Here is a 57671-nt window from a genome sequence, read left to right as displayed (position 1 = left end):
CGTGGTATAATCTTCGCCGTATATCCCTTTTAAATTTACACGATACTTACCTTTAGGCAACGATAATTTAATTGCATCTGAAGATTTAATACGTATCGTTACAGGTGTTACAAAACGACGGTATTTATATGTGAGTTTGTTTCTTTCTAGTGTATATTCATTAACTTTAACATAATGAGCTTTATCCGGCGAAAGTAATTCTAAATCCATTTCAAAATACAAATCTTTAAATTGATTAGAAACTGATTTTGGCAACTGTACAGTTAGACCACCATTATTTTGTTTAACTTGTAATAAATGTTTTGAAGGAGATTGCCAGGCTGCACTATTTAATTTAATTGTTGAATCTGATAGTAAATTTTTATTGGCTTTAAAATGTGTATTTACATCTTTAGTATTGTTAGAAACAATCCCTTGCAACATTGCTTGTTCTTTATCTAATGGAGATTTTAATTCTTTATTGGAAAAGACCTTATTTGTAATATGTGCACTTGGATAATGGATGGTATTTTTAGAATGAATCCAACGAACTTTATTGTCTTTGTGTTCAGAGTTAATTTTAAATCCATATGGTAAGTTGTAATCATGATTTACTCTAATTCGATCATTTACATTCCAAAGCGATAGTAAATTTTGACGATTGCCAAGTAATCTATAAGTGCTGTTTTTATCGATTGGCATATTAATTTGGAGTGTCTTGTCATAATATTTTAAAATGTCTCCATTAAAAATACTAGAATATAATGAAATGCCATTATAATGATATATAAATGGTGAATTTAATGCATAGTCTGACATATAATCAATGCGATTAAATGGGCCTGTTGCATTTTGATTTATCTTTTTTATAAGCTGGTTTACATAGTTACTATGATAATCATGTTGTTTCAACGTTGATATTGATTGTTGATAAGGTTTGATTGCCATATTTTTGTTGTTATCTAAAATGACGATTTGTTGAATCATAACGATTAATACTATTAATACAACGGTTAATTTTTTATAACGCCATAAACTAAATTTTAAAATAACGGCAAGCACCATTAGCAGGATAATACCTACTATAAGTACGAGTGGGTGTGTCGGTGATAGTAATACATAAAGTAATGCGATGATGCTTACTGGTATTGTTCTGATTAAATAATATTTCATATTTAATGTTGATAAATGCTGAATAAACAATCCGCAAAGAGCACTTGATGATAGTGCTAAGATATACACCCAACGCCTTTCTGGAAATGAAAAACCATTAAAAGCACTGTCGAAATACTGTGATAATGAACCAATAAATAATATCCATGTTACTATTGCGAAAAGTCTATAAAAGTAAAAACGATACAGTTTGAATGACAATAATGCAACGATAGTAAGAATTGAAATCGTAATATAAAATCCATCGCTAAAGAAAAAATAATGATAATCAAGTGGTGTCAAAAACGGTATATCAACATTGGGATTTTGCTTTCTGTCATTTTCCAAAAACGCAGAAATGCCAGTGAATAAACCAAATACACTTGATAACACACTCAAAACTGCAGCAGATATGACGCAAATTAATTTTTGTGTTCTAGAGACAATGTCATATTTGTAAGTGAAAATGAGTCGATATAAATAGTAGCAACCTATAATAATAGCTTGATAATAACTGAAATAAAAATTGCTAAATAGTGTTAAGGCTATCGCAACAATGAATATACCGATTTTGCGTTGTTGAAAATATCTTTCCAAACCAAGAATCGATAATGGTAATAAATATAATAAATTTCCATAAAATGACCAAGTAAAATTAAAGTATATAACGACAGTTGACATGCCGTATAAAATCGTAGCGATCATATTTGTTGAGCGTTTAAAGTGTAATATTTTAAATAAGTAGAAGGTCACGACAAATGTTATGATAGCTCGTATCATGGCCATAATAAGTTGGTTTGTCGGCCAAAAATGTATTGTTGTCGGATTAAATATACCAACCGTTTCTCCTATTTTAATGAATAGAAAATTTAGCCACATTAAAGGTGACAGCGAATAATAATATGATAGTCCTTTCATATAATCGCCACCTAATCCAAACGATGCATCATATAAACTAGAAAAACTACTTAGATGTTCATACAAATACATTTGAAATGGCATCATTTGACGGAATCCATCTCCAGCCCCACTAAAAACAGTACCATTCACAATATAATCATAGATATGAGTAGAAAATAAAATAAGCGTTAATATTACACTAATGAAAGTTATAACAAAGAATTGTTTGACGTTTGAATTTAGCCACTTTTTTAACACAACATTATCCTCAACTTTCAAATTTAAAATTAAGTTTAACTGAAACTAAAGTTAATGAGGTTCTTGATAGGTAAAGACGAAGATGACTGTGGAACAGATACCTTATCATAGTTACTTAAACTTTGGATCATTTTCAGTTTATCATTAAACAAATATATTGAATAATAAAAATGTCATACTGATAAAGATGAATGTCACTTAATAAGTAACTTAGATTTATTAAATGAAAATTTTTAATTAGAGAAAACTTGGAATAATCACTTATACCTGAATCTAAAGCATTGTTAAGAAGTGTGACAATGTTAAAATAAATATAGTTGAATTAATGAATTTGTTCTATAATTAACAGGTTATAGATTTTAATAATGAGAAAAGAATTGACGAAAGTAAGGTGAATTGAATGGTTATTCAATGGTATCCAGGACATATGGCGAAAGCCAAAAGAGAAGTAAGTGAACAATTAAAAAAAGTAGATGTAGTGTTTGAACTAGTAGATGCAAGAATTCCATATAGTTCAAGAAACCCTATGATAGATGAAGTTATTAACCAAAAACCACGTGTTGTTATATTAAATAAAAAAGATATGTCTAATTTAAATGAGATGTCAAAATGGGAACAATTTTTTATTGATAAAGGATACTATCCTGTATCAGTGGATGCTAAGCACGGTAAAAATTTAAAGAAAGTGGAAGCTGCAGCAATTAAGGCGACTGCTGAAAAATTTGAACGCGAAAAAGCAAAAGGACTTAAACCAAGAGCGATTAGAGCAATGATTGTTGGAATTCCAAATGTTGGTAAGTCCACATTAATAAATAAACTGGCAAAGCGTAGTATTGCACAGACTGGTAATAAACCAGGTGTGACCAAACAACAACAATGGATTAAAGTTGGTAATGCATTACAACTATTAGATACACCAGGGATTCTTTGGCCTAAATTTGAAGATGAAGAAGTCGGTAAGAAGTTGAGTTTAACAGGCGCGATTAAAGATAGTATTGTGCACTTAGATGAAGTTGCCATCTATGGTCTGAACTTTTTAATTCAAAATGATTTAGCGCGCTTAAAAGCACATTATAAAATCGAAGTTCCTGAAGATGCAGAAATCATAGCGTGGTTTGATGCGATAGGGAAAAAACGTGGCTTAATTCGACGTGGTAATGAAATTGATTACGAAGCAGTCATTGAACTGATTATTTATGATATTCGAAATGCTAAAATAGGAAATTATTGTTTTGATATTTTTAAAGATATGACTGAGGAATTAGCAAATGACGCTAACAATTAAAGAAGTAACGCAGTTGATTAATGCGGTTAATACAATAGAAGAATTAGAAAATCATGAATGCTTTTTAGATGAGCGAAAAGGTGTACAAAATGCCATAGCCAGACGCAGAAAAGCGTTAGAACAAGAACAAGCTTTAAAAGAAAAGTATGCTGAAATGACTTACTTTGAAAATGAAATATTAAAAGAGCATCCTAATGCTATTATTTGTGGTATTGACGAAGTTGGAAGAGGACCTTTAGCAGGTCCAGTCGTTGCATGCGCAACAATTTTAAATTCAAATCACAATTATTTGGGCCTTGATGACTCGAAAAAAGTACCTGTTACGAAACGTCTAGAATTAAATGAAGCACTAAAAAATGAAGTTACTGCTTTTGCATATGGTATCGCTACAGCTGAAGAAATAGATGAATTTAATATTTATAAAGCTACTCAAATCGCCATGCAGCGAGCTATTGATGGATTATCAGTACAACCAACGCATTTATTGATAGACGCGATGACGCTTGATAATGCACTGACTCAAGTATCTTTAATCAAGGGTGATGCAAGAAGTGTATCTATTGCAGCGGCAAGTATCATGGCAAAGGTTTTTCGTGATGATTATATGACACAGTTATCTAAAGATTATCCTGAATATGGTTTTGAAAAAAACGCGGGTTACGGTACCAAACAACATTTACTAGCAATCGATGATATTGGCATTATGAAAGAGCATAGAAAAAGCTTTGAACCTATAAAATCGTTACTGTAAATCGTAAAATTCAATTAAATGATAAAAAAGTAGCATTTAAGTTTACAATAGCGCTTACATTTTTTATAATTGTAAGGGAACTTAACCTAAGTAACAGGAGGATGGAAGATGAATATCCACGAGTATCAAGGTAAAGAAATATTTCGTTCAATGGGCGTTGCAGTTCCAGAAGGACGAGTAGCATTTACTGCTGAAGAAGCGGTGGAGAAAGCAAAAGAATTAAATTCAGATGTTTATGTTGTAAAAGCACAAATTCATGCTGGAGGTAGAGGTAAAGCAGGCGGAGTAAAAATTGCTAAATCTTTATCAGAGGTAGAAACATATGCAAAAGAATTATTAGGGAAAACTTTGGTGACACATCAAACTGGTCCAGAAGGTAAAGAAATTAAGCGTTTATATATCGAAGAAGGTTGTGCTATTCAAAAAGAATATTACGTTGGATTCGTTATTGATCGTGCGACTGACCAAGTAACATTGATGGCGTCTGAAGAAGGGGGCACTGAGATTGAAGAAGTTGCTGCGAAGACTCCTGAAAAGATCTTCAAAGAAACTATTGATCCAGTAATCGGACTTTCACCATTCCAAGCAAGACGAATTGCGTTTAATATTAATATTCCTAAAAAATCTGTTAACAAAGCTGCTAAATTCTTATTAGCACTTTATAATGTATTCATTGAAAAAGATTGTTCAATCGTAGAAATCAACCCATTAGTTACAACAGCTGATGGTGATGTATTGGCATTAGATGCTAAAATTAATTTTGATGATAATGCATTATTCAGACATAAAGATGTTGTAGAATTACGTGATTTAGAAGAAGAAGATCCGAAAGAGATTGAAGCGTCTAAACATGATTTATCATACATTGCATTAGATGGTGACATCGGATGTATGGTTAATGGTGCAGGTTTAGCCATGGCAACAATGGATACGATTAATCATTTCGGTGGAAACCCAGCCAATTTCTTAGATGCAGGCGGAAGCGCTACTAGAGAAAAAGTAACTGAAGCATTTAAAATCATTTTAGGTGATGAAAATGTTAAAGGTATTTTTGTAAACATTTTCGGTGGCATTATGAAATGTGATGTTATCGCAGAAGGTATCGTTGAAGCTGTAAAAGAAGTAGATTTAACTTTACCACTAGTTGTACGCTTAGAAGGTACAAATGTTGAGTTAGGTAAAAAAATCTTAAAAGACTCAGGATTAGCAATTGAACCAGCAGCAACAATGGCTGAAGGTGCACAAAAAATTGTTAAACTAGTCAAAGAAGCATAAGGAAAGGATGGGAGCACTAAGATGAGTGTATTTATAGATAAGAATACTAAAGTAATGGTACAAGGTATTACAGGGTCTACTGCCCTTTTCCATACAAAACAAATGCTTGATTATGGTACGAAAATAGTAGCAGGTGTGACGCCTGGTAAAGGTGGTCAAGTTGTTGAAGGCGTTCCTGTTTTCAACACTGTTGAAGAAGCTAAAAATGAAACCGGGGCAACGGTTTCAGTCATTTACGTTCCAGCACCATTTGCTGCAGACTCAATTTTAGAAGCAGCTGATGCAGACTTAGATATGGTTATTTGTATCACTGAACATATTCCTGTATTAGACATGGTTAAAGTTAAACGCTACTTACAAGGTAGAAAAACACGTTTAGTTGGTCCGAACTGTCCAGGTGTGATTACAGCAGATGAATGTAAAATTGGTATTATGCCTGGCTATATTCACAAAAAAGGTCATGTTGGTGTAGTATCACGTTCAGGTACATTAACATATGAAGCAGTGCACCAATTGACTGAAGAAGGTATTGGTCAAACTACAGCTGTTGGTATTGGTGGAGACCCAGTAAATGGCACAAACTTTATTGATGTTTTAAAAGCATTCAATGAAGATGACGAAACGAAAGCAGTTGTTATGATTGGTGAAATCGGTGGTACGGCTGAAGAAGAAGCTGCTGAATGGATTAAAGCGAATATGACAAAACCAGTTGTAGGCTTTATCGGTGGACAAACAGCACCTCCTGGAAAACGTATGGGACATGCTGGTGCAATCATTTCAGGTGGTAAAGGTACTGCTGAAGAGAAAATTAAAACATTAAATAGTTGTGGTGTGAAAACAGCGGCAACACCTTCAGAAATTGGTTCAACATTAATTGAAGCTGCTAAAGAAGCAGGAATTTATGAATCATTATTAACTGTTAATAAATAAAGTTAAAAGATGATATAAATGGCTATAGCCCATTCCATACTTTATTAAAGTATCGGAAATGGGCTATTTGTCGTGCGATGAATTTTAGTACACTTTTCATATTTTGGAAAGGCAAGTTAATTATTTTACCTCCTTCAATAGCTTTCTAAAACAAAGTGAATTTTTATTATAATATATAGTGCGCTATGTTATAATATTTATATATTATTGCAAGGAGTGTTTCATCATGAATAAACAACAAAGTAAAGTACGCTATTCAATTAGAAAAGTTAGTATTGGAATTTTGTCAATTTCAATTGGTATGTTTTTGGCATTGGGTATGTCGAACAAAGCATATGCAGATGAAATTGATAAATCTAAAGATTTTACAAGAGGGTATGAGCAAAATGTATTCGCGAAATCAGAGTTAAATGCTAATAAAAATACGACAAAAGACAAAATAAAAAATGAAGGTGTTGTTAAAACATCGGACACAAGTTTAAAGTTAGACAACAAATCAGCAATTTCAAATGGAAATGAAATTAATCAAGATATAAAGATTTCAAATACTCCGAAAAACTCAAGCCAAGGTAACAATCTAGTTGTTAATAACAATGAACCTACTAAAGAAATTAAAATTGCAAACTTGGAAGCTCAAAATTCTAATCAGAAGAAAACGAATAAAGTTACTAATAATTACTTTGGTTACTACAGTTTTAGAGAAGCTCCAAAAACACAAATCTATACTGTAAAAAAAGGAGACACACTTAGTGCTATAGCGTTAAAATACAAAACTACAGTTTCAAATATTCAAAATACAAATAATATAGCAAATCCTAATTTAATATTTATTGGTCAAAAATTAAAAGTGCCAATGACACCATTAGTAGAACCAAAACCAAATACAGTGTCTTCAAATAATAAAAGTAATAGTAATAGCAGTACATTAAATTATTTGAAAACATTAGAGAATAGAGGATGGGATTTCGACGGTAGTTATGGATGGCAATGTTTCGATTTAGTCAATGTATATTGGAATCATCTTTATGGTCATGGATTAAAAGGATATGGAGCTAAAGATATACCATATGCAAATAATTTTAATAGTGAAGCTAAAATTTATCACAACACACCAACTTTCAAAGCTGAACCTGGGGACTTAGTGGTTTTTAGTGGAAGATTTGGTGGAGGATATGGTCATACAGCTATTGTTTTAAATGGTGATTATGATGGAAAATTAATGAAGTTCCAAAGTTTAGATCAAAACTGGAATAATGGTGGATGGCGTAAATCAGAGGTTGCACATAAAGTTGTTCATAATTATGAAAATGATATGATTTTTATTAGACCATTTAAAAAAGCATAATTTAAATCAAAGGCAGGACATTGAAATATGAAATTTACAACTTTAAGTGAAGAAGAATTTACCAACTACACCAAAAAACACTTCAAACATTATACACAGTCTATAGAATTATATAATTATAGAAATAAAATAAATCATGAAGCACATATTGTGGGAGTGAAGAATGATAAAAATGAAGTTATAGCTGCATGTTTATTAACAGAAGCACGTATTTTTAAATTCTACAAATATTTCTACTCTCATAGAGGCCCTTTACTTGATTATTTCGATGCTAAATTAGTTTGTTACTTTTTTAAAGAATTATCTAAATTCATTTATAAAAATAGAGGAGTATTTATTCTTGTTGATCCATATTTAATAGAGAATTTAAGAGATGCAAATGGTAGGGTAATAAAGAATTATAATAATTCAGTGATAGTAAAGATGCTAGGGAAAATTGGGTATCTCCATCAAGGTTATACAACAGGATATTCAAATAAAAGTCAAATTAGGTGGATTTCTGTATTGGATTTAAAAGATAAAGATGAGAATCAACTTTTAAAAGAAATGGAATACCAAACTAGAAGAAATATAAAAAAGACTATTGAGATTGGTGTTAAGGTTGAAGATTTATCTATTGAAGAAACAAATCGATTTTATAAATTGTTTCAAATGGCTGAAGAAAAACATGGTTTTCATTTCATGAATGAAGATTATTTTAAACAAATGCAAGAAATATATAAAGGTAAGGCAATGTTAAAGATAGCTTGTATAGATCTTAATGAATATCAAGATAAATTAAAAATACAATTATTGAAAATCGAAAATGAAATGATGACTGTGAACAGATCATTAAATGAAAATCCAAATTCTAAAAAGAATAAATCAAAATTAAATCAGTTAAATATGCAATTATCTAGTATTAATAATAGAATTAGTAAAACCGAAGAACTAATATTAGAAGATGGACCTGTTTTGGATTTAGCTGCTGCTTTATTTATATGTACTGATGATGAAGTTTATTATCTATCAAGTGGATCAAATCCTAAATATAATCAGTATATGGGTGCATATCATCTACAATGGCATATGATAAAATATGCAAAATCACATAATATTAATAGGTATAATTTTTATGGAATAACAGGCGTCTTTAGTAATGAGGCGGATGATTTTGGTGTACAACAATTTAAAAAAGGTTTTAATGCACATGTTGAAGAATTAATTGGTGATTTCATCAAACCAGTAAGACCGATTCTATTTAAATTTGCAAAACTTATTTATAAGGTTTGATTATAAAGTATGTTGGAAATTGAAATTTTAAATTCTTTCCAACATACTTTTCACTTTTAAAGTCAGTATTTTTACTCCTTAAAATAACATTACATCGACAATGTTTTTGTATTAGAAATGTAAAACAAAAATAGAATATGATTTTGTATGATTACAAAAAGGAGTTGATTTATTGATTAGACTATTTTTGCTTAAGTTATACTGGTCACACTTTTCGACTAAACAAATTCATCAATTTTTAATGGCATATCCTAATGTAATTAAAGAGGAGGGAAGAAAAAAAGATAGTTATTTATGTGAATGGGTGAATAGGGAAGAAAATGTTCATTTATTACGTAAATACTATGCTTTTATAAAACTTGATCATAACGATATTATTAAAGAACTGCAGAAATTAAAAGTAAGTTACATTACATATATGGATTCTGAATACCCAGTGCTATTAAAAGAAATATATCAATTTCCATTACTTCTTTTCTATAAAGGGAACATCAAATTAATAAATAATATGCATCATTTGGCAGTAGTAGGTGCAAGAGATTCTACAAGTTATACCCAACAGTCTTTAGAATTTTTATTATCAAATGATAAAAGCAAATATTTAACAATTGTTTCCGGCCTTGCTCAAGGAGCTGATGCAATGGCACATCAAATAGCTTTAAAATACAATCTCCCTACAATTGCAGTTTTAGCCTTTGGCCATCAAACACATTATCCCAAAAGTACATTAGCATTAAGAAATAAAATAGAAGAAAAAGGTTTAGTTATATCCGAATATCCACCACATACACCAATTGCTAAATATAGATTTCCTGAGCGCAATAGAATTATCAGCGGTTTGTCAAAAGGGGTTTTAATTACTGAGGCTAAGGAACAAAGTGGCAGTCACATCACGATAGATTTTGCATTAGAGCAAAATAGAAATGTTTATGTTTTACCTGGATCTATGTTTAATCCTATGACAAAAGGTAATTTATTACGTATCCAAGAAGGTGCTAAGGTAGTATTAAACGCTAATGATATATTTGAAGACTACTATATTTAAAACTAAAAATAACGAGTTGCTTCATATTTCTTTTGTTACCCTTTGTAATTTATTTTTTAATAAAATCTATAAAAAATAGACAGGGAAAATGATTTGTTTAGATATAAAACGTTGACAAAAGCAAAATTAAGCGTTTATCATTTATCTTTAGTAATTAGATTAGCGAGGGGGAAATGACATTGGCAGATAATTTAGTCATTGTTGAATCGCCTGCAAAAGCAAAAACCATTGAAAAGTATTTAGGTAAGAAATATAAAGTTATAGCTTCAATGGGACACGTCAGAGACTTACCAAGAAGTCAAATGGGTGTCGACACTGAAGATAATTACGAACCAAAATATATAACAATACGCGGAAAAGGTCCTGTTGTAAAAGAATTGAAAAAGCATGCAAAAAAAGCGAAAAACGTCTTTCTCGCAAGTGACCCCGACCGTGAAGGTGAAGCAATTGCTTGGCATTTATCAAAAATTTTAGAGCTTGAAGATTCTAAAGAAAATCGCGTTGTTTTCAACGAAATAACTAAAGACGCTGTTAAAGAAAGTTTTAAAAATCCTAGAGAAATTGAAATGAACTTAGTCGATGCACAACAAGCGCGTCGAATATTAGATAGATTGGTTGGCTATAACATCTCGCCAGTTCTATGGAAAAAAGTAAAAAAAGGGTTGTCAGCGGGTCGAGTTCAATCTGTTGCACTTCGTTTAGTCATTGACCGTGAAAATGAAATTCGAAACTTTAAACCAGAAGAATATTGGACTATTGAAGGAGAATTTAGATACAAAAAATCAAAATTCAATGCTAAATTCCTTCATTATAAAAATAAACCTTTTAAATTAAAAACGAAAAAAGATGTTGAGAAAATTACAGCTGCATTAGATGGAGATCAATTCGAAATTACAAACGTGACTAAAAAAGAAAAAACGCGTAATCCAGCAAACCCATTTACAACTTCTACATTACAACAAGAGGCGGCACGTAAATTAAACTTTAAAGCTAGAAAAACAATGATGGTCGCACAACAATTATATGAAGGTATAGATTTGAAAAAACAAGGTACGATTGGTTTAATAACATATATGAGAACCGATTCTACACGTATTTCAGATACTGCCAAAGCTGAAGCAAAACAGTATATAACTGATAAATACGGTGAATCTTACACTTCTAAACGTAAAGCATCAGGGAAACAAGGTGACCAAGATGCCCATGAGGCTATTAGACCTTCAAGTACTATGCGTACGCCAGATGATATGAAGTCATTTTTAACGAAAGACCAATACCGATTATACAAATTAATTTGGGAACGATTTGTTGCTAGTCAAATGGCTCCAGCAATACTTGATACAGTCTCATTAGACATAACACAAGGTGACATTAAATTTAGAGCGAATGGTCAAACAATCAAGTTTAAAGGATTTATGACACTCTATGTAGAAACTAAAGATGATAGTGATAGCGAAAAGGAAAATAAACTGCCTAAATTAGAGCAAGGTGATAAAGTCACAGCAACTCAAATTGAACCAGCTCAACACTATACACAACCACCTCCAAGATATACTGAGGCGAGATTAGTAAAAACACTTGAAGAATTGAAAATTGGGCGACCATCAACATATGCACCGACAATAGATACGATTCAAAAGCGTAACTATGTCAAATTAGAAAGTAAGCGTTTTGTTCCTACTGAGTTGGGAGAAATAGTTCATGAACAAGTGAAAGAATACTTCCCAGAGATTATTGATGTGGAATTCACAGTGAATATGGAAACGTTACTTGATAAGATTGCAGAAGGCGACATTACATGGAGAAAAGTAATCGACGGTTTCTTTAGTAGCTTTAAACAAGATGTTGAACGTGCTGAAGAAGAGATGGAAAAGATTGAAATCAAAGATGAGCCAGCCGGTGAAGACTGTGAAGTTTGTGGTTCTCCTATGGTTATAAAAATGGGACGCTATGGTAAGTTCATGGCTTGCTCAAACTTCCCGGATTGTCGTAATACAAAAGCGATAGTTAAGTCTATTGGTGTTAAATGTCCAAAATGTAATGATGGTGACGTCGTAGAAAGAAAATCTAAAAAGAATCGTGTCTTTTATGGATGTTCGAAATATCCTGAATGCGACTTTATCTCTTGGGATAAGCCGATTGGAAGAGATTGTCCAAAATGTAACCAATATCTTGTTGAAAATAAAAAAGGCAAGACAACACAAGTAATATGTTCAAATTGCGATTATAAAGAGGCAGCGCAGAAATAATATTTTTATTTCCTAGAGACAATTTAAGAATGTTAAATAGAATCATTAGTGAATCTTATTTTAAAGATAGTAATGGATTAATCTAAATAAGTGCGGATAATATAAACATAACAACATAATTAAAAGACATAAATGACAATAAAAGGAGTATAGAAATGACTCAAACTGTAAATGTAATAGGTGCTGGTCTTGCCGGTTCAGAAGCGGCATATCAATTAGCTGAAAGAGGAATTAAAGTTAATCTAATAGAGATGAGACCTGTTAAACAAACACCAGCGCACCATACTGATAAATTTGCGGAACTTGTATGTTCCAATTCATTACGCGGAAATGCTTTAACTAATGGTGTGGGTGTTTTAAAAGAAGAAATGAGAAGATTGAATTCTATAATTATTGAAGCGGCTGATAAGGCACGAGTTCCAGCTGGTGGTGCATTAGCAGTTGATAGACACGATTTTTCAGGTTATATTACTGAAACACTCAAAAATCATGAAAATATCACAGTTATTAATGAAGAAATTAATGCCATTCCAGATGGATACACAATTATCGCAACAGGACCACTTACTACAGAAACGCTTGCTCAAGAAATAGTGGACATTACTGGTAAAGATCAACTTTATTTCTATGATGCAGCTGCTCCAATTATTGAAAAAGAATCTATTGATATGGATAAAGTTTACTTAAAGTCCCGTTATGATAAAGGTGAAGCTGCATATTTAAACTGTCCTATGACTGAGGATGAATTTAATCGTTTTTATGATGCAGTATTAGAAGCTGAAGTTGCGCCTGTAAATTCATTTGAAAAAGAAAAATATTTCGAGGGTTGTATGCCTTTTGAAGTAATGGCAGAACGCGGACGCAAGACATTACTATTTGGACCAATGAAACCAGTAGGATTAGAAGATCCAAAGACTGGGAAACGTCCTTATGCAGTGGTTCAATTAAGACAAGATGACGCTGCTGGCACACTCTACAATATTGTCGGCTTCCAAACGCATTTAAAATGGGGAGCTCAAAAAGAAGTTATTAAATTAATTCCAGGCTTAGAAAATGTTGATATTGTTAGATATGGTGTGATGCATAGAAATACCTTCATTAACTCACCGGACGTATTAAACGAGAAATATGAATTGATTTCACAACCAAACATACAGTTTGCGGGACAAATGACTGGTGTTGAAGGTTATGTGGAAAGCGCAGCTAGTGGCTTAGTTGCAGGCATCAATCTTGCGCATAAAATATTAGGCAAAGGTGAGGTAGTATTTCCGAGAGAAACTATGATTGGAAGTATGGCTTACTATATTTCTCATGCTAAAAACAATAAGAATTTCCAACCTATGAATGCTAACTTTGGGTTATTACCATCTTTAGAAACTAGAATTAAAGATAAAAAAGAACGCTATGAAGCACAAGCTAATAGAGCTTTGGATTACTTAGAAAATTTCAAAAAAACTTTATAAAATAGTTAGAAAGACTAGATATGCTATTCATTCTTAAGTCATCAACGAGTAAGTAATGACTTTCTAAATGGAAAATACTTATCCTAGTCTTTTTAATTTTGGAATTGTTACGTATTTCTGACAATTGAGAATTCGCATTCAAAAAATATCTAAATAAATAACACGCAATAAGTTGATTGATGTAACATGTAAGAGAATGTTTTAAATAAACTTTATTTAAAAGACAATGAAATAATAAATGGCAAGGCTATTAATAAAGACTTTTAGTAATTAATTTAAAAAAGAGGTATTCTAATTAACAGGTTTTCCGATTAGTTACAATTATTTAATTCTCAAAAGATTTAGAATTGATTATCAAATTACTGTAAGCCCTTTGCTGTATATGCTACAATTCTTATTGATGGAGGGTAAATGTATTGAATCATATTCAAGAAGCGTTTTTAAATACATTGAAAGTTGAACGGAATTTTTCGGAACATACATTGAAATCATATCAAGATGACTTAATTCAGTTTAATCAATTTTTAGAACAAGAACATTTACAGTTGAATACTTTTGAATACAGAGATGCTAGAAATTATTTGAGCTATTTATATTCAAATCATTTGAAAAGAACATCTGTTTCTCGTAAAATCTCAACGTTAAGAACTTTCTATGAATATTGGATGACGCTTGATGAGAACATTATTAATCCATTTGTTCAATTAGTACATCCGAAAAAAGAAAAATATCTTCCGCAATTCTTTTACGAAGAAGAAATGGAAGCGTTATTTAAAACTGTAGAAGAGGACACTTCAAAAAGTTTACGGGATCGAGTTATTCTTGAATTGTTATATGCTACAGGTATCCGTGTTTCGGAATTAGTTAATATTAAAAAACAAGATATAGATTTTTACGCGAATGGTGTTACCGTGTTAGGAAAAGGGAGCAAAGAGCGCTTTGTACCGTTTGGTGCTTATTGTAGACAAAGCATCGAAAATTATTTAGAACATTTCAAACCTATTCAGTCATGCAATCATGATTTTCTTATTGTAAATATGAAGGGTGAAGCAATCACTGAACGCGGTGTACGATATGTTTTAAATGATATTGTTAAACGAACAGCAGGCGTAAGTGAGATTCATCCCCACAAGCTCAGACATACATTTGCAACGCATTTATTGAATCAAGGTGCAGACCTAAGAACAGTACAATCATTATTAGGTCATGTTAATTTGTCAACAACTGGTAAATATACACACGTATCTAACCAACAATTAAGAAAAGTGTATCTAAATGCACATCCTCGAGCGAAAAAGGAGAATGAAACATGAGTAATACAACATTACATGCAACAACAATTTATGCTGTAAGACATAATGGGAAAGCAGCTATGGCTGGAGATGGGCAAGTAACGCTTGGTCAACAAGTCATCATGAAACAAACGGCAAGAAAAGTGCGACGTTTATATGAAGATAAAGTGTTAGCTGGTTTCGCAGGTAGTGTAGCAGATGCGTTTACGTTATTTGAAAAATTCGAAACAAAATTACAACAGTTTAGTGGTAACTTAGAAAGAGCTGCTGTTGAATTGGCACAAGAATGGCGAGGCGATAAACAATTACGTCAATTAGAAGCTATGCTAATTGTAATGGATAAAGATGCTATTTTAGTTGTCAGTGGAACTGGCGAAGTTATTGCCCCAGATGATGACCTTATCGCTATTGGATCAGGAGGCAACTACGCATTAAGCGCAGGACGTGCATTGAAACGCCATGCATCGCATTTGTCTGCTGAAGAAATGGCATATGAGAGCTTGAAAGTAGCGGCTGATATTTGTGTCTTTACCAACGATAATATTGTTGTCGAAACACTATAATAATCAGAGCACGATAAATAATTACGAGCAATTAATTTTAGTTAAAAGACGGAGGAATGAAATTAATGGATACAGCTGGAATAAGATTAACTCCAAAAGAAATCGTATCTAAATTAAATGAATACATCGTTGGACAAAATGATGCTAAACGTAAAGTGGCAATTGCCCTACGTAATCGATACAGAAGAAGTTTATTAGATGAGGAATCAAAGCAAGAAATTTCACCTAAAAATATTTTGATGATTGGACCAACCGGCGTTGGTAAAACTGAAATTGCAAGAAGAATGGCCAAAGTTGTCGGCGCACCATTTATAAAAGTAGAAGCTACTAAATTTACTGAGGTAGGTTATGTAGGACGAGATGTTGAAAGTATGGTTAGAGATCTTGTTGATGTTTCAGTAAGGTTAGTCAAGGCGCAGAAAAAATCATTGGTACAAGATGAAGCAACAGCTAAGGCTAATGAAAAACTTGTTAAGTTATTAGTTCCAAGTATGAAAAAGAAAGCATCTCAAACGAATAATCCTTTAGAGTCACTTTTCGGAGGTGCAATTCCAAATTTCGGACAAAATAACGAAGATGAAGAAGAACCACCTACTGAGGAAATTAAAACAAAACGTTCTGAAATTAAGAGACAATTAGAAGAAGGCAAACTTGAAAAAGAAAAGGTAAGAATTAAAGTCGAACAAGATCCTGGTGCTTTAGGTATGCTAGGTACAAATCAAAATCAGCAAATGCAAGAGATGATGAATCAATTAATGCCTAAAAAGAAAGTTGAGCGAGAAGTTGCTGTTGAGACGGCAAGGAAAATACTAGCTGATAGTTATGCGGATGAACTAATTGATCAAGAAAGCGCTAACCAAGAAGCACTTGAATTAGCAGAACAAATGGGTATCATCTTTATAGATGAAATCGACAAAGTTGCGACGAATAATCATAATAGTGGTCAAGATGTCTCAAGACAAGGTGTTCAAAGAGATATTTTACCTATACTTGAAGGTAGCGTTATTCAAACCAAATATGGTACTGTGAATACTGAACATATGCTGTTTATAGGTGCTGGAGCTTTCCATGTATCTAAGCCGAGTGACTTGATACCAGAATTGCAAGGTCGTTTTCCGATTAGAGTTGAACTTGATAGTTTATCGGTAGAAGATTTTGTAAGAATTTTGACAGAACCAAAATTGTCATTAATTAAACAATATGAAGCATTGCTTCAAACAGAAGAAGTTACTGTAAACTTTACCGATGAAGCAATTACTCGCTTAGCTGAGATTGCCTATCAAGTAAATCAAGATACAGACAATATTGGTGCACGTCGACTTCATACAATTTTAGAAAAGATGCTAGAAGATTTATCATTCGAAGCACCAAGTATGCCGAATGCAGTTGTAGATATTACCCCACAATATGTTGATGATAAATTAAAATCAATTTCAACAAATAAAGATTTAAGTGCATTTATTCTATAAAAATATACAAAAGGAGAAAAATTCATGAGCTTATTATCTAAAACGAGAGAGTTAAACACGTTACTTCAAAAACACAAAGGTATTGCGGTTGATTTTAAAGATGTAGCACAAACGATTAGTAGCGTAACTGTAACAAATGTATTTATTGTATCGCGTCGAGGTAAAATTTTAGGATCGAGTCTAAATGAATTATTAAAAAGTCAAAGAATTATTCAAATGTTGGAAGAAAGACATATTCCAAGTGAATATACAGAACGATTAATGGAAGTTAAACAAACAGAATCAAATATTGATATCGACAATGTATTAACAGTTTTCCCACCTGAAAACAGAGAATTATTCATAGATAGTCGTACAACTATCTTCCCAATTTTAGGTGGAGGAGAAAGATTAGGTACATTAGTACTTGGTCGAGTACATGATGATTTTAATGAAAATGATTTGGTACTAGGTGAATATGCTGCTACAGTTATTGGTATGGAAATCTTACGTGAGAAGCATAGTGAAGTAGAAAAAGAAGCGCGCGATAAAGCTGCTATTACAATGGCAATTAATTCATTATCTTATTCTGAAAAAGAAGCAATTGAACATATCTTTGAAGAACTTGGCGGTACGGAAGGCCTATTAATCGCATCAAAAGTTGCAGATAGAGTTGGTATTACTAGATCTGTAATTGTAAATGCACTACGTAAATTAGAAAGTGCTGGTGTAATTGAATCACGTTCTTTAGGAATGAAAGGTACTTTCATTAAAGTTAAAAAAGAAAAATTCTTAGATGAATTAGAAAAAAGTAAGTAAAACGATGAGTCTGGGGCATAATTCAATGTCCTAGTCGTGACGATGTTATCTTGGCAGTAGTCAACGAAATGACTTTGATGATTATGTTGAAGTCATTTCTTTATTTTTGTCTAATTTTCAATCAAATTGATATTCCACATTAACATGATAGAATTACCTTTAAATTTATGAAAAAATGCTTGAAAAACATTTGCTTTAGACACGGCATTATGTTATATTTATTTTCGGCTATAAAGCCAATACACACATATCAAACGTGATTGTGTAAAGGGTGCAATATTTGTATATTGTCTTTACAATAGTTTGCTATGGAGGTAATTAACCAATAGGAGGAATTTATAATGGCAGTAATTTCAATGAAACAATTACTAGAAGCGGGTGTTCACTTCGGTCACCAAACACGTCGTTGGAACCCAAAAATGAAAAAATATATCTTCACTGAGAGAAATGGTATTTATATCATCGACTTACAAAAAACAGTGAAAAAAGTAGACGAGGCATACAACTTCTTGAAACAAGTTTCAGAAGATGGTGGACAAGTCTTATTCGTAGGAACTAAAAAACAAGCACAAGAATCAGTTAAATCTGAAGCAGAACGTGCTGGTCAATTCTACATTAACCAAAGATGGTTAGGTGGATTATTAACTAACTATAAAACGATCTCAAAACGAATCAAACGTATTTCTGAAATTGAAAAAATGGAAGAAGATGGTTTATTCGAAGTATTACCTAAAAAAGAAGTAGTAGAACTTAAAAAAGAATATGACCGTTTAATCAAATTCTTAGGCGGAATTCGTGATATGAAATCAATGCCTCAAGCATTATTCGTAGTTGACCCACGTAAAGAGCGTAATGCAATTGCTGAAGCTCGTAAATTAAATATTCCTATCGTAGGTATCGTTGACACTAACTGTGATCCTGACGAAATTGACTACGTTATCCCAGCAAACGACGATGCTATCCGTGCGGTTAAATTATTAACTGCTAAAATGGCAGATGCAATCTTAGAAGGTCAACAAGGCGTTTCTAATGAAGAAGTAGCTGCAGAACAAAACATCGATTTAGATGAAAAAGAAAAATCAGAAGAAACAGAAGCAACTGAAGAATAATCAACTGTTGAATCTGACTTAGATATAGTTTAAATGGGTGATAAGATATTAATGCTTATCACCTTTTTTAAAAAGAAAATCGAGGCAAATTACAAATATTCAATTAGAGTATTGGCAATCTTGCCTATAATAATGCTAAAATCATAATATATAAAATGATAACTTATTGGAGGAATAATGAATGGCAACTATTTCAGCAAAACTTGTTAAAGAATTACGTGAAAAAACTGGCGCGGGTATGATGGATTGTAAAAAAGCGCTAACTGAAACTGATGGTGACATCGATAAAGCGATTGACTACCTACGTGAAAAAGGTATTGCTAAAGCAGCTAAAAAAGCAGACCGTATTGCGGCTGAAGGTTTAGTACATGTAGAAACTAAAGGTAACGACGCAGTTATCGTTGAAATCAACTCTGAAACAGACTTTGTTGCTCGTAACGAAGGTTTCCAAGAGTTAGTTAAAGAAATCGCTAATCAAGTATTAGATACAAAAGCTGAAACTGTTGAAGCTTTAATGGAAACAACTTTACCAAATGGTAAATCAGTTGATGAAAGAATTAAAGAAGCAATTTCAACAATCGGTGAAAAATTAAGTGTTCGTCGTTTTGCTATCAGAACTAAAACTGATAACGATGCTTTCGGCGCTTACTTACACATGGGTGGACGCATTGGTGTATTAACAGTTGTTGAAGGTTCAACTGACGAAGAAGCAGCAAGAGACGTTGCTATGCATATCGCTGCAATCAACCCTAAATATGTTTCTTCTGAACAAGTTAGCGAAGAAGAAATCAACCACGAAAGAGAAGTTTTAAAACAACAAGCATTAAATGAAGGTAAACCAGAAAACATCGTTGAAAAAATGGTGGAAGGACGTTTACGTAAATACTTACAAGAAATTTGTGCTGTAGATCAAGACTTCGTTAAAAACCCTGATGTAACAGTTGAAGCTTTCTTAAAAACAAAAGGTGGAAAACTTGTTGACTTCGTACGCTATGAAGTAGGCGAAGGTATGGAAAAACGCGAAGAAAACTTTGCGGATGAAGTTAAAGGACAAATGAAATAATCTGTCATAAAGTAAAACAAGGAAGAAGACACCTTTAATGTTGCTTTATTAAAATGTAAATCATTCTAATAAAACGACAACTGTGTCTTCTTTACTTGTATATGTTACATATATTCACGATAGAGAGGATAAGAAAATGGCTCAAATTTCTAAATATAAACGTGTAGTTTTGAAACTAAGTGGTGAAGCGTTAGCTGGAGAAAAAGGATTTGGCATAAATCCAGTAATTATTAAAAGTGTTGCTGAGCAAGTGGCTGAAGTTGCTAAAATGGACTGTGAAATCGCAGTAATCGTTGGTGGCGGAAACATTTGGAGAGGTAAAACAGGTAGTGACTTAGGTATGGACCGTGGAACTGCTGATTACATGGGTATGCTTGCAACTGTAATGAATGCCTTAGCATTACAAGATAGTTTAGAACAATTGGATTGTGATACACGAGTATTAACATCTATTGAAATGAAGCAAGTGGCTGAACCTTATATTCGTCGTCGTGCAATTAGACACTTAGAAAAGAAACGTGTAGTTATTTTTGCTGCAGGTATTGGAAACCCATACTTCTCTACAGATACTACAGCGGCATTACGTGCTGCAGAAGTTGAAGCAGATGTTATTTTAATGGGCAAAAATAATGTAGATGGTGTATATTCTGCAGATCCTAAAGTAAACAAAGATGCGGTAAAATATGAACATTTAACGCATATTCAAATGCTTCAAGAAGGTTTACAAGTAATGGATTCAACAGCATCCTCATTCTGTATGGATAATAACATTCCGTTAACTGTTTTCTCTATTATGGAAGAAGGAAATATTAAACGTGCTGTTATGGGTGAAAAGATAGGTACGTTAATTACAAAATAAATTTAGAGGTGTAAAATAATGAGTGACATTATTAATGAAACTAAATCAAGAATGCAAAAATCAATCGAAAGCTTATCACGTGAATTAGCTAATATCAGTGCAGGAAGAGCTAATTCAAATTTATTAAACGGCGTAACAGTTGATTACTATGGTGCACCAACACCTGTACAACAATTAGCAAGCATCAATGTTCCAGAAGCACGTTTACTTGTTATTTCTCCATACGACAAAACTTCTGTAGCTGACATCGAAAAAGCGATAATAGCGGCTAACTTAGGTGTCAACCCAACAAGTGATGGTGAAGTGATACGTATTGCAGTACCTGCCTTAACAGAAGAGCGTAGAAAAGAGCGCGTTAAAGATGTTAAGAAAATTGGTGAAGAAGCTAAAGTATCTGTTCGAAATATTCGTCGTGATATGAATGATCAGTTGAAAAAAGATGAAAAAAATGGCGACATTACTGAAGATGAGTTGAGAAGTGGTACTGAAGATGTTCAGAAAGCAACAGACAATTCAATAAAAGAAATTGATCAAATGATTGCTGATAAAGAAAAAGATATTATGTCAGTATAAAACTAATATACAATGACATATTAAAATGCCAGTATTAAACGATAATGTAACATTTAAAATGGGCATGTTTAATTAAATCAAAGATGCATGTGATAATTTAAATTCACAATGAGCATAAAAATGGTGTTTAAACAAGTTAATTAAACATATACTTTATAAATAATAGGCATTAGGTATATTGCTATAATAAAGTTATGTAATTTTTAACCTCAGTATGTATGTCACATTTCTGGTGTAAACTGTACCGAGTCAGACTTTGGTACAGTTTTTTTATTTGCTTATTCAATGCATTAAATGAGTATGATAAAATGATAATGATTGTTTAGTAACTTATACTATATGACAGAGATGATCAGGCTCGGAGGAAAGACCATGTTTAAAAAGCTAATAAATAAAAAGAACACTATAAATAATTATAATGAAGAATTAGACTCGTCTAATATACCTGAACATATCGCTATTATTATGGATGGTAATGGGCGATGGGCTAAGAAGCGAAAAATGCCTAGAATTAAAGGCCATTACGAAGGTATGCAAACAATAAAAAAAATTACTAGGATAGCTAGTGATATTGGTGTTAAGTACTTAACTTTATATGCCTTTTCCACTGAAAATTGGTCAAGACCTGAAAGTGAAGTAAATTATATTATGAATTTGCCTGTCAATTTCTTAAAGACATTCTTACCGGAACTAATTGAAAAAAATGTCAAAGTTGAAACAATTGGATTTACTGATAAGTTGCCAAAATCAACGATAGAAGCAATTAATAATGCTAAAGAAAAGACAGCTAATAATACCGGCTTAAAATTAATATTTGCAATTAATTATGGTGGCAGAGCAGAACTTGTTCATAGTATTAAAAATATGTTTGACGAGCTTCATCAACAAGGTTTAAATAGTGATATCATAGATGAAACATATATAAACAATCATTTAATGACAAAAGACTATCCTGATCCAGAGTTGTTAATTCGTACTTCAGGAGAACAAAGAATAAGTAATTTCTTGATTTGGCAAGTTTCGTATAGTGAATTTATCTTTAATCAAAAATTATGGCCTGACTTTGACGAAGATGAATTAATTAAATGTATAAAAATTTATCAGTCACGTCAAAGACGCTTTGGCGGATTGAGTGAGGAGTAGTATAGTATGAAAGTTAGAACGCTGACAGCTATTATTGCCTTAATCGTATTCTTGCCTATCTTGTTAAAAGGCGGCCTTGTGTTAATGATATTTGCTAATATATTAGCATTGATTGCATTAAAAGAATTGTTGAATATGAATATGATTAAATTTGTTTCAGTTCCTGGTTTAATTAGTGCAGTTGGTCTTATCATCATTATGTTGCCACAACATGCAGGGCCATGGGTACAAGTAATTCAATTAAAAAGTTTAATTGCAATGAGCTTTATTGTATTAAGTTATACTGTCTTATCTAAAAACAGATTTAGTTTTATGGATGCTGCATTTTGCTTAATGTCTGTGGCTTATGTAGGCATTGGTTTTATGTTCTTTTATGAAACGAGATCAGAAGGATTACATTACATATTATATGCCTTTTTAATTGTTTGGCTTACAGATACAGGGGCTTACTTGTTTGGTAAAATGATGGGTAAACATAAGCTTTGGCCAGTAATAAGTCCGAATAAAACAATCGAAGGATTCATAGGTGGCTTGTTCTGTAGTTTGATAGTACCACTTGCAATGTTATATTTTGTAGATTTCAATATGAATGTATGGATATTACTTGGAGTGACATTGATTTTAAGTTTATTTGGTCAATTAGGTGATTTAGTGGAATCAGGATTTAAGCGTCATTTCGGCGTTAAAGACTCAGGTCGTATACTACCTGGACACGGTGGTATTTTAGACCGATTTGACAGCTTTATGTTTGTGTTACCATTATTAAATATTTTATTAATACAAGCTTAATGCTGAGAACAAATCAATAAACGTAAAGAGGAGTTGCTGAGATAATTTAATGAATCTCAGAACTCCTTTTGAAAATTATACGCAATATTAACTTTGAAAATTAGACGTTATATTTTGTGATTTGTCAGTATCATATTATAATGACTTATGTTACGTATACAGCAATCAATTTTAAAATAAAAGAAATTTATAAACAATCGAGGTGTAGCGAGTGAGCTATTTAGTTACAATAATTGCATTTATTATTGTTTTTGGTGTACTAGTAACTGTTCATGAATATGGCCATATGTTTTTTGCGAAAAGAGCAGGCATTATGTGTCCAGAATTTGCGATCGGTATGGGGCCAAAAATTTTTAGTTTTAGAAAAAATGAAACACTTTACACTATTAGGTTATTGCCTGTTGGTGGATATGTTCGTATGGCAGGAGATGGCTTAGAAGAGCCACCAGTCGAGCCCGGTATGAACGTTAAAATTAAACTGAATGAAGAAAATGAAATAACACATATCATATTAGATGATCATCATAAGTTTCAACAAATTGAAGCGATCGAAGTTAAAAAATGTGATTTTAAGGATGACTTATTCATAGAAGGTATCACTGCTTATGATAATGAAAGACATCATTTTAAAATTGCTAGAAAGTCTTTCTTTGTTGAAAATGGTAGCTTAGTTCAAATTGCTCCGAGAGACAGACAATTTGCACATAAAAAGCCATGGCCGAAATTTTTAACATTATTTGCGGGACCGTTATTTAACTTTATATTAGCTTTAGTCCTATTTATTGGTCTTGCATATTATCAAGGTACACCTACGTCTACTGTAGAACAAGTCGCAGATAAGTATCCAGCACAACAAGCAGGATTACAAAAAGGTGATAAAATTGTTCAAATTGGCAAATATAAAATATCTGAATTTGATGATGTTGATAAGGCGTTAGATAAAGTTAAAGATAATAAGACGACTGTTAAATTTGAACGTGATGGTAAAACGAAGTCAGTTGAATTAACACCTAAAAAGACTGAAAGAAAACTGACTAAAGTAAGTTCAGAGACGAAGTATGTTCTCGGATTCCAACCAGCGAGTGAACATACACTTTTTAAACCAATTGTATTCGGATTTAAAAGCTTTTTAATCGGTAGTACTTATATTTTTACAGCTGTAGTAGGTATGTTGGCTAGTATATTTACGGGCGGATTCTCATTTGATATGTTAAATGGTCCGGTTGGTATTTATCATAACGTAGACTCAGTTGTTAAAGCGGGTATCATTAGCTTAATTGGTTACACTGCGTTATTAAGTGTAAACTTAGGTATTATGAATTTAATTCCTATTCCTGCACTAGACGGTGGTCGTATTTTATTTGTTATATATGAAGCGATTTTCAGAAAACCAGTTAATAAAAAAGCGGAAACAACGATTATTGCTATTGGTGCCATTTTCATGGTCGTTATTATGATATTAGTAACGTGGAATGATATTCGACGATATTTCTTATAATTTAGGAGGATAAATAATTATGAAGCAATCCAAAGTTTTTATACCAACGATGCGTGACGTGCCATCAGAAGCAGAAGCACAAAGTCATCGTTTATTATTGAAATCGGGTTTGATAAAACAAAGTACAAGTGGGATTTATAGTTATTTACCGCTAGCAACACGTGTGTTAAATAATATTACTGCAATTGTGCGACAAGAAATGGAACGTATCGATTCTGTTGAAATTTTAATGCCAGCGTTACAACAAGCTGAATTATGGGAAGAATCAGGACGTTGGGGTGCATATGGCCCAGAATTAATGCGTTTACAAGATAGACATGGAAGACAATTTGCATTAGGTCCAACACATGAAGAATTAGTTACATCAATAGTAAGAAATGAATTGAAATCATACAAACAATTACCGATGACATTATTCCAAATTCAATCTAAATTCCGTGATGAAAAGAGACCACGTTTTGGTTTACTTCGTGGTCGTGAATTTATTATGAAAGATGCGTATTCATTCCATGCTGACGAGGCATCATTAGATCAAACGTATCAAGATATGTATCAAGCGTATAGCCGTATTTTTGAGAGAGTTGGCATTAACGCAAGACCAGTAGTTGCAGATTCAGGTGCTATTGGCGGTAGCCATACACATGAATTTATGGCATTAAGTGCTATCGGTGAGGATACAATCGTTTACAGTAAAGAAAGCGATTATGCTGCTAACATCGAAAAAGCAGAAGTCGTTTACGAACCAAATCATAAGCATACTACTGTGCAACCTATAGAAAAAATTGAAACACCAAATGTTAAGACTGCGCAAGAATTGGCAGACTTTTTAGGTAGACCAGTAGATGAAATCGTTAAAACGATGATTTTCAAAGTTGATGGCGAATATATTATGGTTTTAGTGCGTGGACATCATGAAATTAATGACATTAAATTAAAATCTTATTTCGGCACAGATAATATTGAATTAGCAACACAAGACGAAATTGTTAATTTAGTTGGTGCAAATCCTGGTTCACTAGGTCCTGTAATTGATAAAGAAATCAAAATTTATGCAGATAATTTTGTGCAAGATTTAAATAATTTAGTTGTCGGTGCTAACGAAGATGGTTATCACTTAATTAATGTAAATGTAGGTAGAGACTTCAACGTTGATGCATATGGCGATTTCCGTTTTATTTTAGAAGGCGAAAAGTTAAGTGATGGTTCAGGCGTTGCACATTTTGCTGAAGGTATTGAAGTTGGTCAAGTATTTAAATTGGGTACTAAGTATTCAGAATCAATGAATGCTACATTCTTAGATAATCAAGGAAAAGCTCAACCGTTAATTATGGGTTGTTATGGTATTGGAATTTCTAGAACGCTAAGTGCAATTGTTGAACAAAATCACGATGATAATGGTATTGTTTGGCCTAAATCAGTTACTCCATTTGATTTACATTTAATTTCTATTAATCCTAAGAAAGATGATCAACGAGAACTAGCGGATGCACTATATGCTGAATTTAATACTAAATTTGATGTGTTGTACGATGATCGTCAGGAACGTGCGGGTGTCAAATTTAATGATGCCGATTTAATTGGTTTACCACTGCGAATTGTTGTTGGTAAACGTGCATCGGAAGGTATTGTAGAAGTTAAAGAACGTTTAACAGGTGATAGCGAAGAAGTCCACATTGATGACTTAATCACTGTCATTACAAATAAATATGATAACTTAAAATAATTAAGATCGAATGAATTATAAGAGTAGGAAAAAGCTGAAAGAAATCAGATGCTTATGTCCTGCTCTTATTATTTTTGATATAATGATTATTCGATGAAAAATGACTGAAGACATAGTATAATTAAAGATAAATTTGTTTTAACAATATTATGATTAGCCAAATATAAAGCATTTAATTTTCTATCATTACTATGCTCACATAATCTAAATATTGTTCGAACACGTAAAAGTAATTTCTATTTAAGGTGGTAATTGTCTTGGCAATGACAGAGCAACAAAAATTTAAAGTGCTTACTGATCAAATTAAAATTTCAAATCAATTAGATGCTGAAATTTTAAATTCAGGTGAACTGACACGTATAGATGTTTCTAACAAAAACAGAACATGGGAATTTCATATTACATTACCACAATTCTTAGCTCATGAAGATTATTTATTATTTATAAATGCAATAGAGCAAGAGTTTAAAGATATCGCCAACGTTACATGTCGTTTTACGGTAACAAATGGCACGAATCAAGATGAACATGTAATTAAATACTTTGGACACTGTATTGACCAAACAGCTTTATCTCCAAAAGTTAAAGGTCAATTGAAACAGAAAAAGCTTATTATGTCTGGAAAAGTATTAAAAGTAATGGTATCAAATGACATTGAACGTAATCATTTTGATAAGGCATGCAATGGAAGTCTTATCAAAGCGTTTAGAAATTGTGGTTTTGATATCGATAAAATCATATTCGAAACAAATGATAATGATCAAGAACAAAACTTAGCTTCTTTAGAAGCACATATACAAGAAGAAGACGAACAAAGTGCACGATTGGCAACAGAGAAACTTGAAAAAATGAAAGCTGAAAAAGCGAAACAACAAGATAACAACGAAAGTGCTGTCGATAAGTGTCAAATTGGTAAGCCGATTCAAATTGAAAATATTAAACCAATTGAATCTATTATTGAGGAAGAGTATAAAGTTGCAATAGAGGGTGTCATTTTTGATATTAACTTAAAAGAACTTAAAAGTGGTCGTCATATCGTAGAAATTAAAGTGACTGACTATACGGACTCTTTAGTTTTAAAAATGTTTACTCGTAAAAACAAAGATGATTTAGAACATTTTAAAGCGCTAAGTGTTGGTAAATGGGTTAGGGCTCAAGGTCGTATTGAAGAAGATACATTTATTAGAGATTTAGTTATGATGATGTCTGATATTGAAGAGATTAAAAAAGCGACAAAAAAAGATAAGGCTGAAGAAAAGCGTGTAGAATTCCACTTGCATACTGCAATGAGTCAAATGGATGGTATACCAAATATTAGTGCGTATGTTAAACAGGCAGCAGACTGGGGACATCCAGCCATTGCGGTTACAGACCATAATGTTGTGCAAGCATTTCCAGATGCTCACGCAGCAGCGGAAAAACATGGTATTAAAATGATATACGGTATGGAAGGTATGTTAGTTGATGATGGTGTTCCGATTGCATACAAACCACAAGATGTCGTATTAAAAGATGCTACTTATGTTGTATTCGACGTTGAGACAACTGGTTTATCAAATCAGTATGATAAAATCATCGAGCTTGCAGCTGTGAAAGTTCATAACGGCGAAATCATCGATAAGTTTGAAAGGTTTAGTAATCCGCATGAACGATTATCGGAAACGATTATCAATTTGACGCATATTACTGATGATATGTTAGTAGATGCCCCTGAGATTGAAGAAGTACTTACAGAATTTAAAGAATGGGTTGGCGATGCGATATTCGTAGCACATAATGCTTCGTTTGATATGGGCTTCATCGACACGGGATATGAACGTCTTGGATTTGGACCATCTACGAATGGTGTTATCGATACATTAGAATTATCTCGTACGATTAATACTGAATATGGTAAACATGGTTTAAATTTCTTAGCTAAAAAATACGGTGTAGAATTAACGCAACATCACCGTGCCATTTATGATACAGAGGCAACAGCTTACATTTTCATAAAAATGGTTCAACAAATGAAAGAATTAGGCGTATTAAATCATAACGAAATCAACAAAAAACTCAGTAATGAAGATGCATATAAACGTGCAAGACCTAGTCATGTCACATTAATTGTACAAAACCAACAAGGTCTTAAAAATCTATTTAAAATTGTAAGTGCATCATTAGTGAAGTATTTCTACCGTACGCCTCGAATTCCACGTTCATTGTTAGATGAATATCGTGAGGGATTATTGGTAGGTACAGCGTGTGATGAAGGTGAATTATTTACGGCAGTTATGCAGAAGGACCAGAGCCAAGTTGAAAAAATTGCCAAATATTATGATTTTATTGAAATTCAACCACCGGCACTTTATCAAGATTTAATTGATAGAGAGCTTATTAGAGATACTGAAACATTACATGAAATTTATCAACGTTTAATACATGCAGGTGACACAGCGGGTATTCCTGTTATTGCGACAGGAAATGCACACTATTTGTTTGAACATGATGGTATCGCACGTAAAATTTTAATAGCATCACAACCCGGCAATCCACTTAATCGCTCAACTTTACCGGAAGCACATTTTAGAACTACAGATGAAATGTTAAACGAGTTTCATTTTTTAGGTGAAGAAAAAGCGCATGAAATTGTTGTGAAAAATACAAACGAATTAGCAGATCGAATTGAACGTGTTGTTCCTATTAAAGATGAATTATACACACCGCGTATGGAAGGTGCTAACGAAGAAATTAGAGAACTAAGTTATGCAAATGCGCGTAAATTGTATGGTGAAGACCTGCCTCAAATCGTAATTGATCGATTAGAAAAAGAATTAAAAAGTATTATCGGTAATGGATTTGCGGTAATTTACTTAATTTCGCAACGTTTAGTTAAAAAATCATTAGATGATGGATACTTAGTTGGTTCCCGTGGTTCAGTAGGTTCTAGTTTTGTAGCGACAATGACTGAGATTACTGAAGTAAACCCGTTACCGCCACACTATATTTGTCCGAACTGTAAAAGGAGTGAATTTTTCAATGATGGTTCAGTAGGATCAGGATTCGATTTACCTGATAAGACGTGTGAAACTTGTGGAGCGCCACTTATTAAAGAAGGACAAGATATTCCGTTTGAAACATTTTTAGGATTTAAAGGAGATAAAGTTCCTGATATCGACTTAAACTTTAGTGGTGAATATCAACCGAATGCCCATAACTACACAAAAGTATTATTTGGTGAGGATAAAGTATTCCGTGCAGGTACAATTGGTACCGTTGCTGAAAAGACTGCTTTTGGTTATGTTAAAGGTTATTTGAATGATCAAGGCATCCACAAAAGAGGCGCTGAAATAGATCGACTCGTTAAAGGATGTACAGGTGTTAAACGTACAACCGGACAGCATCCAGGGGGTATTATTGTAGTACCTGATTACATGGATATTTATGATTTTACGCCGATACAATATCCTGCCGATGATCAAAATTCAGCATGGATGACGACACATTTTGATTTCCATTCTATTCATGATAATGTATTAAAACTTGATATACTTGGACATGATGATCCAACAATGATTCGTATGCTTCAAGATTTATCAGGAATTGATCCAAAAACAATACCTGTAGATGATAAAGAAGTTATGCAGATTTTTAGTACACCTGAAAGTTTGGGTGTTACTGAAAATGAAATTTTATGTAAAACAGGTACATTTGGAGTACCAGAATTCGGTACAGGATTCGTGCGTCAAATGTTAGAAGATACAAAGCCAACAACATTTTCTGAATTAGTTCAAATCTCAGGATTATCTCATGGGACAGATGTGTGGTTAGGCAATGCTCAAGAATTAATTAAAACCGGTATATGTGATTTATCAAGTGTAATTGGTTGTCGTGATGATATCATGGTTTATTTAATGTATGCTGGTTTAGAACCATCAATGGCTTTTAAAATAATGGAGTCAGTACGTAAAGGTAAAGGTTTAACTGAAGAAATGATTGAAACGATGAAAGAAAATGAAGTGCCGGATTGGTATTTAGATTCATGTCTTAAAATTAAGTACATGTTCCCTAAAGCCCATGCAGCAGCATACGTTTTAATGGCAGTACGTATCGCATATTTCAAAGTACATCATCCACTTTATTACTATGCATCTTACTTTACAATTCGTGCGTCAGACTTTGATTTAATAACGATGATTAAAGATAAAACAAGCATTCGAAATACTGTAAAAGACATGTATTCTCGCTATATGGATCTAGGTAAAAAAGAAAAAGACGTATTAACTGTCTTGGAAATTATGAATGAAATGGCGCATCGAGGTTATCGAATGCAACCGATTAGTTTAGAAAAGAGTCAGGCGTTCGAATTTATCATTGAAGGCGATACACTTATTCCGCCGTTCATATCAGTGCCTGGGCTTGGCGAAAACGTTGCGAAACGAATTGTTGAAGCTCGTGACGATGGACCATTTTTATCAAAAGAAGATTTAAACAAAAAAGCTGGATTATCTCAGAAAATTATTGAGTATTTAGATGAGTTAGGCTCATTACCGAATTTACCAGATAAAGCTCAACTTTCGATATTCGATATGTAAAATGAAATAATTAAGCTATTTATTTAATGCGTATGGCATAGTCGAAGAAATACAAAATTGTTGCTGGACACAAAGTTATGCCTGTATTTTTTTAGCGTCTTACGAGTCTATTCGAATGTAATGGTGAAATAAATGAACAAACTTTTACAAGAATCTCTGATTAATAGTGAAGTCATTTGTTTCAAGCATAAACTTATGCTATAATTAAGTTGCTTAAAAATTAGTGAACTCAGGCAGAAGAGTGGGAGATTCCCGCTCTTTTCTATTTGCCAAAAAGGGAGGCCTGTATGAGTAAAATTACAGAACAAGTAGAAGTGATCGTTCAACCAATAATGGAAGACTTGAATTTTGAACTTGTAGACGTTGAATATGTCAAAGAGGGTAGAGATCATTTTCTTAGAATCTCTATTGATAAAGAAGGTGGCGTAGATTTAAATGATTGTACGCTAGCTTCTGAAAAAATAAGTGAAGCTATGGATGCAAATGATCCTATTCCTGAAATGTATTATTTAGACGTAGCGTCACCTGGTGCAGAACGTCCAATTAAAAAAGAACAAGATTTCCAAAATGCAATAACTAAACCTGTATTTGTTTCTTTATATGTACCAATTGAAGGTGAAAAGGAATGGTTAGGCATTTTACAAGAAGTCAATAATGAAACAATTGTAGTACAAGTTAAAATCAAAGCAAGAACGAAAGATATAGAGATACCGAGAGACAAAATAGCAAAAGCACGTCACGCAGTTATGATTTAACGTGATGAGGAGGAAAAAACGTGTCAAGTAATGAATTATTATTAGCTACTGAGTATTTAGAAAAAGAAAAGAAGATTCCTAGAGCAGTATTAATTGATGCTATTGAAGCAGCTTTAATTACTGCATACAAAAAGAATTATGATAGTGCAAGAAATGTCCGTGTGGAATTAAATATGGATCAAGGTACTTTCAAAGTTATCGCTCGTAAAGATGTTGTTGAAGAAGTATTTGACGACAGAGATGAAGTGGATTTAAGTACAGCGCTTGTTAAAAACCCTGCATATGAAATTGGTGATATATACGAAGAAGATGTAACACCTAAAGATTTTGGTCGTGTAGGTGCTCAAGCAGCGAAACAAGCAGTAATGCAACGTCTTCGTGATGCTGAACGTGAAATTTTATTTGAAGAATTTATAGACAAAGAAGAAGACATACTTACTGGAATTATTGACCGTGTTGACCATCGTTATGTATATGTGAATTTAGGTCGTATCGAAGCTGTTTTATCTGAAGCAGAAAGAAGTCCTAACGAAAAATATATTCCTAACGAACGTATCAAAGTATATGTTAACAAAGTGGAACAAACGACAAAAGGTCCTCAAATCTATGTTTCTCGTAGCCATCCAGGTTTATTAAAACGTTTATTTGAACAAGAAGTTCCAGAAATTTACGATGGTACTGTAATTGTTAAATCAGTAGCACGTGAAGCTGGCGATCGCTCTAAAATTAGTGTCTTCTCTGAAAACAATGATATAGATGCTGTTGGTGCATGTGTTGGTGCCAAAGGCGCGCGTGTTGAAGCTGTTGTTGAAGAGCTAGGTGGCGAAAAAATCGACATCGTTCAATGGAATGAAGATCCAAAAGTATTTGTAAAAAATGCTTTAAGCCCTTCTCAAGTTTTAGAAGTTATTGTTGATGAAACAAATCAATCTACGGTAGTTGTTGTTCCAGATTATCAATTGTCATTAGCGATTGGTAAAAGAGGACAAAACGCACGTCTAGCTGCTAAATTAACCGGCTGGAAAATTGATATTAAATCAGAAACAGATGCGCGTGAAGCGGGTATCTATCCAGTAGTTGAAGCTGAAAAAGTAACTGAAGAAGATATTGCTTTAGAAGATGCTGACACAACAGAATCAACCGAAGAGGTAAATGATGTTTCAGTTGAAACAAATGTAGAGAAAGAATCTGAATAATAGGTTGGAGTGAAGTATCTATGAAAAAGAAAAAAATTCCGATGCGAAAATGTATTCTTTCAAATGAAATGCATCCCAAAAAAGATATGATTCGTGTTGTTGTTAATAAAGAAGGCGAAATCTTTGCGGATGTTACTGGAAAGAAACAAGGCCGTGGCGCATATGTTTCTAAAGATGTTGCTATGGTTGAAAAAGCACAACAAAAAGAAATTTTAGAAAAATATTTTAAAGCATCTAAAGAGCAATTGGATCCTGTTTACAAAGAAATTATTAGATTAATTTATAGAGAAGAAATCCCAAAATGAGTATAGATCAAATATTAAACTTTTTAGGATTAGCAATGAGAGCTGGTAAAGTAAAAACAGGTGAATCAGTCATTGTTAATGAGATTAAAAAAGGAAATTTGAAGCTCGTTATTGTTGCAAATGATGCGTCTGATAATACAGCTAAATTAATTACAGATAAATGTAAGAGTTACAAAGTTCCATTCAGAAAGTTTGGAAATCGAAATGAATTGGGAATAGCACTTGGAAAAGGTGAGCGTGTTAATGTAGGGATTACTGACCCAGGCTTTGCTAAAAAGTTGCTATCAATGATAGATGAATATCATAAGGAGTGATTATATGAGTAAACAAAGAATTTACGAATATGCGAAAGAATTAAATCTAAAGAGTAAAGAGATTATAGATGAGTTAAAAAGCATGAATATTGAGGTTTCAAATCATATGCAAGCTTTGGAAGATGACCAAATTAAAGCATTAGATAAAAAGTTCAAAAAAGAACAAAAGAACGACAATAAACAAAGCACTCAAAATAATCACCAAAAATCAAACAATCAAAACCAAAATAAAGGGCAACAAAAAGATAACAAAAAGAATCAACAACAAAATAATAAAGGCAACAAAGGCAATAAAAAGAATAATAGAAATAATAAGAAAAATAACAAGAATAATAAACCACAAAATCAACCAGCTGCTCCAAAAGAAATACCATCAAAAGTGACATATCAAGAAGGTATTACAGTAGGCGAATTTGCGGATAAATTAAATGTTGAATCATCCGAAATTATCAAAAAATTATTCTTACTTGGTATTGTTGCTAATATCAATCAATCATTAAATCAAGAAACAATCGAATTAATTGCCGATGATTATGGCGTTGAGGTTGAAGAAGAAGTTGTGATTAATGAAGAAGATTTATCAATCTACTTTGAAGACGAAAAAGATGATCCAGAAGCAATTGAGAGACCAGCAGTTGTAACAATTATGGGACATGTTGACCATGGTAAAACGACTTTATTAGATTCAATTCGTCATACAAAAGTTACAGCAGGTGAAGCAGGCGGAATCACTCAACATATTGGTGCATATCAAATTGAAAACGATGGCAAAAAAATCACTTTCTTAGATACACCGGGACATGCTGCATTTACAACGATGCGTGCGCGTGGTGCACAAGTAACAGATATTACAATTTTAGTAGTTGCAGCTGACGATGGTGTTATGCCACAAACAATTGAAGCAATTAACCATGCTAAAGAAGCAGAAGTACCAATTATTGTTGCAGTAAATAAAATTGATAAACCAACTTCAAATCCTGATCGAGTTATGCAAGAATTAACTGAATATGGTTTAATTCCTGAAGATTGGGGCGGCGAAACAATTTTCGTTCCACTTTCTGCATTAAGTGGTGATGGTATCGACGATTTATTAGAAATGATAGGATTAGTTGCAGAAGTTCAAGAACTTAAAGCAAATCCTAAAAACCGTGCTGTTGGTACAGTTATCGAAGCTGAATTAGATAAATCACGTGGTCCTTCTGCATCATTATTAGTACAAAATGGTACATTAAATGTTGGTGATGCGATTGTAGTTGGTAATACTTACGGCCGTATCCGTGCAATGGTTAATGACTTAGGTCAAAGAATCAAAACGGCTGGTCCATCAACGCCTGTTGAAATTACAGGTATTAATGATGTGCCACAAGCTGGGGATCGCTTTGTTGTATTTAGTGATGAAAAACAAGCTCGTCGTATTGGTGAATCAAGACACGAAGCTAGCATTGTACAACAACGTCAAGAAAGTAAAAATGTTTCATTAGATAACCTGTTTGAACAAATGAAACAAGGTGAAATGAAAGATTTAAACGTTATTATTAAAGGTGATGTTCAAGGTTCTGTTGAAGCTTTAGCTGCATCATTAATGAAAATTGATGTTGAAGGCGTAAATGTTCGTATCATTCATACAGCGGTTGGTGCAATTAATGAGTCAGACGTGACACTTGCTAATGCCTCAAATGGTATTATCATTGGTTTCAATGTTCGTCCAGACAGTGGTGCAAAACGTGCTGCAGAAGCTGAAAATGTTGATATGCGTTTACACAGAGTTATTTATAATGTTATCGAAGAAATTGAATCAGCGATGAAAGGTTTACTTGATCCAGAATTTGAAGAACAAGTTATCGGACAAGCTGAAGTTCGTCAAACATTCAAAGTTTCTAAAGTTGGTACTATTGCTGGATGTTATGTTACTGAAGGTAAAATTACGCGAAATGCTGGTGTACGTATTATTCGTGATGGTATTGTTCAATATGAAGGCGAATTAGATACACTTAAACGTTTCAAAGATGATGCTAAGGAAGTTGCAAAAGGTTATGAATGTGGTATTACAATTGAAAACTACAATGACCTTAAAGAAGGCGATGTTATCGAAGCATTTGAAATGGTTGAAATTAAGCGTTAATTAAATAAATTACAAGCTAAAAGTATAGTTAAGATTGATATGCTCCCTATAAATATTGCACTTTTTAAGTGTCTACTTTATAGGGAGCATATTTGATACTAGCTTTTGGTTTTTTATTAGAATAGATTACCTATTAAAAGTTACGTTATATGGACATGATTTTGTATAAAATTTTGTGGTGGCCTAGAATGATTTTTAATGACAAAATATAATGTCGACTATTATTGGAAAATTTTCTGTTGAAATGCCTATCTTACGGCAAACTTTATTTGATTTTATAGGCTTAATTTATTAAAATAACGTGTGAGCTAAAATAATTGTTTAAGCATTGTTACACTAAAAAATGCAAATAACAATTGAACTTAAAGATAAAGAGGTGACAAGAATGAGCAGTATGAGAGCAGAGCGTGTTGGTGAACAAATGAAGAAGGAATTAATGGATATCATCAACAATAAAGTCAAAGATCCTCGAGTTGGTTTTATTACAATTACAGATGTTGTTTTAACAAATGATTTATCGCAGGCTAAAGTATTTTTAACTGTATTAGGTAACGATAAAGAAGTAGAAAATACATTTAAAGCACTTGATAAAGCAAAAGGCTTCATTAAGTCTGAATTAGGTTCTAGGATGCGATTACGTATTATGCCGGAATTAATGTATGAATATGATCAATCAATCGAATATGGTAATAAAATTGAACGAATGATTCAAGATTTACACAAACAAGATAGATAATTTAGTGTTAGGTATCTGGAAAATGTTTGATAATTTCTTAATATCGGTATATTAACATTAAACAGTTAATACATAGATGTGTAGAAATAGTTAACATTTTCCAGTTTTTTTATGAATAAATTCAGTTGAAACGCTATTAAAATATATTTTAAAAAAGAAGGTGACTATATGTATAATGGGATATTACCAGTATATAAAGAGCGCGGTTTAACAAGTCATGACGTTGTATTCAAATTGCGTAAAATATTAAAAACTAAAAAAATAGGTCACACGGGTACGCTTGATCCCGAAGTTGCAGGCGTGTTACCGGTATGTATAGGTAATGCAACGAGAGTTAGTGATTATGTTATGGATATGGGCAAAGCTTATGAAGCAACTGTATCGATAGGAAGAAGTACAACGACTGAAGATCAAACGGGTGATACATTGGAAACAAAAGGTGTACACTCAGCAGATTTTAATAAGGACGATATTGACCGATTGTTAGAAAGTTTTAAAGGTATCATTGAACAAATTCCGCCGATGTACTCATCCGTCAAAGTAAATGGTAGAAAATTATATGAATATGCGCGTAATAATGAAACAGTTGAAAGACCAAAGCGTAAAGTTAATATTAAAGACATTGGGCGTATATCTGAATTAGATTTTAAAGAAAATGAGTGTCATTTTAAAATACGCGTCATCTGTGGTAAAGGTACATATATTAGAACGCTAGCAACTGATATTGGTGTGAAATTAGGCTTTCCGGCACATATGTCGAAATTAACACGAATCGAGTCTGGTGGATTTGTGTTGAAAGATAGCCTTACATTAGAACAAATAAAAGAACTTCATGAGCAGGATTCATTGCAAAATAAATTGTTTCCTTTAGAATATGGATTAAAGGGTTTGCCAAGCATTAAAATTAAAGATTCGCACATAAAAAAACGTATTTTAAATGGGCAGAAATTTAATAAAAATGAATTTGATAACAAAATTAAAGACCAAATTGTATTTATTGATGATGATTCAGAAAAAGTATTAGCAATTTATATGGTACACCCTACAAAAGAATCAGAAATTAAACCTAAAAAAGTCTTTAATTAAAGGAGATAGAATTTATGAAAGTCATAGAAGTGACACATCCTATACAATCTAAACAGTATATTACAGAGGATGTTGCAATGGCATTCGGATTTTTCGATGGCATGCATAAAGGTCATGACAAAGTCTTTGATATATTAAACGAAATAGCTGAGGCACGCAGTTTAAAAAAAGCGGTGATGACATTTGATCCGCATCCATCTGTCGTGTTGAATCCTAAAAGAAAACGAACAACGTATTTAACGCCACTTTCAGATAAAATCGAAAAAATTAGCCAACATGATATTGATTATTGTATAGTGGTTAATTTTTCATCTAGGTTTGCTAATGTGAGCGTTGAAGATTTTGTTGAAAATTATATAATTAAAAATAATGTAAAAGAAGTCATTGCTGGTTTTGATTTTACTTTTGGTAAATTTGGAAAAGGTAATATGACTGTTCTTCAAGAATATGATGCGTTTAATACGACAATTGTGAGTAAACAAGAAATTGAAAATGAAAAAATTTCTACAACTTCTATTCGTCAAGATTTAATCAATGGTGAGTTGCAAAAAGCGAATGATGCTTTAGGCTATATATATTCTATTAAAGGCACTGTAGTGCAAGGTGAAAAAAGGGGAAGAACTATTGGCTTCCCAACAGCTAACATTCAACCTAGTGATGATTATTTGTTGCCTCGTAAAGGTGTTTATGCTGTTAGTATTGAAATCGGCACTGAAAATAAATTATATCGAGGGGTAGCTAACATAGGTGTAAAGCCAACATTTCATGATCCTAACAAAGCAGAAGTTGTCATCGAAGTGAATATCTTTGACTTTGAGGATAATATTTATGGTGAACGAGTGACCGTGAATTGGCATCATTTCTTACGTCCTGAGATTAAATTTGATGGTATCGACCCATTAGTTAAACAAATGAATGATGATAAATCGCGTGCTAAATATTTATTAGCAGTTGATTTTGGTGATGAAGTAGCTTATAATATCTAGAGTTGCGTATAGTTATATAAACAATCTATACCACACCTTTTTCTTAGTAGGTCGAATCTCCAACGCCTAACTCGGATTAAGGAGTATTCAAACATTTTAAGGAGGAAATTGATTATGGCAATTTCACAAGAACGTAAAAACGAAATCATTAAAGAATACCGTGTACACGAAACTGATACTGGTTCACCAGAAGTACAAATCGCTGTACTTACTGCAGAAATCAACGCAGTAAACGAACACTTACGTACACACAAAAAAGACCACCATTCACGTCGTGGATTATTAAAAATGGTAGGTCGTCGTAGACATTTATTAAACTACTTACGTAGTAAAGATATTCAACGTTACCGTGAATTAATTAAATCACTTGGTATCCGTCGTTAATCTTAATATAACGTCTTTGAGGTTGGGGCATATTTATGTTCCAACCTTAATTTATATTAAAAAAGCTTTTTACAAATATTAACATTTATTATATGTTAAGCTAATATTGAGTGAATAATAAGGTTACAATGAGATAAAGATGATATAAGTACACCTAGAGTAATAATCAAGATATTAAAAATAAAGTATGTTTTTTTAAAAAATATAACTTATATTTATACTGATAAGGGTGGGACGATAAGTCTATTTTGTAAATAATAGATGGATATCCCGCTCTCTTTTTTTCCAATTCAATATTTTATAACTAATATTAAAATACGATAATAAATGATATGATATAACTATTAGATTCAAGAGAGGAGATTTATAATGTCTCAAGAAAAGAAAGTTTTTAAAACTGAATGGGCAGGAAGATCTTTAACGATTGAAACAGGGCAATTAGCTAAACAAGCAAATGGCGCTGTATTGGTTCGTTATGGAGATACAGTCGTGTTATCGACGGCAACTGCATCAAAAGAACCTCGTGATGGAGATTTCTTCCCATTAACAGTGAACTATGAAGAAAAAATGTACGCTGCGGGTAAAATTCCTGGTGGATTTAAAAAGAGAGAAGGACGTCCTGGTGACGATGCAACATTAACTGCGCGATTAATTGATAGACCAATTAGACCTTTATTCCCTAAAGGATATAAGCATGATGTTCAAATTATGAACATGGTATTAAGTGCAGATCCTGATTGTTCACCACAAATGGCTGCAATGATTGGTTCATCTATGGCGCTTAGTGTGTCGGATATTCCATTCCAAGGGCCAATCGCCGGTGTAAATGTGGGTTATATTGACGGTAAATATATCATTAACCCAACAGTAGAAGAAAAAGAAGTTTCTCGTTTAGACCTTGAAGTAGCTGGTCATAAAGATGCAGTAAACATGGTAGAGGCAGGCGCTAGTGAGATTACTGAACAAGAAATGTTAGAGGCGATTTTCTTTGGTCATGAAGAGATTCAACGTTTAGTTGAGTTCCAACAACAAATCGTCGACCACATTCAACCTGTTAAACAAGAATTTATTCCAGCAGAGCGTGATGAAGCGCTAGTTGAACGTGTAAAATCTTTAACCGAAGAAAAAGGACTTAAAGAAACAGTTTTAACATTTGATAAACAACAACGAGATGAAAATCTTGATAACTTAAAAGAAGAAATCGTCAATGAATTTATCGATGAAGAAGATCCAGAGAATGAATTACTTATTAAAGAAGTTTATGCAATTTTAAATGAATTAGTGAAAGAAGAAGTTCGACGTTTAATTGCAGATGAAAAAATTAGACCAGACGGCCGTAAACCTGATGAAATCCGTCCATTAGATTCTGAAGTTGGTATTTTACCTAGAACGCATGGTTCAGGTCTATTTACACGTGGTCAGACTCAAGCACTTTCAGTTTTAACATTAGGTGCTTTAGGCGATTATCAATTAATTGATGGTTTAGGACCTGAAGAAGAAAAAAGATTCATGCATCATTATAACTTCCCGAATTTTTCAGTAGGTGAAACTGGTCCAGTACGTGCGCCAGGTCGTCGTGAAATTGGACATGGTGCGTTAGGTGAAAGAGCATTAAAATATATTATTCCTGATACTGCTGATTTCCCATATACAATTCGTATTGTAAGTGAGGTACTTGAATCAAACGGTTCATCATCTCAAGCGTCAATTTGTGGATCAACATTAGCATTAATGGATGCGGGCGTACCGATTAAAGCACCAGTTGCTGGTATTGCTATGGGCCTTGTTACACGTGAAGATAGCTATACGATTTTAACTGATATCCAAGGTATGGAAGATGCATTAGGTGATATGGACTTTAAAGTCGCTGGTACTAAAGAAGGTATTACAGCAATCCAAATGGATATTAAAATTGATGGTTTAACGCGTGAAATTATCGAAGAGGCTCTAGAACAAGCGAGACGTGGTCGTTTAGAAATAATGAATCATATGTTACAAACAATTGATCAACCACGTACTGAATTAAGTGCTTACGCGCCAAAAGTTGTAACTATGACAATTAAACCAGATAAGATTAGAGATGTTATCGGACCTGGTGGTAAAAAAATTAACGAAATTATTGATGAAACAGGCGTTAAATTAGATATTGAACAAGATGGTACTATCTTTATTGGGGCCGTTGATCAAGCTATGATAAATCGTGCTCGTGAAATCATTGAGGAAATTACACGTGAAGCGGAAGTAGGTCAAACTTATCAAGCCACTGTTAAACGTATTGAAAAATACGGTGCGTTTGTAGGCCTATTCCCGGGTAAAGATGCGTTGCTTCACATTTCACAAATTTCAAAAAATAGAATTGAAAAAGTGGAAGATGTATTAAAAATCGGTGACACAATTGAAGTTAAGATTACTGAAATTGATAAACAAGGTCGAGTAAATGCTTCACACAGAGCATTAGAAGAATAATATTTAAAGTCATATGACGACAATGTATCGTCATGTGATTTTTTTATGCAATTTTTTACGAAGTGATCCATTTTGAATTTGTTGTATTGAACATTTTAAAACGCTTTATTATTTTGTGTGTAACTGTTAATTATCCTGTATGTATAGTGATTAATAGTGTACATCAAGTGTTTTTTAACTTATAATGAATAGTGAGTTTATATATGGACGGGTAACAAATTTAGGAGGTAAGATTTTGAGTTTAATAAAGAAAAAGAATAAAGATATTCGCATTATACCATTAGGCGGTGTTGGCGAAATTGCTAAAAATATGTATATCGTTGAAGTAGACGATGAAATGTTTATGTTAGATGCTGGACTTATGTTTCCAGAAGACGAAATGCTAGGTATTGATATTGTTATACCAGACATTTCATACGTACTTGAAAATAAAGATAAATTGAAGGGTATATTCCTTACACACGGACATGAGCACGCGATTGGTGCAGTGAGTTATGTTTTAGAACAATTAGATGCACCAGTATATGGATCTAAATTGACAATAGCGTTAATTAAAGAAAATATGAAAGCCCGTAATATTGATAAAAAAGTTCGCTACTACACAGTTAATAATGATTCAATTATGAGATTCAAAAACGTGAATATTAGTTTCTTTAATACGACACACAGTATTCCTGATAGTTTAGGTGTTTGTATTCATACTTCATATGGTGCCATTGTGTATACAGGTGAATTTAAGTTTGACCAAAGTTTACATGGACATTATGCACCAGATATTAAACGTATGGCAGAGATTGGTGAAGAAGGCGTATTTGTCTTAATCAGTGATTCTACTGAGGCAGAGAAACCTGGATATAATACTCCGGAAAATGTGATTGAACATCATATGTATGACGCTTTTGCAAAAGTGCGAGGTCGCTTGATTGTTTCATGTTATGCTTCGAACTTTATACGTATACAGCAAGTTTTAAATATTGCTAGCAAGCTAAATCGTAAAGTGTCATTTTTAGGAAGATCACTTGAAAGTTCATTTAATATTGCTCGTAAAATGGGGTATTTCGACATTCCTAAAGATTTGCTAATTCCTATAACAGAAGTTGATAATTATCCTAAAAATGAAGTGATAATTATAGCTACTGGTATGCAAGGAGAACCTGTAGAAGCCTTAAGTCAAATGGCGCAACATAAGCATAAAATTATGAATATCGAAGAAGGCGATTCTGTATTTTTAGCAATTACGGCTTCTGCTAATATGGAAGTTATCATTGCGAATACATTAAATGAGCTTGTACGTGCTGGCGCACATATTATTCCAAATAACAAGAAGATTCATGCTTCAAGTCATGGTTGCATGGAAGAATTAAAAATGATGATTAATATTATGAAACCTGAATACTTTATTCCTGTACAAGGTGAATTTAAAATGCAGATAGCACATGCGAAGCTAGCAGCTGAAGCAGGTGTTGCACCAGAAAAGATTTTCCTTGTGGAAAAAGGAGATGTCATTAATTACAACGGTAAAGATATGATATTAAATGAAAAGGTAAATTCAGGAAATATTTTAATAGATGGTATTGGTATTGGGGATGTAGGAAATATCGTGTTGAGAGACCGTCATCTTTTAGCAGAAGATGGTATCTTTATTGCTGTAGTAACGTTAGATCCTAAAAATAGACGTATAGCTGCGGGACCTGAAATTCAATCTCGTGGGTTTGTATATGTACGTGAAAGTGAAGACTTATTACGTGAAGCAGAAGAGAAAGTACGTGAAATAGTAGAGGCTGGTTTACAAGAAAAACGCATAGAATGGTCTGAAATTAAGCAAAATATGCGTGATCAAATTAGTAAACTATTATTCGAAAGTACAAAACGTCGTCCTATGATTATTCCAGTAATTTCTGAAATTTAATCAAAAAGTCATTAACATAAAAGAGGTCAGAACAAGTCACTGAAATATAATGGTTGTCATGGACAATTTACTTATATTTTATGATGGTCAATTGAAAGGGGTAACGATTAATCTGTTATCTTAAGTAAATTGATACATAGATGATATTGTTCTAACCTCTTTCATCGTCTGTTTGGACTACATATTCTAAACATCAAATAGGAAATTATATATAATAACGTCGTTTTAACTAAGGCAACATAAGGAGGTGCGTCAATTGGCACAAGCAAAAAAGAAATCGACAGCTAAGAAAAAAACAACATCAAAAAAAAGAACAAATTCGAGGAAAAAGAAGAATGATAATCCGATACGTTATGTCATAGCTATTTTAGTAGTTGTATTAATGGTGTTGGGTGTTTTCCAATTAGGAATAATAGGTCGTCTAATTGACAGCTTCTTTAATTATTTATTTGGGTACAGTAGATATTTAACATATATTTTAGTACTCTTAGCAACTGGTTTTATTACATACTCTAAACGTATTCCTAAAACTAGACGAACGGCTGGTTCGATTGTATTGCAAATTGCATTGCTATTTGTATCACAGTTAGTTTTTCATTTTAATAGTGGTATCAAAGCTGAAAGAGAACCTGTACTTTCTTATGTGTATCAGTCATACCAACACAGTCATTTCCCAAATTTTGGTGGCGGTGTATTAGGCTTTTATTTATTAGAGTTAAGCGTACCTTTAATTTCATTATTTGGTGTATGTATTATTACTATTTTATTATTATGCTCAAGTGTTATTTTATTAACAAACCATCAACATCGTGAAGTAGCAAAAGTTGTACTGGAAAATATAAAAGCTTGGTTTGGTTCATTTAATGAAAAAATGTCGGAAAAAAACCAAGAAAAACAATTGAAGCGTGAAGAAAAAGCGAGACTTAAAGAAGAACAAAAGGCACGTCAAAATGAACAGCCACAAATAAAAGATGTGAGTGATTTTACGGAAGTGCCTCAAGAAAGAGATATTCCAATTTATGGGCATACTGAAAATGAAAGTAAAAGTCAGAGTCAACCAAGTCGGAAAAAGCGAGTGTTCGATGCAGAGAATAGTTCGAATAACATCGTAAATCATCATCAAGCAGATCAGCAAGAACAATTAACAGAACAAACTCATAACAGTGTTGAAAGTGAAAACACTATTGAAGAAGCTGGTGAAGTTACGAATGTATCGTATGTTGTTCCACCGTTAACTTTACTTAATCAACCTGCAAAACAAAAAGCAACATCTAAAGCTGAAGTGCAACGTAAAGGACAAGTACTAGAGAATACATTAAAAGATTTTGGGGTAAATGCAAAAGTGACACAAATTAAAATTGGTCCTGCAGTAACTCAATATGAAATTCAACCAGCTCAAGGGGTTAAAGTGAGTAAAATTGTAAACCTGCACAATGATATCGCATTAGCTTTAGCAGCAAAAGATGTTAGAATCGAAGCGCCAATACCTGGTCGCTCTGCAGTAGGTATTGAAGTGCCAAATGAGAAAATTTCATTAGTTTCACTAAAAGAAGTTTTAGATGAAAAATTCCCGTCTAATAATAAACTAGAAGTTGGATTAGGAAGAGATATATCAGGTGATCCAATTACTGTTCCACTAAATGAAATGCCACACTTATTGGTGGCAGGATCGACGGGTAGTGGTAAATCTGTTTGTATAAATGGTATTATTACAAGTATTTTATTAAATGCTAAACCGCATGAAGTTAAACTTATGTTAATCGATCCGAAAATGGTTGAACTAAATGTTTATAACGGAATTCCACATTTATTAATTCCGGTTGTTACAAATCCTCATAAAGCTGCTCAAGCTTTAGAAAAAATTGTAGCTGAGATGGAAAGACGTTATGATTTATTCCAACATTCATCAACTAGAAATATTAAAGGTTATAACGAATTAATCCGTAAGCAAAATCAAGAATTAGATGAGAAGCAACCAGAATTACCTTATATCGTTGTTATTGTAGATGAGCTTGCAGATTTAATGATGGTAGCTGGTAAAGAAGTTGAAAATGCGATTCAACGTATCACACAAATGGCACGTGCAGCAGGTATACATTTGATTGTAGCGACACAAAGACCTTCTGTGGATGTAATTACAGGTATCATTAAAAATAATATTCCATCTAGAATAGCTTTTGCTGTGAGTTCTCAAACAGATTCAAGAACTATTATTGGTACTGGCGGCGCAGAAAAGTTACTTGGTAAAGGTGACATGTTATACGTTGGAAATGGTGACTCATCACAAACACGTATTCAAGGGGCGTTTTTAAGTGACCAAGAGGTGCAAGATGTTGTAAATTATGTAGTAGAACAACAACAGGCAAATTATGTAAAAGAAATGGAACCAGATGCACCAGTGGATAAATCGGAAATGAAAAGTGAAGATGCTTTATATGATGAAGCGTATTTGTTTGTTGTTGAACAACAAAAGGCAAGTACATCATTGTTACAACGCCAATTTAGAATTGGTTATAATAGAGCATCTAGGTTGATGGATGATTTAGAACGCAATCAGGTAATCGGTCCACAAAAAGGAAGCAAGCCTAGACAAGTTTTAATAGATCTTAATAATGACGAGGTGTAAAAAAATGTCAGAAATGAATGCGGTATATAACGTTAAACAATACATTTTAAATTTGATTAAGCAAAATAAATTGGAATATGGTGACCAACTTCCAAGTAATTTATCAATTGCCAGAGAATTAAATGTAAAAACCGACGATGTTTATGAAGCAATTCAGGCATTGATTACTGAACAAGTCATTAAAGATAATTTTGAAGAGGGCACAAGTGTTAAGTCACTGCCCCCTTTCTTTTATCCATTGAATGAACTTATAAGTATTGGGCAAATGATTAAAAATGCAGGATTTGAATGCGGAACTGAATACTTAAATTTTGATGAGCAACCAGCAACTATGTTAGATGCAAATTTGTTGAGCGTTGAAGAAGGATATCCAGTAACCATTATAGAACGATTACGAACTGCCGATGGAGAACCGGTCGTCTATTGTTTAGATAAAATTGCTAAAAAAGAATTAACATGTACAGAGTATCAAATGAGCAATGGATCGATTCTAAGTGCGATAAAAGAACAAAGTAATCATAATATTTGTTATGCTGATACAGAAATTGAAGCGGTAAATTATGAACCTCGAATATCCGAAGTACTGAATGCTTCGCCACACGAAGGTTTGATTTTATTAAAAATTACGCACTATAATGAATCAGATGAACCTATTTTGTATTCATTAAATTATATGAAAAATAGCTTAGTTCAATTTAAAATCACTAGAAAAATATAGATGTAAGAAGATATAGAGGAGGCTATATATTTGAGTAGACAATCTCAACCAAATATACATATCAAAGTTTCACCAACAACTAAATTTAAAACAACTACTATAGTTTTTAAATTTATGGCACCTTTAGAATATGACACAATAACAGCTAGATCATTATTAAGCAAATTATTAGTTCGAGCAACTAAGAAATGGCCAACCGATAAGTCGTTTAATAATCACTTAGCCGATTTATATGGTGCGTATGTGAATAGTACAATTTCAAAATTCAAAGATCAGCATGTCATTACATTTTCATTAGAAATTGTTAATGAACGTTATTTAAGAAACGGTGAATCATTATTTAATCAAGGATTAGATTTATTACACGAAATCATTTGGAATCCATTAATTGAAAATAAAGCATTCAATGATAATTTTGTTAACCAAGAGAAAACATTATTAGCCAAAAAAATAGAAGCAATGGTAGATAATAAAGCACAATATTCGTTTTTAAAATTACTCGACCATATGTTTGAAAATGAAGCATATAAATACTTATCTACAGGACAACTAGAACAAATCCCACATATTACTGCTGAAACACTATATCATACATATCAATCAATGATTAATAATGATCAATGTTCTGTTTATGTTGTCGGCAATGTAGAACCTGAAAGTGTTGAGAAACAAATACGTGAAAAATTTGCACTTAAACCATTCGATAAACATCAATTCCAACATTCTACTCATCATTTACACGATGAAGAAGTTGATTATATTGTTGAATATGATGACGTGGATCAAGCTAAATTAAATATGGGATACCGTTTTCCAACACAATATGGACAAAGTGGATATGCTGCCTTTGTTGTATTTAACATGATGTTTGGAGGAGATCCTTCATCTGTTTTATTTAATGAAGTGCGAGAAAAGCAAAGTTTAGCGTACTCTATACATTCACAAATTGATGGCAAAAATGGCTATTTATTTGTTTTGAGTGGGGTTTCAAGTGATAAGTACGAAACTGCAAAAGATACTATTATAAGTGAATTTGAAAAAATAAAAGCAGGAGATTTCACTGAAGAAAAATTAGAGTTAGCTAAAAAAGTAATCATTTCTCATCGATATGAATCTGAAGATCGTCCGAAAAGTATTATAGAGATTATGCATAACCAAATATTATTAGAGCAACCACAAAGCAAAGAAACATTTATAAATGATATACAGAAGGTAAGTCGCGAAGATATTGTTACTGTTGCTGAAAAAGCATTTTTAGATACAATCTATGTGTTGACAAAAGGAGGGGATAAATAATGAAAGAGCGTTATTATGAATTAATAGACGAAAGAGTATTCGAACAAGAATTAGAAAATGGTTTACGATTATTTATTATCCCCAAACCAGGTTTTCAAAAGACATTTGTCACTTACACTACACAATTTGGTTCATTAGATAATCAATTCAAACCCCTCGGACAAGACCAATTTGTTACTGTACCTGATGGAGTTGCTCACTTTTTAGAACATAAATTATTTGAAAAAGAAGAAGAAGACTTATTTACTGCGTTTGCTGAAGATAATGCACAAGCAAATGCGTTTACAAGCTTTGATCGTACAAGCTACTTGTTCAGTGCAACTGATAATATTGAAAACAACATTAAACGTTTACTTACAATGGTTGAAACGCCTTATTTTACAAAAGAAACTGTTGATAAAGAAAAAGGTATTATTGCAGAAGAAATAAAAATGTATCAAGAACAACCTGGATATAAATTAATGTTTAATACATTGCGTGCAATGTATCAACAACATCCAATACGTGTTGATATTGCCGGTAGTGTAGAAAGTATATACGATATTACAAAAGATGATTTGTATCTATGTTATGAAACGTTTTATCATCCATCAAATATGGTTTTATTTGTTGTTGGTGATGTGAATCCAGAAGAAATATGTCGAATAGTAAAACAGCACGAGGATGCTCGTAATAAAGTAAACCAACCTAAAATCGAACGAGGACTTGTTGATGAACCGGAGGATGTTAAAGAAGCATTTGTTACTGAATCTATGAAAATTCAATCACCAAGACTAATGCTTGGTTTTAAAAATAAACCATTACAAGAAGCGCCTCAAAAATATGTACAACGTGATTTAGAAATGTCATTATTCTTTGAGTTAATTTTTGGGGAAGAAACAGATTTTTATCAGAATTTATTAAACGAAGGACTTATCGATGATACATTTGGTTATCAATTTGTACTAGAGCCGACGTATAGTTTTTCAATCGTGACAAGCGCTACTGAAGAACCAGATAAATTAAAAAAATTATTATTAGATGAGTTGCGTGATAAAAAAGGCAATTTCCAAGATGCACAAGCATTTGAACTTTTGAAAAAGCAATTTATAGGTGAATTCATATCAAGTTTAAACTCACCTGAATATATTGCTAATCAATATACTAAATTGTATTTTGAAGGTGTTAGCGTGTTTGACATGTTAGACATTGTTGAAAATATCACGTTAGATAGTATTAACGAAACGTCATCGTTATATTTAAATTTAGATCAGCAAGTCGATAGTCGTTTGGAGATTAAAAAGTAATGAAAGCATTAGTATTAGGTGGTTCTGGTTCAATTGGTTCTGAGATAGTCAAACAATTATTAACTGATGGATTTGAAGTTTATGTGCAATATTATCGTACTGATATAAATGAATTAACTAGCAAATTTAATGATGATAAAGTTCATTTTATACAAACGGATTTATCTCAAACAACTGATATTGACAAAACATTTGGTGACATTAAATCATTAGACTGTTTAATATATGCAAGTGGTCAGTCTTTATATGGTGTTTTACAAGATATGAAAGACCATGATATTGATGCATGTTATCAGTTAAATGTCTTGCAATTAATTCGATTATGTAGATATTTCGTTGATGTTTTACGTCAAAGTGACAATGGAAGAATTATTGTAATTTCATCAATTTGGGGTGAGACAGGAGCTAGTATGGAAACTATTTATTCGACGATGAAAAGTGCACAATTAGGTTTCGTTAAGGCGCTTAGTCAAGAGCTTGCACTAACATCAGTGACAGTAAATGCTATCGCACCTGGATTTGTAGCCGGTAATATGGCAAGTGAGTGGCAAGAAGATGAACTTCAAGCAATGATAACTGAATTACCACAACAGCGATTGGTTTTACCGAGTGAGGTTGCTCATACATGCGCCTATTTATATCACCCAAATGCTAGAAGTGTTACTGGAACTATACAGAAAGTTAATGGTGCTTGGTATATATAAAATATATAACTATTTTTATGAGCAAATGTTTTTATGATTGATGTTATAATATGAATATTACAATGAATCATAATTTGTTAATTAAACAAGGGGTGAGGTTCACCATGACAGTTGCAGAGAAAAAAGAATGGTACCTAGAATACGAAATTGAAATTAATAGACCGGGTCTTTTAGGTGATGTATCTAGTTTATTAGGTATGTTAGGTATAAGTATTGTTACAATTAATGGTGTTGATCAAGGTAAACGAGGCCTTTTAATTAAAACTGACAATCTTGAAAAAGTTGAACGTTTTGAGCAAATAGCTCGTGGTATAAATGAAATTGAAATAACAAAGCTTAAAAAACCAGAATTAAGAGACCGTCTTGCAGTTAGACATGGTAGATATATTGAGCAAGATGCAAAAGATAAGAAAACCTTTCGATTTGAGCGTGAAGATTTAGGTTTGTTAGTAGACTTTTTAGCTGAATTGTTCAAAGAAGAAGGTCATAAGTTGATTGGCATTAGAGGTATGCCACGGGTTGGTAAAACTGAATCAATTGTTGCGGGAAGTGTTTGTGCACATAAGAGATGGTTATTTATTAGTTCTACTTTAATAAAACAAACTGTACGTAGCTCTCTAATTAAAGGGGAATATGATGCCAATCATGTATACATTATTGATGGTGCAGTTACTGCCAGAGAATCTAATCCAAAACATCAAGAGCTTGTTAACGAAGTTATGACGTTACCATCAATCAAAGTCGTTGAACATCCAGATTTATTTGTTGAAACAAGTACTTGTACAATGGAAGATTTTGACTATATTATCGAATTGAGAGAAAATGAAAATCAAGAAATACATTACGAAGAAATGAAGAAACAGACAGTCCAAAGTAAGAATAATTTAGATTTTGGAGATCCATTTGGTGGTGGTTTTGGTTTCTTCGAGTAAGTGTAAGGAGGCTATGAATTGAAAACGGTCGGTGAAGCGCTAAAAGGTAGACGTGAAAGGTTAGGAATGACTTTAACAGAATTAGAGCAACGTACTGGAATTAAACGTGAAATGCTAGTGCATATTGAAAATAATGAATTCGATCAACTACCGAATAAAAATTACAGCGAAGGATTTATTAGAAAATATGCAAGCGTAGTAAATATTGAACCTAACCAATTAATTCAAGCTCATCAAGATGAAATTCCATCGAACCAAGCCGAATGGGACGAAGTAATTACAGTTTTCAATAATAATAAAGATTTAGATTATAAGAGTAAATCAAAAGAGCCAATACAATTATTAGTAATCATGGGTATTACAGTTTTAATAACTTTATTGTTATGGATCATGTTAGTTTTAATATTTTAACAGAAATAAATTAGTGAGAAATGAGGATGTATAATGAATATTCCGAACCAGATTACGGTTTTTAGAGTAGTGTTAATACCAGTTTTTATATTGTTTGCGTTAGTTGATTTTGGATTTGGCAATGTGTCATTTCTAGGAGGATATGAAATAAGAATTGAGTTATTAATCAGTGGTTTTATTTTTATATTGGCTTCCCTTAGCGATTTTGTTGATGGTTATTTAGCTAGAAAATGGAATTTAGTTACAAATATGGGGAAATTTTTGGATCCATTAGCGGATAAATTATTAGTTGCAAGTGCTTTAATTGTACTTGTGCAACTAGGACTAACAAATTCTGTAGTAGCAATCATTATTATTGCCAGAGAATTTGCCGTAACTGGTTTACGTTTACTACAAATTGAACAAGGATTCGTAAGTGCAGCTGGTCAATTAGGTAAAATTAAAACAGCAGTTACTATGGTAGCAATTACTTGGTTGTTATTAGGTGATCCATTAGCAACATTGATTGGTTTGTCATTAGGACAAATTTTATTATACATTGGCGTTATTTTTACTATCTTATCTGGTATTGAATACTTTTATAAAGGTAGAGATGTTTTTAAACAAAAATAAATATTTGTTTATACTAGATTTCATTTTCATATGGAATCTAGTTTTTTTAATCCCAATTTTAGAAATTAGCCACGCAATTGTTTATAATGATATATTGTAAAACGATATTTGTTCATTTTTTAGGCAAATGTGTTGTAGCATCTGATACATTGAATCTAAAATTGATGTGAATTTTTAAATGAAATACATGAAAAAATGAATTAAACGATACAAGGGGGATATAAATGTCAATTGCCATTATTGCTGTAGGCTCAGAACTATTGCTAGGTCAAATCGCTAATACCAACGGACAATTTCTATCTAAAGTATTTAATGAAATTGGACAAAATGTATTAGAACATAAAGTTATTGGAGATAATAAAAAACGTTTAGAATCAAGTGTACGTCATGCGTTAGAAAAATATGATACTGTTATTTTAACAGGTGGCTTAGGTCCTACGAAAGATGACTTAACGAAGCATACAGTGGCCCAGATTGTTGGTAAAGATTTAGTTATTGATGAGCCTTCTTTAAAATATATTGAAAGCTATTTTGAGGAACAAGGACAAGAAATGACACCTAATAATAAACAACAGGCTTTAGTAATTGAAGGTTCAACTGTATTAGCAAATCATCATGGCATGGCTCCAGGAATGATGGTGAATTTTGAAAACAAACAAATTATTTTATTACCAGGTCCACCGAAAGAAATGCAACCAATGGTGAAAAATGAATTGTTGTCACATTTTATAAACCATAATCGAATTATACATTCTGAACTATTAAGATTTGCGGGAATAGGTGAATCTAAAGTAGAAACAATATTAATAGATCTTATCGATAAACAGACTAATCCTACGATTGCGCCTTTGGCGGGAAGTCATGAAGTATATATTAGATTGACTGCAAATGCCGACTCAAAAGAACAAGCACAATCATTGATTCAACCTGTTAAACAAGAAATTCTTGATCGTATTGGAGAATATTATTATGGTTCAGATGACACATTAATTGAGCAAGCTGTAATAAAGAAAATTCATGAACCTTTTGTAATATATGATGGTATTACTAATGGTGCTTTATATCATCGATTGAAAGAAGTGGATTTAAACGATGTTCTAAAGGGTATGATTAATCACAATGAAAACTTTGTTGATATTAATAAACCTATTGAGCAGCAATTAAAAGATGCAGTGCAATTTGTTAATAAATTGTTTAATGTGTCATCAGCAATTATTCTATTAGAGTATGATGGTGTAGTCCATATAGGCTATGATAATAACTTTGAATTTAAAACTGAGCAATTTAAAATGTCTAAATCTAGAAATTTATTAAAGAACAGAAGTCAAAATTATGCGCTCATAAGATTATTAAATTGGCTTAGAACAACAAATTAATTGTATTATCGATAAAAATATAAGCACGTTTGTTCGTTTTTGCGTTTTGATTTCAAGATTTTATACGAACAAATATTCGCAAAACACTTGTATTTTATTTTGAATCCTTGTATAGTATTGGTAAGATAATTAAAAGATAGCAATTTCAATTAGGAGGTCTCGCTTTGGATAACGATCGTCAAAAAGCTTTAGATACAGTAATTAAAAATATGGAGAAATCTTTCGGTAAAGGTGCCGTAATGAAGTTGGGTGACAATATAGGTCGCCGAGTTTCAACTACATCAACTGGTTCAGTTACATTAGATAATGCGCTAGGTGTAGGTGGCTATCCTAAAGGACGAATTATTGAAATTTATGGTCCTGAAAGTTCTGGTAAGACAACAGTAGCGCTTCACGCTATTGCTGAAGTACAAAGTAATGGCGGGGTGGCAGCATTTATCGATGCTGAACATGCTTTAGATCCAGAATATGCTCAAGCATTAGGCGTGGATATCGATAATTTATATTTATCGCAACCGGATCATGGTGAACAAGGTCTTGAAATCGCCGAAGCATTTGTTAGAAGTGGTGCAGTTGATATTGTAGTTGTAGACTCAGTTGCTGCTTTAACACCTAAAGCTGAAATTGAAGGAGAAATGGGAGACACTCACGTTGGTTTACAAGCTCGTTTAATGTCACAAGCGTTACGTAAACTTTCAGGTGCTATTTCTAAATCAAATACAACTGCTATTTTCATCAACCAAATTCGTGAAAAAGTTGGTGTTATGTTCGGTAATCCAGAGACTACACCAGGTGGACGTGCATTAAAATTCTATAGTTCAGTAAGACTAGAAGTACGTCGTGCAGAACAGCTTAAACAAGGACAAGAAATTGTAGGTAATAGAACTAAAATTAAAGTCGTTAAAAATAAAGTGGCACCACCATTTAGAGTAGCTGAAGTTGATATTATGTATGGACAAGGTATTTCTAAAGAGGGTGAACTTATTGATTTAGGTGTTGAAAACGACATCGTTGATAAATCAGGAGCATGGTATTCTTACAATGGCGAACGAATGGGTCAAGGTAAGGAAAATGTTAAAATGTACTTGAAAGAAAATCCACAAATTAAAGAAGAAATTGATCGTAAATTGAGAGAAAAATTAGGTATATCTGATGGTGATGTTGAAGAAACAGAAGATACACCAAAGTCATTATTTGACGAAGAATAGTACACAAATTTATATCTATAGTTAAACTTAGCAAATATCCTTATAGGATTGATTGAAAGTGATATTCATCTCATAAAGCTAGAATAATATCTAACTTTATGGGATGCACTACAAATCGAGACTATAAGGTTTTTTATTTTATTTATTATTACATTATCAATAGTTTTATAATCGAGCTTCAAAACTTTAGAAAATAGTAGAAATAGCATTCAATATAGTACAAAAGTGCAAATTGATAACTTGACACTTATCTCCTATAAACCGTACAATTAATTTGTATGATTTATATATAATTTCATAAAGTCATATTGAATTTCATATAAAGAGCAAACCCTAGAAAAGGAGGTGTTTGTGTGAATTTATTAAGCCTCCTACTCATTTTGCTGGGGATCATTCTAGGAGTTGTTGGAGGGTATGTTGTTGCCCGAAATTTGTTGCTTCAAAAGCAATCACAAGCTAGACAAACTGCCGAAGATATTGTAAATCAAGCACATAAAGAAGCTGACAATATCAAAAAAGAGAAATTACTTGAGGCAAAAGAAGAAAACCAAATCCTAAGAGAACAAACTGAAGCAGAACTACGAGAAAGACGTAGCGAACTTCAAAGACAAGAAACCCGACTTCTTCAAAAAGAAGAAAACTTAGAGCGTAAATCTGATCTATTAGATAAAAAAGATGAGATTTTAGAGCAAAAAGAATCAAAAATTGAAGAAAAACAACAACAAGTAGATGCAAAAGAGAGTAGTGTTCAAACGTTAATAATGAAGCATGAACAAGAATTAGAACGCATCTCCGGTCTCACTCAAGAAGAAGCTATTAATGAGCAACTTCAAAGAGTAGAGGAAGAACTGTCACAAGATATTGCAGTACTTGTTAAAGAAAAAGAAAAAGAAGCTAAAGAAAAAGTTGATAAAACAGCAAAAGAATTATTAGCTACAGCAGTACAAAGATTAGCAGCAGATCACACAAGTGAATCAACGGTATCAGTAGTTAACTTACCTAATGATGAGATGAAAGGTCGAATCATTGGACGAGAAGGACGAAACATCCGCACACTTGAAACTTTAACTGGCATTGATTTAATTATTGATGACACACCAGAAGCGGTTATATTATCTGGTTTTGATCCAATAAGAAGAGAAATTGCTAGAACAGCACTTGTTAACTTAGTATCTGATGGACGTATTCATCCAGGTAGAATTGAAGATATGGTCGAAAAAGCTAGAAAAGAAGTAGACGATATTATTAGAGAAGCAGGTGAACAAGCTACATTTGAAGTAAACGCACATAATATGCATCCTGACTTAGTAAAAATTGTAGGGCGTTTAAACTATCGTACAAGTTACGGTCAAAATGTACTTAAACATTCAATTGAAGTTGCGCATCTTGCTAGTATGTTAGCTGCTGAGCTAGGCGAAGATGAGACATTAGCGAAACGAGCTGGACTTTTACATGATGTTGGTAAAGCAATTGATCATGAAGTAGAAGGTAGTCATGTTGAAATCGGTGTAGAATTAGCGAAAAAATATGGTGAAAATGAAACAGTTATTAATGCAATCCATTCTCATCATGGTGATGTTGAACCTACATCTATTATATCTATCCTTGTTGCTGCTGCAGATGCATTGTCTGCGGCTCGTCCAGGTGCAAGAAAAGAAACATTAGAGAATTATATTCGTCGATTAGAACGTTTAGAAACGTTATCAGAAAGTTATGATGGTGTAGAAAAAGCATTTGCGATTCAGGCAGGTAGAGAAATCCGAGTGATTGTATCTCCTGAAGAAATTGATGATTTAAAATCTTATCGATTGGCTAGAGATATTAAAAATCAGATTGAAGATGAATTACAATATCCTGGTCATATCAAGGTGACAGTTGTTCGAGAGACTAGAGCAGTAGAATATGCGAAATAATTTTTGTCTCCCTCACAAATTAGTGAGGGAGCTTTTTTAAGTTGTAGTCTCAATCTAGTTAGACAGCACTTTATTGGTAATAACTATATTAAACAGTAGTTATTTGAAAGTAAGTCGGACCGTATATAAAATAAGAAGTTATTGCTTTTAATAAAAATGTTTTAGGCTTCATAATTACTATATTTATATTATGTAAACCTATAAAGATGATTGCTTTTCTATCCAATAAAAAAGAGGCTGGAACATTAAGTTCTTAGGCAATGTAAAAAAGCTGATTTCTATTAATTATTTGATAGAAATCAGCTTTTCTGATATGTATTTTATAATGTACAGCTCGTTGAGCTGCTATTTTTCTTATATTAAGTGCCGTTAATACAAAACCTAGGTCTCGTTTAACTTTATTTATTCCTCGAACTGACATTCGAGTGAAACCCAAAATAGCCTTCATAAATCCAACAACAGACTCTACAACAATTTTTCTTTGACTATAGATTTTTTTCGTTTCTGGTTCAGAAAGCTTTTGATTAACTTGGGCTTTAAAGTATTCACAATTATAATTCTTCATAATTTTCTTATTGGATTTTGAATTTGGCTTCATGCATTGATGTCTCAAAGAACATGCTGAACAGTCATCACATTCATATAGTTTGAAGTCACGTTTAAAACCATATCTATGATTACGGTATGCATATCTTCTAAAACCTATTCTTTTGTTATTAGGACATATAAATTCATCATTAAGTTCGTCATATTTCCAATTTTGAGTGTTGAAAATGTCACCTTTAAACTTTCTAGTTTTATCTTTAATAAACATGCCATACGTAATAAGTGGCGCTTTATTAAAAGTCATCTATAATAGCCATATAGTTTTGCTCACTACCATAACCTGCATCAGCTACAATATACTCTGGTAAATAACCGAAGGTATTTTGAATCATTGTTAAAAATGGAATTAAAGTTCTAGTATCTGTTG

General features: G+C 32.7%; 47 protein-coding genes and 1 pseudogene (1 of these 48 running past the window's edge). 46 read left to right on the top strand and 2 right to left on the bottom strand.

The window, feature by feature from the left end; all coding sequences use genetic code 11:
* On the bottom strand, positions 1-2289 hold the 5' portion of the coding sequence (gene yfhO, locus IDG65_RS03770) for a lipoteichoic acid-specific glycosyltransferase YfhO (protein WP_000915239.1). The gene continues 318 nt to the left of window position 1, outside the view; only the first 2289 of its 2607 coding nucleotides appear in the window; it begins with the start codon at positions 2287-2289; its stop codon lies beyond the left edge, outside the window.
* A gap of 400 nt (positions 2290-2689) precedes the next feature.
* Between yfhO and ylqF the strand changes: the two genes are divergently transcribed.
* The 46 genes from ylqF to rny all read left to right on the top strand — a co-directional run bounded on the left by ylqF (position 2690) and on the right by rny (position 56698).
* Positions 2690-3574, top strand: a complete 885-nt coding sequence (gene ylqF / locus IDG65_RS03765; RefSeq protein ID WP_000236718.1) for a ribosome biogenesis GTPase YlqF — start codon at positions 2690-2692, stop codon at positions 3572-3574.
* On the top strand, positions 3558-4325 hold the full coding sequence (locus IDG65_RS03760; protein ID WP_000176403.1) for a ribonuclease HII: 768 nt from the start codon (positions 3558-3560) through the stop codon (positions 4323-4325). Before ylqF ends, IDG65_RS03760 begins: the two co-directional genes overlap by 17 nt.
* A gap of 108 nt (positions 4326-4433) precedes the next feature.
* On the top strand, positions 4434-5600 hold the full coding sequence (gene sucC / locus IDG65_RS03755) for an ADP-forming succinate--CoA ligase subunit beta (protein ID WP_001020802.1): 1167 nt from the start codon (positions 4434-4436) through the stop codon (positions 5598-5600).
* Positions 5601-5621: 21 nt separating this feature from the next.
* On the top strand, positions 5622-6530 hold the full coding sequence (sucD, locus tag IDG65_RS03750; RefSeq protein WP_000110253.1) for a succinate--CoA ligase subunit alpha: 909 nt from the start codon (positions 5622-5624) through the stop codon (positions 6528-6530).
* A 226-nt stretch (positions 6531-6756) separates the two neighbouring features.
* Positions 6757-7875 carry a LysM peptidoglycan-binding domain-containing protein gene (locus IDG65_RS03745; RefSeq protein ID WP_001041672.1) on the top strand — a complete coding sequence of 373 codons (1119 nt, stop codon included), beginning with the start codon at positions 6757-6759 and terminating at the stop codon, positions 7873-7875.
* A 27-nt stretch (positions 7876-7902) separates the two neighbouring features.
* The gene (gene fmhC, locus IDG65_RS03740; protein ID WP_000673439.1) at positions 7903-9147 is read left to right on the top strand and encodes a FemA/FemB family glycyltransferase FmhC; all 1245 of its coding nucleotides are present in this window, start codon (positions 7903-7905) and stop codon (positions 9145-9147) included.
* Between the two features lie 172 nt (positions 9148-9319).
* Positions 9320-10192 (top strand): DNA-processing protein DprA, encoded by an 873-nt coding sequence (gene dprA / locus IDG65_RS03735; protein ID WP_000620187.1) that lies wholly within the window; start codon positions 9320-9322, stop codon positions 10190-10192.
* Positions 10193-10365: 173 nt separating this feature from the next.
* A complete protein-coding gene (gene topA / locus IDG65_RS03730; RefSeq protein ID WP_001557331.1) occupies positions 10366-12441 on the top strand; it encodes a type I DNA topoisomerase in 2076 nt (691 codons plus the stop codon).
* A 155-nt stretch (positions 12442-12596) separates the two neighbouring features.
* Positions 12597-13904 carry a methylenetetrahydrofolate--tRNA-(uracil(54)-C(5))-methyltransferase (FADH(2)-oxidizing) TrmFO gene (gene trmFO, locus IDG65_RS03725; RefSeq protein ID WP_000195254.1) on the top strand — a complete coding sequence of 436 codons (1308 nt, stop codon included), beginning with the start codon at positions 12597-12599 and terminating at the stop codon, positions 13902-13904.
* A 416-nt stretch (positions 13905-14320) separates the two neighbouring features.
* On the top strand, positions 14321-15217 hold the full coding sequence (gene xerC, locus IDG65_RS03720; RefSeq protein WP_001015609.1) for a tyrosine recombinase XerC: 897 nt from the start codon (positions 14321-14323) through the stop codon (positions 15215-15217).
* Complete coding sequence (hslV, locus tag IDG65_RS03715; protein ID WP_000072678.1) at positions 15214-15759, top strand: ATP-dependent protease subunit HslV; 546 nt, start codon at positions 15214-15216, stop codon at positions 15757-15759. The genes xerC and hslV overlap by 4 nt, the downstream gene beginning before the upstream one ends.
* 65 nt (positions 15760-15824) lie before the next feature.
* Positions 15825-17228: an ATP-dependent protease ATPase subunit HslU gene (gene hslU / locus IDG65_RS03710; protein ID WP_000379054.1), complete on the top strand. Its 1404-nt coding sequence runs from the start codon at positions 15825-15827 to the stop codon at positions 17226-17228.
* 24 nt (positions 17229-17252) lie between these two features.
* On the top strand, positions 17253-18026 hold the full coding sequence (gene codY / locus IDG65_RS03705) for a GTP-sensing pleiotropic transcriptional regulator CodY (protein ID WP_000055337.1): 774 nt from the start codon (positions 17253-17255) through the stop codon (positions 18024-18026).
* A 50-nt stretch (positions 18027-18076) separates the two neighbouring features.
* Entirely contained in the window at positions 18077-18169 is a 93-nt protein-coding gene (locus IDG65_RS03700) for a hypothetical protein (RefSeq protein WP_031788481.1), read from the top strand.
* 198 nt (positions 18170-18367) lie between these two features.
* Positions 18368-19135 (top strand): 30S ribosomal protein S2, encoded by a 768-nt coding sequence (gene rpsB / locus IDG65_RS03695; protein WP_000268484.1) that lies wholly within the window; start codon positions 18368-18370, stop codon positions 19133-19135.
* 33 nt (positions 19136-19168) lie between these two features.
* The gene (locus IDG65_RS03690; RefSeq protein WP_001789890.1) at positions 19169-19282 is read left to right on the top strand and encodes a hypothetical protein; all 114 of its coding nucleotides are present in this window, start codon (positions 19169-19171) and stop codon (positions 19280-19282) included.
* A gap of 34 nt (positions 19283-19316) precedes the next feature.
* Positions 19317-20198 (top strand): translation elongation factor Ts, encoded by an 882-nt coding sequence (gene tsf, locus IDG65_RS03685; protein ID WP_000201387.1) that lies wholly within the window; start codon positions 19317-19319, stop codon positions 20196-20198.
* Positions 20199-20334: 136 nt separating this feature from the next.
* Positions 20335-21057 (top strand): UMP kinase, encoded by a 723-nt coding sequence (gene pyrH / locus IDG65_RS03680; RefSeq protein ID WP_000057330.1) that lies wholly within the window; start codon positions 20335-20337, stop codon positions 21055-21057.
* Between the two features lie 18 nt (positions 21058-21075).
* Entirely contained in the window at positions 21076-21630 is a 555-nt protein-coding gene (gene frr / locus IDG65_RS03675; protein ID WP_001280006.1) for a ribosome recycling factor, read from the top strand.
* 372 nt (positions 21631-22002) lie between these two features.
* Positions 22003-22773 carry an isoprenyl transferase gene (locus IDG65_RS03670; protein ID WP_000473699.1) on the top strand — a complete coding sequence of 257 codons (771 nt, stop codon included), beginning with the start codon at positions 22003-22005 and terminating at the stop codon, positions 22771-22773.
* A 6-nt stretch (positions 22774-22779) separates the two neighbouring features.
* Positions 22780-23562 (top strand): phosphatidate cytidylyltransferase, encoded by a 783-nt coding sequence (locus IDG65_RS03665; protein WP_000868412.1) that lies wholly within the window; start codon positions 22780-22782, stop codon positions 23560-23562.
* A 211-nt stretch (positions 23563-23773) separates the two neighbouring features.
* Positions 23774-25060: an RIP metalloprotease RseP gene (gene rseP, locus IDG65_RS03660; RefSeq protein ID WP_000121118.1), complete on the top strand. Its 1287-nt coding sequence runs from the start codon at positions 23774-23776 to the stop codon at positions 25058-25060.
* 19 nt (positions 25061-25079) lie between these two features.
* The gene (locus IDG65_RS03655) at positions 25080-26783 is read left to right on the top strand and encodes a proline--tRNA ligase (protein WP_000814096.1); all 1704 of its coding nucleotides are present in this window, start codon (positions 25080-25082) and stop codon (positions 26781-26783) included.
* A gap of 263 nt (positions 26784-27046) precedes the next feature.
* The gene (locus IDG65_RS03650; protein WP_078158003.1) at positions 27047-31357 is read left to right on the top strand and encodes a PolC-type DNA polymerase III; all 4311 of its coding nucleotides are present in this window, start codon (positions 27047-27049) and stop codon (positions 31355-31357) included.
* Between the two features lie 287 nt (positions 31358-31644).
* Positions 31645-32112: a ribosome maturation factor RimP gene (gene rimP / locus IDG65_RS03645; protein WP_000036633.1), complete on the top strand. Its 468-nt coding sequence runs from the start codon at positions 31645-31647 to the stop codon at positions 32110-32112.
* Between the two features lie 20 nt (positions 32113-32132).
* On the top strand, positions 32133-33308 hold the full coding sequence (nusA, locus tag IDG65_RS03640; protein ID WP_000097460.1) for a transcription termination factor NusA: 1176 nt from the start codon (positions 32133-32135) through the stop codon (positions 33306-33308).
* Positions 33309-33328: 20 nt separating this feature from the next.
* The gene (rnpM, locus tag IDG65_RS03635; protein ID WP_000727423.1) at positions 33329-33613 is read left to right on the top strand and encodes an RNase P modulator RnpM; all 285 of its coding nucleotides are present in this window, start codon (positions 33329-33331) and stop codon (positions 33611-33613) included.
* Complete coding sequence (locus tag IDG65_RS03630) at positions 33610-33927, top strand: YlxQ family RNA-binding protein (protein ID WP_000020853.1); 318 nt, start codon at positions 33610-33612, stop codon at positions 33925-33927. Before rnpM ends, IDG65_RS03630 begins: the two co-directional genes overlap by 4 nt.
* A gap of 4 nt (positions 33928-33931) precedes the next feature.
* Positions 33932-36049: a translation initiation factor IF-2 gene (infB, locus tag IDG65_RS03625; RefSeq protein ID WP_000043635.1), complete on the top strand. Its 2118-nt coding sequence runs from the start codon at positions 33932-33934 to the stop codon at positions 36047-36049.
* Positions 36050-36434: 385 nt separating this feature from the next.
* Positions 36435-36785, top strand: coding sequence for a 30S ribosome-binding factor RbfA (rbfA, locus tag IDG65_RS03620; protein ID WP_000097322.1), 351 nt, complete (start codon positions 36435-36437; stop codon positions 36783-36785).
* A 168-nt stretch (positions 36786-36953) separates the two neighbouring features.
* Positions 36954-37871 (top strand): tRNA pseudouridine(55) synthase TruB, encoded by a 918-nt coding sequence (gene truB, locus IDG65_RS03615; protein WP_000282308.1) that lies wholly within the window; start codon positions 36954-36956, stop codon positions 37869-37871.
* A gap of 14 nt (positions 37872-37885) precedes the next feature.
* Positions 37886-38857: a riboflavin biosynthesis protein RibF gene (ribF, locus tag IDG65_RS03610; RefSeq protein WP_000864185.1), complete on the top strand. Its 972-nt coding sequence runs from the start codon at positions 37886-37888 to the stop codon at positions 38855-38857.
* A 114-nt stretch (positions 38858-38971) separates the two neighbouring features.
* Positions 38972-39241: a 30S ribosomal protein S15 gene (rpsO, locus tag IDG65_RS03605; protein WP_001018328.1), complete on the top strand. Its 270-nt coding sequence runs from the start codon at positions 38972-38974 to the stop codon at positions 39239-39241.
* Between the two features lie 369 nt (positions 39242-39610).
* The gene (gene pnp / locus IDG65_RS03600; protein WP_000076695.1) at positions 39611-41707 is read left to right on the top strand and encodes a polyribonucleotide nucleotidyltransferase; all 2097 of its coding nucleotides are present in this window, start codon (positions 39611-39613) and stop codon (positions 41705-41707) included.
* A 235-nt stretch (positions 41708-41942) separates the two neighbouring features.
* A complete protein-coding gene (gene rnjB / locus IDG65_RS03595) occupies positions 41943-43616 on the top strand; it encodes a ribonuclease J2 (RefSeq protein WP_000052590.1) in 1674 nt (557 codons plus the stop codon).
* A 256-nt stretch (positions 43617-43872) separates the two neighbouring features.
* Positions 43873-46242: an FtsK/SpoIIIE family DNA translocase gene (locus tag IDG65_RS03590; RefSeq protein WP_000035770.1), complete on the top strand. Its 2370-nt coding sequence runs from the start codon at positions 43873-43875 to the stop codon at positions 46240-46242.
* Positions 46243-46246: 4 nt separating this feature from the next.
* A complete protein-coding gene (locus tag IDG65_RS03585) occupies positions 46247-46960 on the top strand; it encodes a GntR family transcriptional regulator (protein WP_001293307.1) in 714 nt (237 codons plus the stop codon).
* Between the two features lie 30 nt (positions 46961-46990).
* Positions 46991-48256, top strand: coding sequence for an EF-P 5-aminopentanol modification-associated protein YfmF (gene yfmF, locus IDG65_RS03580; RefSeq protein WP_000089932.1), 1266 nt, complete (start codon positions 46991-46993; stop codon positions 48254-48256).
* Positions 48256-49542: an EF-P 5-aminopentanol modification-associated protein YfmH gene (gene yfmH / locus IDG65_RS03575; RefSeq protein ID WP_000664770.1), complete on the top strand. Its 1287-nt coding sequence runs from the start codon at positions 48256-48258 to the stop codon at positions 49540-49542. The genes yfmF and yfmH overlap by 1 nt, the downstream gene beginning before the upstream one ends.
* Positions 49542-50246: an elongation factor P 5-aminopentanone reductase gene (gene ymfI / locus IDG65_RS03570; RefSeq protein ID WP_000646226.1), complete on the top strand. Its 705-nt coding sequence runs from the start codon at positions 49542-49544 to the stop codon at positions 50244-50246. Before yfmH ends, ymfI begins: the two co-directional genes overlap by 1 nt.
* 104 nt (positions 50247-50350) lie before the next feature.
* A complete protein-coding gene (locus IDG65_RS03565) occupies positions 50351-51178 on the top strand; it encodes a YmfK family protein (protein WP_000214890.1) in 828 nt (275 codons plus the stop codon).
* 18 nt (positions 51179-51196) lie between these two features.
* Complete coding sequence (locus tag IDG65_RS03560) at positions 51197-51589, top strand: helix-turn-helix domain-containing protein (RefSeq protein ID WP_000859443.1); 393 nt, start codon at positions 51197-51199, stop codon at positions 51587-51589.
* 33 nt (positions 51590-51622) lie between these two features.
* Positions 51623-52201 carry a CDP-diacylglycerol--glycerol-3-phosphate 3-phosphatidyltransferase gene (pgsA, locus tag IDG65_RS03555; RefSeq protein ID WP_001025093.1) on the top strand — a complete coding sequence of 193 codons (579 nt, stop codon included), beginning with the start codon at positions 51623-51625 and terminating at the stop codon, positions 52199-52201.
* A gap of 224 nt (positions 52202-52425) precedes the next feature.
* Positions 52426-53577 (top strand): CinA family nicotinamide mononucleotide deamidase-related protein, encoded by a 1152-nt coding sequence (locus IDG65_RS03550; RefSeq protein ID WP_000020346.1) that lies wholly within the window; start codon positions 52426-52428, stop codon positions 53575-53577.
* A gap of 164 nt (positions 53578-53741) precedes the next feature.
* On the top strand, positions 53742-54785 hold the full coding sequence (gene recA / locus IDG65_RS03545; RefSeq protein WP_000368167.1) for a recombinase RecA: 1044 nt from the start codon (positions 53742-53744) through the stop codon (positions 54783-54785).
* 353 nt (positions 54786-55138) lie between these two features.
* Complete coding sequence (gene rny / locus IDG65_RS03540; RefSeq protein ID WP_001050913.1) at positions 55139-56698, top strand: ribonuclease Y; 1560 nt, start codon at positions 55139-55141, stop codon at positions 56696-56698.
* Positions 56699-56951: 253 nt separating this feature from the next.
* Here rny and IDG65_RS03535 read toward each other — a convergent pair.
* Positions 56952-57671 (bottom strand): annotated as a pseudogene (locus IDG65_RS03535) (transposase); the annotation flags it as partial.

Origin of the sequence: Staphylococcus sp. EG-SA-17, from assembly GCF_017151845.1 — a bacterium.
GTDB lineage: Bacteria > Bacillota > Bacilli > Staphylococcales > Staphylococcaceae > Staphylococcus > Staphylococcus aureus.
Note: the sequence above shows the minus strand (reverse complement) of the source record. Positions and strands in the feature narration are given on the sequence as shown.

What these genes read in the sequence shown, in the direction of transcription:
- ylqF (WP_000236718.1), top strand. Translation starts at nt 2,690, where the DNA reads ATGGTTATTCAATGGTATCCAGGACATATGGCGAAAGCCAAAAGAGAA.
- IDG65_RS03760 (WP_000176403.1), top strand. Translation starts at nt 3,558, where the DNA reads ATGACGCTAACAATTAAAGAAGTAACGCAGTTGATTAATGCGGTTAAT.
- sucC (WP_001020802.1), top strand. Translation starts at nt 4,434, where the DNA reads ATGAATATCCACGAGTATCAAGGTAAAGAAATATTTCGTTCAATGGGC.
- sucD (WP_000110253.1), top strand. Translation starts at nt 5,622, where the DNA reads ATGAGTGTATTTATAGATAAGAATACTAAAGTAATGGTACAAGGTATT.
- IDG65_RS03745 (WP_001041672.1), top strand. Translation starts at nt 6,757, where the DNA reads ATGAATAAACAACAAAGTAAAGTACGCTATTCAATTAGAAAAGTTAGT.
- fmhC (WP_000673439.1), top strand. Translation starts at nt 7,903, where the DNA reads ATGAAATTTACAACTTTAAGTGAAGAAGAATTTACCAACTACACCAAA.
- topA (WP_001557331.1), top strand. Translation starts at nt 10,366, where the DNA reads ATGACATTGGCAGATAATTTAGTCATTGTTGAATCGCCTGCAAAAGCA.
- trmFO (WP_000195254.1), top strand. Translation starts at nt 12,597, where the DNA reads ATGACTCAAACTGTAAATGTAATAGGTGCTGGTCTTGCCGGTTCAGAA.
- hslV (WP_000072678.1), top strand. Translation starts at nt 15,214, where the DNA reads ATGAGTAATACAACATTACATGCAACAACAATTTATGCTGTAAGACAT.
- hslU (WP_000379054.1), top strand. Translation starts at nt 15,825, where the DNA reads ATGGATACAGCTGGAATAAGATTAACTCCAAAAGAAATCGTATCTAAA.
- codY (WP_000055337.1), top strand. Translation starts at nt 17,253, where the DNA reads ATGAGCTTATTATCTAAAACGAGAGAGTTAAACACGTTACTTCAAAAA.
- rpsB (WP_000268484.1), top strand. Translation starts at nt 18,368, where the DNA reads ATGGCAGTAATTTCAATGAAACAATTACTAGAAGCGGGTGTTCACTTC.
- IDG65_RS03690 (WP_001789890.1), top strand. Translation starts at nt 19,169, where the DNA reads ATGGGTGATAAGATATTAATGCTTATCACCTTTTTTAAAAAGAAAATC.
- tsf (WP_000201387.1), top strand. Translation starts at nt 19,317, where the DNA reads ATGGCAACTATTTCAGCAAAACTTGTTAAAGAATTACGTGAAAAAACT.
- pyrH (WP_000057330.1), top strand. Translation starts at nt 20,335, where the DNA reads ATGGCTCAAATTTCTAAATATAAACGTGTAGTTTTGAAACTAAGTGGT.
- frr (WP_001280006.1), top strand. Translation starts at nt 21,076, where the DNA reads ATGAGTGACATTATTAATGAAACTAAATCAAGAATGCAAAAATCAATC.
- IDG65_RS03670 (WP_000473699.1), top strand. Translation starts at nt 22,003, where the DNA reads ATGTTTAAAAAGCTAATAAATAAAAAGAACACTATAAATAATTATAAT.
- IDG65_RS03665 (WP_000868412.1), top strand. Translation starts at nt 22,780, where the DNA reads ATGAAAGTTAGAACGCTGACAGCTATTATTGCCTTAATCGTATTCTTG.
- IDG65_RS03655 (WP_000814096.1), top strand. Translation starts at nt 25,080, where the DNA reads ATGAAGCAATCCAAAGTTTTTATACCAACGATGCGTGACGTGCCATCA.
- IDG65_RS03650 (WP_078158003.1), top strand. Translation starts at nt 27,047, where the DNA reads ATGACAGAGCAACAAAAATTTAAAGTGCTTACTGATCAAATTAAAATT.
- rimP (WP_000036633.1), top strand. Translation starts at nt 31,645, where the DNA reads ATGAGTAAAATTACAGAACAAGTAGAAGTGATCGTTCAACCAATAATG.
- rnpM (WP_000727423.1), top strand. Translation starts at nt 33,329, where the DNA reads ATGAAAAAGAAAAAAATTCCGATGCGAAAATGTATTCTTTCAAATGAA.
- IDG65_RS03630 (WP_000020853.1), top strand. Translation starts at nt 33,610, where the DNA reads ATGAGTATAGATCAAATATTAAACTTTTTAGGATTAGCAATGAGAGCT.
- infB (WP_000043635.1), top strand. Translation starts at nt 33,932, where the DNA reads ATGAGTAAACAAAGAATTTACGAATATGCGAAAGAATTAAATCTAAAG.
- rbfA (WP_000097322.1), top strand. Translation starts at nt 36,435, where the DNA reads ATGAGCAGTATGAGAGCAGAGCGTGTTGGTGAACAAATGAAGAAGGAA.
- truB (WP_000282308.1), top strand. Translation starts at nt 36,954, where the DNA reads ATGTATAATGGGATATTACCAGTATATAAAGAGCGCGGTTTAACAAGT.
- ribF (WP_000864185.1), top strand. Translation starts at nt 37,886, where the DNA reads ATGAAAGTCATAGAAGTGACACATCCTATACAATCTAAACAGTATATT.
- rpsO (WP_001018328.1), top strand. Translation starts at nt 38,972, where the DNA reads ATGGCAATTTCACAAGAACGTAAAAACGAAATCATTAAAGAATACCGT.
- pnp (WP_000076695.1), top strand. Translation starts at nt 39,611, where the DNA reads ATGTCTCAAGAAAAGAAAGTTTTTAAAACTGAATGGGCAGGAAGATCT.
- IDG65_RS03585 (WP_001293307.1), top strand. Translation starts at nt 46,247, where the DNA reads ATGTCAGAAATGAATGCGGTATATAACGTTAAACAATACATTTTAAAT.
- yfmH (WP_000664770.1), top strand. Translation starts at nt 48,256, where the DNA reads ATGAAAGAGCGTTATTATGAATTAATAGACGAAAGAGTATTCGAACAA.
- ymfI (WP_000646226.1), top strand. Translation starts at nt 49,542, where the DNA reads ATGAAAGCATTAGTATTAGGTGGTTCTGGTTCAATTGGTTCTGAGATA.
- IDG65_RS03565 (WP_000214890.1), top strand. Translation starts at nt 50,351, where the DNA reads ATGACAGTTGCAGAGAAAAAAGAATGGTACCTAGAATACGAAATTGAA.
- pgsA (WP_001025093.1), top strand. Translation starts at nt 51,623, where the DNA reads ATGAATATTCCGAACCAGATTACGGTTTTTAGAGTAGTGTTAATACCA.
- IDG65_RS03550 (WP_000020346.1), top strand. Translation starts at nt 52,426, where the DNA reads ATGTCAATTGCCATTATTGCTGTAGGCTCAGAACTATTGCTAGGTCAA.